This is a genomic window from [Scytonema hofmanni] UTEX 2349, from assembly GCF_000582685.1.
Lineage (GTDB): Bacteria > Cyanobacteriota > Cyanobacteriia > Cyanobacteriales > Nostocaceae > Hassallia > Hassallia hofmanni.
Genome location: NZ_KK073768.1, coordinates 3,835,267 through 3,892,937, shown reverse-complemented (window position 1 = coordinate 3,892,937; position 57,671 = coordinate 3,835,267). Strand labels below are relative to the sequence as shown.

51 protein-coding genes, 1 tRNA gene and 1 pseudogene (1 of these 53 running past the window's edge) are annotated in these 57,671 nt (G+C 43.2%); 31 read left to right on the top strand and 22 right to left on the bottom strand.

All coding sequences use genetic code 11. The annotated features are described in order from the left end of the window. On the bottom strand, positions 1 to 171 hold the 5' portion of the coding sequence (trmD, locus tag TOL9009_RS0122530; RefSeq protein WP_029634813.1) for a tRNA (guanosine(37)-N1)-methyltransferase TrmD. Its footprint begins 519 nt before the window's first position; 171 of the gene's 690 nt are visible here — the first part of the coding sequence; its start codon is at positions 169 to 171; its stop codon lies beyond the left edge, outside the window. Between the two features lie 318 nt (positions 172 to 489). On the opposite strand from trmD, the gene TOL9009_RS46050 reads away from it, so the two are divergent. The 3 genes from TOL9009_RS46050 (at position 490) to cphA (ending at position 4,568) form a co-directional block, all read left to right on the top strand. Then, complete coding sequence (locus tag TOL9009_RS46050; protein WP_144238308.1) at positions 490 to 789, top strand: hypothetical protein; 300 nt, start codon at positions 490 to 492, stop codon at positions 787 to 789. Between the two features lie 42 nt (positions 790 to 831). Beyond that, on the top strand, positions 832 to 1,695 hold the full coding sequence (locus tag TOL9009_RS0122520; RefSeq protein ID WP_029634811.1) for a cyanophycinase: 864 nt from the start codon (positions 832 to 834) through the stop codon (positions 1,693 to 1,695). A gap of 182 nt (positions 1,696 to 1,877) precedes the next feature. Beyond that, a complete protein-coding gene (gene cphA / locus TOL9009_RS0122515) occupies positions 1,878 to 4,568 on the top strand; it encodes a cyanophycin synthetase (protein WP_029634809.1) in 2,691 nt (896 codons plus the stop codon). A 93-nt stretch (positions 4,569 to 4,661) separates the two neighbouring features. On the opposite strand, the gene TOL9009_RS0122510 is transcribed toward cphA, so the two are convergent. Continuing rightward, complete coding sequence (locus TOL9009_RS0122510; protein WP_029634807.1) at positions 4,662 to 4,844, bottom strand: Sec-independent protein translocase subunit TatA/TatB; 183 nt, start codon at positions 4,842 to 4,844, stop codon at positions 4,662 to 4,664. A 48-nt stretch (positions 4,845 to 4,892) separates the two neighbouring features. Beyond that, complete coding sequence (locus tag TOL9009_RS0122505) at positions 4,893 to 6,281, bottom strand: serine/threonine protein kinase (RefSeq protein ID WP_029634805.1); 1,389 nt, start codon at positions 6,279 to 6,281, stop codon at positions 4,893 to 4,895. A gap of 148 nt (positions 6,282 to 6,429) precedes the next feature. Here TOL9009_RS0122505 and cbiT point away from each other — a divergent pair, with 148 nt between their 5' ends. Together cbiT and TOL9009_RS0122495 are read left to right on the top strand one after the other, a co-directional pair. Further along, positions 6,430 to 7,032, top strand: coding sequence for a precorrin-6Y C5,15-methyltransferase subunit CbiT (gene cbiT, locus TOL9009_RS0122500; protein WP_029634803.1), 603 nt, complete (start codon positions 6,430 to 6,432; stop codon positions 7,030 to 7,032). Positions 7,033 to 7,417: 385 nt separating this feature from the next. Beyond that, on the top strand, positions 7,418 to 8,311 hold the full coding sequence (locus tag TOL9009_RS0122495) for a phosphatidate cytidylyltransferase (RefSeq protein WP_029634801.1): 894 nt from the start codon (positions 7,418 to 7,420) through the stop codon (positions 8,309 to 8,311). 141 nt (positions 8,312 to 8,452) lie between these two features. Here TOL9009_RS0122495 and TOL9009_RS0122490 read toward each other — a convergent pair whose 3' ends face one another. Then, positions 8,453 to 9,166 carry an LmeA family phospholipid-binding protein gene (locus TOL9009_RS0122490; protein WP_029634799.1) on the bottom strand — a complete coding sequence of 238 codons (714 nt, stop codon included), beginning with the start codon at positions 9,164 to 9,166 and terminating at the stop codon, positions 8,453 to 8,455. Between the two features lie 144 nt (positions 9,167 to 9,310). Between TOL9009_RS0122490 and TOL9009_RS0122485 the strand changes: the two genes are divergently transcribed. Next, a complete protein-coding gene (locus TOL9009_RS0122485; RefSeq protein WP_029634797.1) occupies positions 9,311 to 10,105 on the top strand; it encodes a pseudouridine synthase in 795 nt (264 codons plus the stop codon). Next, positions 10,102 to 10,887 carry a helix-turn-helix domain-containing protein gene (locus TOL9009_RS0122480; protein ID WP_029634795.1) on the top strand — a complete coding sequence of 262 codons (786 nt, stop codon included), beginning with the start codon at positions 10,102 to 10,104 and terminating at the stop codon, positions 10,885 to 10,887. Before TOL9009_RS0122485 ends, TOL9009_RS0122480 begins: the two co-directional genes overlap by 4 nt. A 96-nt stretch (positions 10,888 to 10,983) precedes the next feature. Here the strand turns inward: TOL9009_RS0122480 and malQ are convergent, their stop codons facing one another. After that, on the bottom strand, positions 10,984 to 12,492 hold the full coding sequence (malQ, locus tag TOL9009_RS0122475; protein ID WP_029634794.1) for a 4-alpha-glucanotransferase: 1,509 nt from the start codon (positions 12,490 to 12,492) through the stop codon (positions 10,984 to 10,986). Between the two features lie 61 nt (positions 12,493 to 12,553). Here malQ and TOL9009_RS47645 point away from each other — a divergent pair, with 61 nt between their 5' ends. From TOL9009_RS47645 to TOL9009_RS0122465, 3 genes are read left to right on the top strand one after another with little or no spacing between them, the layout of a single operon-like run. Continuing rightward, on the top strand, positions 12,554 to 12,754 hold the full coding sequence (locus TOL9009_RS47645) for a hypothetical protein (protein WP_186227625.1): 201 nt from the start codon (positions 12,554 to 12,556) through the stop codon (positions 12,752 to 12,754). Next, complete coding sequence (locus TOL9009_RS0122470; RefSeq protein WP_029634793.1) at positions 12,723 to 13,154, top strand: NUDIX domain-containing protein; 432 nt, start codon at positions 12,723 to 12,725, stop codon at positions 13,152 to 13,154. Before TOL9009_RS47645 ends, TOL9009_RS0122470 begins: the two co-directional genes overlap by 32 nt. A gap of 42 nt (positions 13,155 to 13,196) precedes the next feature. Beyond that, positions 13,197 to 13,586, top strand: a complete 390-nt coding sequence (locus TOL9009_RS0122465; RefSeq protein WP_029634790.1) for a RidA family protein — start codon at positions 13,197 to 13,199, stop codon at positions 13,584 to 13,586. A 185-nt stretch (positions 13,587 to 13,771) separates the two neighbouring features. Here TOL9009_RS0122465 and TOL9009_RS0122460 read toward each other — a convergent pair whose 3' ends face one another. Beyond that, the gene (locus TOL9009_RS0122460; RefSeq protein WP_029634788.1) at positions 13,772 to 14,500 is read right to left on the bottom strand and encodes a glutamine amidotransferase; all 729 of its coding nucleotides are present in this window, start codon (positions 14,498 to 14,500) and stop codon (positions 13,772 to 13,774) included. Between the two features lie 133 nt (positions 14,501 to 14,633). After that, complete coding sequence (locus tag TOL9009_RS0122455; RefSeq protein ID WP_051502993.1) at positions 14,634 to 15,647, bottom strand: diiron oxygenase; 1,014 nt, start codon at positions 15,645 to 15,647, stop codon at positions 14,634 to 14,636. A 540-nt stretch (positions 15,648 to 16,187) separates the two neighbouring features. On the opposite strand from TOL9009_RS0122455, the gene TOL9009_RS0122450 reads away from it, so the two are divergent. Beyond that, positions 16,188 to 16,655 carry a hypothetical protein gene (locus TOL9009_RS0122450; protein WP_029634784.1) on the top strand — a complete coding sequence of 156 codons (468 nt, stop codon included), beginning with the start codon at positions 16,188 to 16,190 and terminating at the stop codon, positions 16,653 to 16,655. 922 nt (positions 16,656 to 17,577) lie between these two features. Further along, the gene (locus TOL9009_RS0122440) at positions 17,578 to 20,148 is read left to right on the top strand and encodes a tetratricopeptide repeat protein (RefSeq protein WP_029634780.1); all 2,571 of its coding nucleotides are present in this window, start codon (positions 17,578 to 17,580) and stop codon (positions 20,146 to 20,148) included. Between the two features lie 157 nt (positions 20,149 to 20,305). On the opposite strand, the gene TOL9009_RS46045 is transcribed toward TOL9009_RS0122440, so the two are convergent. Then, positions 20,306 to 20,557, bottom strand: coding sequence for a hypothetical protein (locus TOL9009_RS46045; protein WP_144238307.1), 252 nt, complete (start codon positions 20,555 to 20,557; stop codon positions 20,306 to 20,308). 321 nt (positions 20,558 to 20,878) lie between these two features. On the opposite strand from TOL9009_RS46045, the gene TOL9009_RS0122435 reads away from it, so the two are divergent. The 3 genes from TOL9009_RS0122435 (at position 20,879) to phnE (ending at position 23,556) form a co-directional block, all read left to right on the top strand. Continuing rightward, complete coding sequence (locus tag TOL9009_RS0122435) at positions 20,879 to 21,853, top strand: phosphate/phosphite/phosphonate ABC transporter substrate-binding protein (protein ID WP_029634778.1); 975 nt, start codon at positions 20,879 to 20,881, stop codon at positions 21,851 to 21,853. 174 nt (positions 21,854 to 22,027) lie between these two features. Continuing rightward, positions 22,028 to 22,771 (top strand): phosphonate ABC transporter ATP-binding protein, encoded by a 744-nt coding sequence (locus tag TOL9009_RS0122430; protein ID WP_038296522.1) that lies wholly within the window; start codon positions 22,028 to 22,030, stop codon positions 22,769 to 22,771. Further along, complete coding sequence (gene phnE, locus TOL9009_RS0122425; RefSeq protein ID WP_029634774.1) at positions 22,768 to 23,556, top strand: phosphonate ABC transporter, permease protein PhnE; 789 nt, start codon at positions 22,768 to 22,770, stop codon at positions 23,554 to 23,556. Before TOL9009_RS0122430 ends, phnE begins: the two co-directional genes overlap by 4 nt. A 245-nt stretch (positions 23,557 to 23,801) precedes the next feature. On the opposite strand, the gene TOL9009_RS0122420 is transcribed toward phnE, so the two are convergent. Both TOL9009_RS0122420 and TOL9009_RS0122415 read right to left on the bottom strand, forming a co-directional pair. Next, on the bottom strand, positions 23,802 to 24,437 hold the full coding sequence (locus TOL9009_RS0122420) for a (2Fe-2S) ferredoxin domain-containing protein (RefSeq protein WP_029634772.1): 636 nt from the start codon (positions 24,435 to 24,437) through the stop codon (positions 23,802 to 23,804). A gap of 35 nt (positions 24,438 to 24,472) precedes the next feature. After that, positions 24,473 to 24,721: an Asr1405/Asl0597 family protein gene (locus tag TOL9009_RS0122415; protein WP_029634771.1), complete on the bottom strand. Its 249-nt coding sequence runs from the start codon at positions 24,719 to 24,721 to the stop codon at positions 24,473 to 24,475. An 843-nt stretch (positions 24,722 to 25,564) separates the two neighbouring features. Between TOL9009_RS0122415 and TOL9009_RS0122410 the strand changes: the two genes are divergently transcribed. The 6 genes from TOL9009_RS0122410 to mutT all read left to right on the top strand — a co-directional run bounded on the left by TOL9009_RS0122410 (position 25,565) and on the right by mutT (position 33,297). Beyond that, positions 25,565 to 26,113 carry a DNA starvation/stress protection protein DpsA gene (locus TOL9009_RS0122410; protein WP_029634770.1) on the top strand — a complete coding sequence of 183 codons (549 nt, stop codon included), beginning with the start codon at positions 25,565 to 25,567 and terminating at the stop codon, positions 26,111 to 26,113. A gap of 549 nt (positions 26,114 to 26,662) precedes the next feature. Continuing rightward, on the top strand, positions 26,663 to 29,932 hold the full coding sequence (gene carB, locus TOL9009_RS0122400) for a carbamoyl-phosphate synthase large subunit (protein WP_029634768.1): 3,270 nt from the start codon (positions 26,663 to 26,665) through the stop codon (positions 29,930 to 29,932). Positions 29,933 to 30,648: 716 nt separating this feature from the next. Continuing rightward, on the top strand, positions 30,649 to 31,605 hold the full coding sequence (locus TOL9009_RS0122395; protein WP_029634766.1) for an RNA polymerase sigma factor, RpoD/SigA family: 957 nt from the start codon (positions 30,649 to 30,651) through the stop codon (positions 31,603 to 31,605). A gap of 44 nt (positions 31,606 to 31,649) precedes the next feature. Next, on the top strand, positions 31,650 to 31,844 hold the full coding sequence (locus TOL9009_RS46040; protein WP_144238306.1) for a hypothetical protein: 195 nt from the start codon (positions 31,650 to 31,652) through the stop codon (positions 31,842 to 31,844). Positions 31,845 to 32,011: 167 nt separating this feature from the next. Further along, positions 32,012 to 32,356: a DUF760 domain-containing protein gene (locus TOL9009_RS0122390; RefSeq protein ID WP_029634764.1), complete on the top strand. Its 345-nt coding sequence runs from the start codon at positions 32,012 to 32,014 to the stop codon at positions 32,354 to 32,356. Positions 32,357 to 32,877: 521 nt separating this feature from the next. Beyond that, complete coding sequence (gene mutT, locus TOL9009_RS0122385; RefSeq protein WP_029634762.1) at positions 32,878 to 33,297, top strand: 8-oxo-dGTP diphosphatase MutT; 420 nt, start codon at positions 32,878 to 32,880, stop codon at positions 33,295 to 33,297. 95 nt (positions 33,298 to 33,392) lie between these two features. Here the strand turns inward: mutT and TOL9009_RS0122380 are convergent. Beyond that, positions 33,393 to 33,464: transfer RNA gene (locus TOL9009_RS0122380), tRNA-Thr, on the bottom strand. Between the two features lie 34 nt (positions 33,465 to 33,498). On the opposite strand from TOL9009_RS0122380, the gene TOL9009_RS0122375 reads away from it, so the two are divergent. Continuing rightward, positions 33,499 to 33,768, top strand: coding sequence for a DUF3493 domain-containing protein (locus TOL9009_RS0122375; RefSeq protein WP_029634760.1), 270 nt, complete (start codon positions 33,499 to 33,501; stop codon positions 33,766 to 33,768). A 166-nt stretch (positions 33,769 to 33,934) separates the two neighbouring features. Further along, a complete protein-coding gene (locus TOL9009_RS0122370) occupies positions 33,935 to 34,297 on the top strand; it encodes a hypothetical protein (RefSeq protein ID WP_029634758.1) in 363 nt (120 codons plus the stop codon). On the opposite strand, the gene TOL9009_RS0122365 is transcribed toward TOL9009_RS0122370, so the two are convergent. Continuing rightward, entirely contained in the window at positions 34,294 to 36,006 is a 1,713-nt protein-coding gene (locus tag TOL9009_RS0122365) for a DUF1565 domain-containing protein (RefSeq protein ID WP_029634756.1), read from the bottom strand. The two genes, TOL9009_RS0122370 and TOL9009_RS0122365, sit on opposite strands and share 4 nt — an antisense overlap. Positions 36,007 to 36,364: 358 nt before the next feature. Between TOL9009_RS0122365 and TOL9009_RS0122360 the strand changes: the two genes are divergently transcribed. Continuing rightward, positions 36,365 to 36,901: an alpha/beta hydrolase gene (locus TOL9009_RS0122360; protein WP_029634754.1), complete on the top strand. Its 537-nt coding sequence runs from the start codon at positions 36,365 to 36,367 to the stop codon at positions 36,899 to 36,901. Between the two features lie 120 nt (positions 36,902 to 37,021). On the opposite strand, the gene TOL9009_RS0122355 is transcribed toward TOL9009_RS0122360, so the two are convergent. The 3 genes from TOL9009_RS0122355 to infB form a co-directional block, all read right to left on the bottom strand. Next, entirely contained in the window at positions 37,022 to 37,201 is a 180-nt protein-coding gene (locus TOL9009_RS0122355) for a hypothetical protein (protein ID WP_029634752.1), read from the bottom strand. A 6-nt stretch (positions 37,202 to 37,207) separates the two neighbouring features. Beyond that, positions 37,208 to 37,819: a low-complexity tail membrane protein gene (locus tag TOL9009_RS0122350; protein ID WP_029634750.1), complete on the bottom strand. Its 612-nt coding sequence runs from the start codon at positions 37,817 to 37,819 to the stop codon at positions 37,208 to 37,210. A gap of 87 nt (positions 37,820 to 37,906) precedes the next feature. Continuing rightward, positions 37,907 to 41,080 (bottom strand): translation initiation factor IF-2, encoded by a 3,174-nt coding sequence (infB, locus tag TOL9009_RS0122345; RefSeq protein WP_029634748.1) that lies wholly within the window; start codon positions 41,078 to 41,080, stop codon positions 37,907 to 37,909. A gap of 173 nt (positions 41,081 to 41,253) precedes the next feature. Between infB and TOL9009_RS47640 the strand changes: the two genes are divergently transcribed. After that, positions 41,254 to 41,391: a hypothetical protein gene (locus TOL9009_RS47640; protein WP_186227624.1), complete on the top strand. Its 138-nt coding sequence runs from the start codon at positions 41,254 to 41,256 to the stop codon at positions 41,389 to 41,391. Positions 41,392 to 41,529: 138 nt separating this feature from the next. On the opposite strand, the gene TOL9009_RS0122340 is transcribed toward TOL9009_RS47640, so the two are convergent. From TOL9009_RS0122340 to TOL9009_RS0122320, 5 genes and pseudogenes are all read right to left on the bottom strand, one after another. Continuing rightward, the gene (locus TOL9009_RS0122340; RefSeq protein WP_029634746.1) at positions 41,530 to 41,775 is read right to left on the bottom strand and encodes a YlxR family protein; all 246 of its coding nucleotides are present in this window, start codon (positions 41,773 to 41,775) and stop codon (positions 41,530 to 41,532) included. 687 nt (positions 41,776 to 42,462) lie between these two features. Next, a pseudogene (gene nusA / locus TOL9009_RS40135) lies at positions 42,463 to 43,740 on the bottom strand (transcription termination factor NusA); the annotation flags it as partial. Between the two features lie 151 nt (positions 43,741 to 43,891). Further along, complete coding sequence (gene rimP, locus TOL9009_RS0122330) at positions 43,892 to 44,353, bottom strand: ribosome maturation factor RimP (protein ID WP_029633712.1); 462 nt, start codon at positions 44,351 to 44,353, stop codon at positions 43,892 to 43,894. Beyond that, positions 44,322 to 44,582 (bottom strand): hypothetical protein, encoded by a 261-nt coding sequence (locus TOL9009_RS46035; RefSeq protein ID WP_144238254.1) that lies wholly within the window; start codon positions 44,580 to 44,582, stop codon positions 44,322 to 44,324. The genes rimP and TOL9009_RS46035 overlap by 32 nt, the downstream gene beginning before the upstream one ends. A gap of 93 nt (positions 44,583 to 44,675) precedes the next feature. Then, the gene (locus tag TOL9009_RS0122320) at positions 44,676 to 46,130 is read right to left on the bottom strand and encodes a hypothetical protein (protein WP_029634744.1); all 1,455 of its coding nucleotides are present in this window, start codon (positions 46,128 to 46,130) and stop codon (positions 44,676 to 44,678) included. A 261-nt stretch (positions 46,131 to 46,391) separates the two neighbouring features. Here TOL9009_RS0122320 and TOL9009_RS0122315 point away from each other — a divergent pair, with 261 nt between their 5' ends. The 3 genes from TOL9009_RS0122315 (at position 46,392) to pyk (ending at position 50,570) form a co-directional block, all read left to right on the top strand. Next, positions 46,392 to 47,135, top strand: coding sequence for a peptidoglycan-binding domain-containing protein (locus TOL9009_RS0122315; RefSeq protein ID WP_029634742.1), 744 nt, complete (start codon positions 46,392 to 46,394; stop codon positions 47,133 to 47,135). 664 nt (positions 47,136 to 47,799) lie between these two features. Next, a complete protein-coding gene (gap, locus tag TOL9009_RS0122310; RefSeq protein ID WP_029634740.1) occupies positions 47,800 to 48,825 on the top strand; it encodes a type I glyceraldehyde-3-phosphate dehydrogenase in 1,026 nt (341 codons plus the stop codon). 314 nt (positions 48,826 to 49,139) lie between these two features. Continuing rightward, positions 49,140 to 50,570: a pyruvate kinase gene (gene pyk / locus TOL9009_RS0122305; RefSeq protein ID WP_029634738.1), complete on the top strand. Its 1,431-nt coding sequence runs from the start codon at positions 49,140 to 49,142 to the stop codon at positions 50,568 to 50,570. Here pyk and TOL9009_RS47635 read toward each other — a convergent pair. Beyond that, entirely contained in the window at positions 50,533 to 50,700 is a 168-nt protein-coding gene (locus tag TOL9009_RS47635) for a hypothetical protein (protein WP_186227623.1), read from the bottom strand. The two genes, pyk and TOL9009_RS47635, sit on opposite strands and share 38 nt — an antisense overlap. Before the next feature lie 132 nt (positions 50,701 to 50,832). Between TOL9009_RS47635 and TOL9009_RS0122300 the strand changes: the two genes are divergently transcribed. Both TOL9009_RS0122300 and TOL9009_RS0122295 read left to right on the top strand, forming a co-directional pair. Then, the gene (locus TOL9009_RS0122300) at positions 50,833 to 51,840 is read left to right on the top strand and encodes a transaldolase (RefSeq protein ID WP_029634736.1); all 1,008 of its coding nucleotides are present in this window, start codon (positions 50,833 to 50,835) and stop codon (positions 51,838 to 51,840) included. Positions 51,841 to 52,124: 284 nt separating this feature from the next. Continuing rightward, on the top strand, positions 52,125 to 53,345 hold the full coding sequence (locus tag TOL9009_RS0122295) for an acetate kinase (RefSeq protein ID WP_029634734.1): 1,221 nt from the start codon (positions 52,125 to 52,127) through the stop codon (positions 53,343 to 53,345). Between the two features lie 99 nt (positions 53,346 to 53,444). Here TOL9009_RS0122295 and gyrB read toward each other — a convergent pair whose 3' ends face one another. Then, entirely contained in the window at positions 53,445 to 56,228 is a 2,784-nt protein-coding gene (gene gyrB, locus TOL9009_RS0122290; protein ID WP_029634732.1) for a DNA topoisomerase (ATP-hydrolyzing) subunit B, read from the bottom strand. A gap of 467 nt (positions 56,229 to 56,695) precedes the next feature. Here gyrB and miaA point away from each other — a divergent pair, with 467 nt between their 5' ends. Then, positions 56,696 to 57,595 carry a tRNA (adenosine(37)-N6)-dimethylallyltransferase MiaA gene (gene miaA / locus TOL9009_RS0122280; protein WP_029634728.1) on the top strand — a complete coding sequence of 300 codons (900 nt, stop codon included), beginning with the start codon at positions 56,696 to 56,698 and terminating at the stop codon, positions 57,593 to 57,595. Positions 57,596 to 57,671: the final 76 nt, after the last annotated feature.

The following is a 57,671-nucleotide window of genomic DNA, read 5'->3' as shown; positions in this document are numbered from 1 at the left end:
TCCACCACCATATGGTTCATCATCCACCTTGCGGTGCTTGTCGGTGGTAAAGTCTCGTGGATTAACCAAATTAATTTCGGCAATTTTTTTTGCTAAAGCTTTACCCAGCAATCCAGAACTGAGAACAGAGATAAACGAGTCAGGAAATAGCGTAACTATATCAAAGCGCACAGTAATTCGTATTCAAGGACACTAATCTTAAATTGGCATGTTTGGAGAAAAGAAGGAGCTTTCTTGAGCAGAGGGAGCGTTCTTGAGGAGGGGACATTTCCCTTTCCCCTTTCCCCTTTCCCCCTCTTCAAAAAGCTCTTTTTTCGGAGTGATGTTGCGTCAAAGACTTATGGAGCTTCATCAATAGTATCTAAAAGTACCAGAGAAGATTGGATTTTGTGCGCCAGCAAAAGTTTTTCTAATTACTTAATTTATGTTTAAATATTGTGACAACTACATTTAAATTAATAATCGAAGCAAGTTAACAACTTCCACCGGATGCATCAAGCCAGTCTCAGAAAAAAGCTTGCCAACACCTGCTTTCCCCAAGCAGTATTTTACCAGTCTGGAAAATTAAGACAGGTGAAAAACAAGAGCTTTGCGCGATCGCCACGGCAAGGGACTCTATCGCCGGTTGAAGTACGACACCTGCTGAAGGAAGCATCAATTTCTCCCTGCCTTCAGCCGGTGTCTACCACATCAAGCAACAGAGCAAAGTTTCACACAAAAGCCGCGACAAGAGCGTTTGTTGAAGTGTCCTCCTTTGAAGCGAAGCGGGAACATCATTACAAATACTGAACCTTGTTTTATTCACCCGAAGTTGTTGACAGGAGAAACACAATGCCGCAATTAAAAGCTAAATCGCTGGAAATGAGGACACCTCAAGCAACTAAGACCGCCGTTCTGGTTATCGGAGGCGCAGAAGACAAAGTTCACGGACGTGAAATCCTCAGAACTTTTTTTGGACGTGCCGGTGCTAGCAATGGCTATATTACAATAATTCCATCAGCCTCTCGCGAACCTGCCATCATTGGTGGTCGGTATACCCGGATTTTTGAAGAAATGGGTGCTAAAAAGGTTGAGATATTAGACATTCGAGAACGGGATCAGTGTGAAAGTAGCGAAACAAAAGCATCCTTAGAAGCCTGTAGCGGGGTGTTTTTGACAGGGGGGGATCAATTGCGCCTGTGTGGTGTGTTGGCGGATACGCCAGCAATGGAAATTATCAGGCAACGAGTGAGGGCAGGGCAGCTAACTCTCGCAGGTACTTCGGCAGGGGCAGCAGTCATGGGGCATCATATGATTGCTGGGGGTGGTAGTGGTGAGACACCAAAACGTTCTCTAGTTGATATGGCAACAGGTTTAGGATTTATTCCAGAGGTGATTGTCGATCAACACTTTCACAATCGCAATCGGATGGGAAGGTTAATTAGTGCGATCGCCGCACATCCCGATCGCCTCGGTATTGGTATCGATGAAGATACTTGTGCCATGTTTGAAAGGGATGGTTGGCTGCAAGCTATGGGCAAAGGCAGTGTGACAATTGTCGATCCCACAGAAGTGACACACACCAACGAACCCCATGTGGGAGCCTCAGAACCGCTAACGGTGCATAATTTACGACTGCATATCCTCAGTCATGGCGATCGCTTCCACCTCTACCAACGCACAGTCCTGCCCGCTGTACACCGTATTTCCAGCTGACGGAATAGAGTATCTGAAGGTACACTGTGTTGACCGCTAATTTCTCGCTAGCTGGAGAAAAATAATCATCATACCATGTAAAAAGAAAAAACTGTTTTTCATGAACAGTTTAGCGGTCAATTCAAGTATGAAACTAGTAAAAAACTAGAATTTAGGTTCCGAATCTCCATCTACCTATTCCCATGAGAATCCTCAAGATCCAGACATTACGCGGCCCCAATTACTGGAGCATTCGACGCCACAAGCTCATAGTCATGCGCCTCGACTTGGAAAATCTCGCCGAGACGCCCTCGAATGAAATTCCTGGCTTCTATGAAGGATTAGTTGAGGCACTGCCAAGTTTGGAGGGTCATTATTGCTCCCCTGGCTGTCGTGGTGGCTTTTTGTTACGGGTTCGCGAAGGCACCATGATGGGTCACATCGCCGAACACGTAGCCTTAGAACTCCAGGAATTATCCGGAATGCAGGTAGGCTTTGGTCGGACTCGCGAAACCGCCACACCTGGGGTTTACCAGGTAGTAATTGAATACCTGAATGAAGAAGCCGGACGCTATGCAGCACGGGCAGCAGTGCGGTTGTGCCAAAGCATAGTTGATCGAGGTCGCTATCCTAAAGCCGAATTAGAGCAAGATATACAAGACTTAAAAGAATTGTGGCGTGATGCTTCCTTAGGACCCTCAACAGAAGCAATTGTCAAAGAAGCCGAAAAAAGAGGCATTCCCTGGATGTCTCTGCCGGCACGCTTTTTGATTCAGCTGGGCTACGGCGCTAATCAAAAGCGGATGCAAGCCACAATGACCGATAATACCAGCGTTCTGGGGGTAGAACTCGCTGGCGACAAAGAAGCCACCAAACGCATCTTAGCGGCATCCGGCGTGCCAGTCCCTAGAGGCACAGTCATCAACTTCTTGGACGATTTGGATGAAGCTATTGAAATGGTTGGTGGCTTTCCCATCGTCATCAAGCCCCTAGATGGCAATCATGGACGCGGGATCACCATTGATATCCGCACCAAAGAAGAAGCTTCAGCCGCTTACGATGCTGCCAGACAAGTTTCCCGCTCAATCATTGTTGAGCGCTATTATGTCGGTCGCGACCATCGAGTACTCGTGATAAATGGTAAGGTCGTAGCAGTAGCGGAACGCGTGCCCGCTCATGTAGTTGGTAATGGCAGATCCACTGTAGCCGAACTAATTGACGAAACCAATCAAGACCCAAATCGCGGTGAAGGACATGATAATGTCCTGACAAAAATTGAACTAGACCGCAACAGTTATCAGCTACTAGAAAGGCAAGGCTACACTCTCAATAGCGTGCCAAATAAAGGTGAAATGTGTTATCTACGGGCAACTGCTAACCTCAGTACAGGTGGTATTGCTGTAGACCGCACCGACGAAATCCATCCAGAAACCGTTTGGCTAGCACAACGGGTAGTCAAAATTATCGGTTTGGATATCGGCGGACTTGATGTTGTCACCACCGATATTAGCCGTCCTTTGCGCGAAGTTGATGGCGTGATTGTCGAAGTAAACGCTGCCCCCGGTTTCCGGATGCACGTTGCCCCCAGCGTTGGCATCCCCCGTAACGTTGCCGGCGCAGTCATGGATATGCTGTTTCCTAACGACCAATCCAGCAGCATTCCCATCCTCACTGTGACGGGTACAAACGGCAAAACCACCACTACTCGCCTGCTAGCACACATTTATAAGCAAACCAAAAAAATTGTAGGTTATACAACTACAGATGGGACTTATATCGGTGATTACTTAGTGGAAACGGGAGACAATACAGGTCCCCAAAGCGCTCAGTTAATTTTGCAAGACGCAACTGTAGAAGTAGCAGTGCTGGAAACGGCTCGCGGCGGTCTTCTCCGCTCAGGGCTGGGTTTTGAAGCTGCAAATGTAGGTGTAGTATTAAATGTTGCCGCCGATCATTTAGGCATCGGCGACATTGATACTATTGACCAATTGGCAAATCTTAAGTGTGTGGTTGCCGAATCTGTGTATCCTGATGGCTATGCAGTACTTAACGCCGATGATGTGCGAGTTGCGGCAATGGCAGAAAAAACCAAAGCGAATATTGCTTACTTCACCATGAACCCGGATTCGGATCTGGTGCAGAAGCACATCCAAAAGGGTGGAGTTGCGGCAGTGTATGAAAATGGCTATTTGTCAATAGTCAAAGGCGATTGGACGCACCGCATCGAAAGGGCAGAAAATATACCTTTGACAATGGGCGGACGTGCACCGTTTATGATTGCTAATGCTTTAGCAGCTTGTTTGGCGGCGTTTGTGCAAAATGTGACAATTGAACAGATTCGTGCGGGGTTAAAAACCTTCCGCGCTTCTGAGAGTCAAACCCCAGGACGAATGAATTTGTTTAATTTGGGGAATCACCACGCTTTGGTCGATTATGCCCATAATGCGGCTAGTTATGAAGCTGTGGGTTCATTTGTCCGCAACTGGAGTACAGGACAGCGAATTGGTGTAATTGGTGGACCAGGCGATCGCCGTGACGAAGACTTTGTGACTTTAGGTAAACTGTCAGCAGATATTTTTGACTACATCATCGTCAAAGAAGATGATGACACAAGGGGGCGTCCACGAGGTTCGGCTGCGAGTTTGATTACCCAAGGCATCATCCAAGTTAAGCCTAATTGCCGCTATGAAGTCGTTATGGACGAAACCCAAGCAATTAACAAAGCTTTAGATACGGCTCCAGATAAGAGTCTGGTGGTGATTCTACCAGAAAGTGTCAGCCGCGCTATTAAGTTAATTAAACTGCGCGGTCTAGTTAAAGAGGAGTTGCATCAACCAAATACTACAACTAATCCTGTGGATTCCCAAATCTCTGTGTTAAATAAGCTGTTATGACGTGCGAAGTCGGTCAAAGAGTCAATAGTCAAAGAGTCCATAGTCAAAATATTGACTGTTGACTATTGACTATTGACTGTTGACTCTTGACTCCTAACTTTTGAAATCTTCTTTTTCTTCCGGACTGTTTTCGTCACTGGGATTTTTCATTTCCTCTTTAAACCCCCTGAGGGTTTTGCCCAGTGCGCTTCCTAGTTCGGGAATTTTTTTTGGTCCAAAAATTAAAATAGCAACTATAGCGATTACAGCCACTTCCGTCCATCCCAGTCCAAACATAGGTGTCTCCTGTAAACTGAATAATTAATGAAAGGACTGAAGTCCTTACTACGATTCTCGCGTAATCGGTATATGTAACCAATCGCTTAATTCATGCGCTAGCCATTCGAGTTCAACTTCAGATTTGACAATACCATTATTGATACCTATTTCATACTTCTGGACTCCTGCCCAAATATCTAATTGCGCCGGCACTTGAAAGCGGTTTTCTTCCAAGTCTTTAGTAAAGTGGCTGGAAGTGTAAACCAACTTAGTAATATCTTGTGTTAGCGATGGACGCTGATAAAATTTAAATCCAAATATCTTGGTTGTGAAGGCAATTTGCTGCTTTGTCAAGCGCAGTCCGGTACTTTTGAATAAAGGAAATAGTAGCAAAGATGCTAGATGAAAACCAGCACCCCAAAAAGGAAGGGAGAATAAGCTAAAGATAACATTGATCGGAATTGGAGCGGCAAGAGCGTTAATTGTCCAAAAAAAGATAAATGAATTCCACGCGATCGCAAACAAACCCGTGAACACCATCGATGATTGAAAGCCAACTGGCGGAATGAGAATTAAGAGCGAATCTCTATCCTTGGTAAGTTGAATTTTACTACCATTTGGTTTATTTAAAGCTAAAGTATTGATTCTTGGTTGTGAATCATTTAAAGCTGCAAGTGCTTCAACAGCAGAACTCAAACGCTTTTCTAAACTCGGTTCAATCATCCACCGCAACCAATCAGTAAAGGCAGGACTGAGATTAGCGATATGCTCAAATGATATGCGAAAATCCTTTTGGGGTAAATCTGCTGGGTGAATCCCCGTAACCAAAGAAATTAACGTTGCACCTAAACTATAAAGGTCAGAAGCGTTGGTTGTGCGATCGCCAAATTGTTCAGGTGGCATATAACCGTATGTTCCTACCACAGTCCGAGTTCCGCTTTCTTTAGCAACAGTCTGGACTGACCCAAAATCTACAAGGTAGACAATACCAGCACTATTACCAGCGCGAGCGCCCAATAAAATATTGCTAGGCTTAATATCGCGGTGAATTACTCTTGGATGCAAAGAGTGCAAGTAAATCAGAATTTCTAAAAGCAATGAAGCAATTTCTTTTACTTCCGCTTCCGTAAAACTACGTCCTGCTTTTAAATATTGCTCTAAAGTTTGTGCCGGGATATAAGACTGTACTAAAGCAAATCCTTTAATAGAAGGGGAATTTACCTCAAAATAATCTACATAGCGAGGAATACAGGGATGAGACAAGGATTTTAACGTTTCGGCTTCCCTTTCAAACAACTTGAGATCGTCCCATTCAAAATCATTGCTAAAAGAAAGTAACTTGATTACAACTAATTCCTCAGTTTCCAAATTACAGGCTAAAAGCGATCGGCGTCCCGCCTTTTTTCCTAATTGTTGCCGAATTTGATAGCGATCGCCTAATATCTGACCATTCATCACAAAAAATAAGGCTAAAGGACTTTAATGAGGGGAAAAGGTTAAAGGAAAGAAAAGAAAGTTTTTTTATTCCCTTGCCCTTTCCCCTTTCCCCTTTCCCCTTTCCCCTTTCTTTTTTCCCCTTTTAATTTAATTGTAGAATCCTACTATGCCCTCCCAACTTTGGCCCTACATTACTCCTGGTATTCCGGATGAGTTGTTTGAAAGCTTACCCGGAATTCCTCTTTCACAGCGTGAAATTCGGCTGCTGTTGATAGCTCAATTACGTCTATATCCTAATTCAGTGTTGTGGGATATTGGCGCGGGAACAGGTACAATTCCGGTAGAAGTGGGTCTGTTGTGTCCTGAGGCGCAGATTATCGCTGTAGAACGAGATGAAGAAGTAGCCAACTTGATTCGACGCAACTGCGATCGCTTTGAAGTGAAGAATGTTGAAGTCATTGAAGGTAATGCTCCAGAGTGTTTGCACAATTTGAAAGAGAAACCCGATCGCGTCTGCATTGAGTCCGGACGTTCCATCCAAGAAATTTTGCCAGCAGTTTGGAATTATTTACCATCATCCGGTCGAGTTGTCGCCACAGCTGCTAGTCTAGAAACTCTGTATGCTATTTCTCAAAGCTTTTCTCAACTCCAAGCTCGGAATGTTGAAGTTGTCCAATCGGCAATAAATCGCTTAGAAACACGCGGCTATTCGCAAACCTTTGCTGCCGTCGATCCCATTTTTATCCTCAGTGGTGAGAAACTAGAATGAAAAAGAGGGGGAAAGGGTAAAGGGGAAAGGGGAAAGGGGACTCATAAACCCCATATTTAAAAATAGGGGCTTTATACCATGTGGGGAAAAGGGATTTGAAGAGGGGTAAAGGTGAAAAAGGAAAGGGGAAAGGTACGAAAATAAAATAGCGCAAAGTTGGCGGGATCGGTTTCCGTCCCGTCAACCTTTGTAAGAACGGATTTATTCAAATAACTCTATATTTCTTACCATGAACCCCCTTCCCCCTTCCCCTTTACCCCTCTTATCCCGTTTCCCCCTTCCCCTTTCCCCTTTTCCCCTTCTTGGTAAATCTGAAGGCTGAAGGATAAAGGATAAATAACAACCAAACTTCAAACTTCATCCTTTTTACTTCACACTTATATCTATGCCTTGGTCTCGAATTATTAGTGGAATTGTGGCGATCGCCGTTGCTTTAAGTGCAACCCTTTTAGGGGGTTGGTACTTTACTATTATATTTGCGGCGATTATCTTTTTGGGTCAAAAGGAATATTTTGAGTTAGTGCGAAGCAAAGGTATCTTTCCTGCAACTAAAAGTACTCTTTTTGCCAGCCAAGCTTTGTTAGTGATTTGTACTCTTAATGGCTCTTTAGCTGATGCTGTCACACCATTAGCCGGAACATTTATTTGTTTTTACTTATTGTTTCAGCCAAAGATGGCAACGATTGCTGATATTTCCGCTTCGATTATGGGGTTATTTTACACAGGTTATTTGCCGAGCTACTGGGTAAGGTTACGCGCAATTGATAGTGAAGGTATCAACAATATACCTTTAGGTGGGTACTTACCCTCAGATTGGCTAGATATTATTCAAAAAGGAAACTTTGATTTATTACCACAAGGTTTGACAGCAACAGCGCTGACTTTCCTCTGTATTTGGTCAGCTGACATCGGCGCTTATGCTTTCGGCAAATTCTTCGGTAAAACTCCTCTGTCTGATATTAGCCCGAAAAAAACCGTTGAAGGAGCAGTATTTGGCATTAGTGCCAGCGTTCTCGTAGCCGTCGTAGGAGCTTATTTTCTTAACTGGTCAAAACCTCTTTTCACTGGTATGGCACTGGGTTTGCTCATTGGGATCGCTAGTATTTTGGGCGACCTTACCGAATCCATGCTCAAACGCGATGCTGGGGTAAAAGATTCAGGGCAATTAATCCCAGGTCACGGCGGCATCTTAGATCGTACTGATAGTTATATTTTTACCGCTCCTTTAGTTTACTACTTCGTCACACTCGTATTGCCATTGTTAGGGCATGGGGGCTAGGGACTGGGGACTGGGGACTGGGGACTGGGGACTGGGGACTGGGGATTGGGGATTGGGGACTAGGAAAAGAATTATTACCATTGCCCATTGCCGATAAGAAAAAATCAACAATGATTATTTGAAGTTTTTAATTCTTAATAATTAGGGATTAACGTTTATCCGTCCGCGACAAACTAGTTTACCTGGGATCAGCGTTAATTCTTGGATATCTACATCTGAACCTAGATCCAAATACTGTCCTTGATTATCCTCTGTAAGCACTGCTGTGCCCTGCTTACAGAGGATTTGTGACAGATGTAATTCATGAGCGCTGAGTAATTTTAGGCTTACACTCATCTCAACCGTAGTGGGATGGGTTACGTCTGTATGAATTCCGCAAACTTTCAAATTATTATTTGCAAGAGAAATTGTTTGCCAAGCTGTTGGCTTGGAATTTGGGCTGTGTTCTGGTAATAGTTTTAGCAGTAGATCATTTAAAGCAGTCGCTAATAATTCCGATGAGACAGAGGCATTAAGATCCTCCTCGTTCAGGATTACCTCGCCAACTACAGGTACTGTTTCCAACAGTTGCAGTGGTTGTCCCTTGAGTACTGCGCCAATGTTTATCCTTATATTTTCTGCCTTGAGTAAAATTTGTGTGAGATGGAGACCTTGATAAATTGCATGAGTAGCAAAAATAGATACTCCAGGAATGCGACCCGAAAGAAGTTGGCGATCGCTTGCTTGAATTTCCACTTTCAGTTCCGATATCTGGCTGACTTGCGATCGCAACCAAAGCGAGAGTGCTGTTTTTAGTACATTGCTTATGATGCGTATCTTCTGGGGATTTTTGGGTGATAAATTTTCTTTATGCATCTAATCAACTTTTTGATCAGGATCTATATGAGAACCAAGGAGAGCGCTCAAACAGAATTCAACTCTAACATTTGTCGCAATTGTCAACAAAGTGCAATTATTATAGTTAACTTAATACTTACACCTATCATAAGTAATTTCCACATGGAGGAAAGGTTACAAAAAATTCTATCTAAATGGGGAATAGCCTCAAGACGGGAAGCCGAAGAAATGATTAGGCTTAAGCGAGTGGGGATTAATGGCGAATTGGCGCACTTAGGTCAAAAAGCTGACCCGCTTATAGATACCATCACAGTAGATGGCAAACCTATATCTGGTCTTGTGCGTCCAGCTTTAATTTATCTGTTACTACACAAACCTGCTGGAATAGTTTCCACCTGCGAAGATCCCCAAGGACGAACAACAGTTCTGCATCTACTACCGAAAGAATTAAGAGGAAATCAAGGCATTCACCCAGTTGGTCGTTTAGATGCATACTCAACAGGGGCATTAATACTGACAAATGACGGAAACTTAACATTTGGTTTAACTCATCCTAGCCACAGTATTCCTAAGACTTATTGTGTTTTGGTAAAAGGTCATCCTCCAGAATCAGTGTTACAAACATGGCGTCAGGGTGTGATGCTGGAGGGTAAAAAAACACGACCGGCGCAAGTGCGTCTAAAACAAAGTTTGGCAGATGAAAGCTGCCTAGAAATTATTTTAAAGGAGGGAAGAAATCGTCAGATTCGCCGTGTAGCCGAACTACTGGGATACCCAGTGATTAAGCTGCACCGCACAGCCATAGGTCTAATTCAATTGGAAAAGCCCGGAGAACCTTCTTTAGCTGAAGGTTCCTATCGTTCCCTAAAAGATGATGAGATTCGCTTTTTGCAAGAGCAAATTAAGCACATACCTATTAATGATTCAGTTGGGTTTAGGAGCATCAGACCATTATGAACTGGAAAAAAAGCAAGGATGATAATCAACCAATAGCTTCTGTGGAGCAATTACCAGCCGAAAAGTTGGCTTCCTTGGGTGGTCAACTTTGGGTAAAGCGTACTGAACAAGGTTTATCCTTAGATGAAATGGTCGCATTGACCATGATTCCCCGTCGATTGTTGCAGGCGATCGAAGAAGGTAATTTAGATGATTTGCCAGAACCAATTTATATTCGTGGTTTAATTAGGCAATTCGCTGATGCACTGGGCTTGGATGGAGCGGAATTTGCTAAAAGTTTTCCCGTCGGATCAAATCGTGTTAACCTTACACCTGGCTGGAAACCTACGCCCTTCGGTCGAGTGCTGCGTCCTTTTCATCTTTATGTGCTTTACATCGGTTTGATTATCTGTTCTGTTAACGGCTTGTCTAAATTATTGAATAATGCCGCTATCGAAGCCAACAATAGCCAAATTACCGAAAAAGCACAGATTCAGCCGAAACAAACACCGACTGTGCAAATTCAACCTGTTAGCAATATCAGCAGTAACGGACAGGCAGTGCAGATTGGTGTCACCTTAAAGGAGAAATCTTGGATTCGCGTTGTCGCTGATGGCAAAACTCAATTTGAAGGGGAATTGCCAGAAGGAACTCAACGCACTTGGAAAGCTCAAGGTCAACTGACAGTTAGAGCCGGCAATGCTGGGGGTGTGCTGGTAAGTGTCAATAAAGAGGAAGCCAAGCCAATGGGAGATATTGGGAAAGTCAAAGAAGTCATAGTTGCTGCCAAGCCTGGGACTTGAGGAGTAGGGGACAAGGGGACAAGGGCACAAGGGGACAAGGGAGAGCAAAATAATTCTTTTTCCCAATGCCCAATGCCCAATGCCCACTTCCCCTATTTACTTCACTTGCGGAGCGCGACCGTAAAGGTTGGTGAGATTTTTCAGCTTTGAACTTAATTCATGGGTTAAAGCTTCTGATTGATATCGCCATTCCCAGTTACCTTCGGCAACACTAGGGGTATTCATCCGCCCTTGGGTATCTAATCCTAAAAAATCTTGTAAGGGGATAATTGCCTGATTCGCTACAGAACTTAAGGCAAGTCGAATTAAATCCCAGTGAATACCTTCAGGACTGACAGAACCTAAATAAAGCAACAAGTTTTGCTTTTCGTAATCGTTAGCTTGGTTGAACCAGCCTATGGTTGTGTCGTTGTCGTGAGTGCCGGTGTAAACTACGCAATTGCGATTGTAATTGAATGGTAAAAAGCCATTACCGGGATCGGAACCAAAGGCAAATTGCAAAACTTTCATCCCCGGAAACTCAAATTTGTCACGCAACGCTTCTACCTCCGGGGTGATTACTCCTAAATCTTCCGCCAAAACTGGTAGCTTGCCCAATTTTTGTTTAATTTCCTCAAATAATTTGTCTCCTGGAGCTTTGATCCACTCTCCATTCATGGCTGTTTTTTCACCTTGTTTGACAGCCCAATAAGCTTCAAATCCGCGAAAGTGGTCAATGCGAATTACATCTATGTAATCCAGCATTGCTTCAAAGCGTTTCACCCACCATTTAAAGTTTTGTTTTTCTAATTCATCCCACTTGTAAACTGGGTTGCCCCACAATTGACCGGTGGCGCTAAAATAATCTGGTGGAACTCCTGCCATTAGTGAGGCTTCTCCTGTGTTTTCATCTAAGGAAAAAATATCAGGATTAGACCAGACATCAGCGCTGTCGTGAGCTACGTAGATGGGGATATCACCTATAATTTCTATCCCAGCCATGTTGGCGTAGGTCTTCAACTCAGACCACTGGCGGAAAAATTCAAATTGGGTGTATTTGTAATAAAAAATCTCCGCTTCCATCTGTTGCCGCACTCGATCCATTGCTTCTGGTTGACGCGATCGCACTTCTGGCTCCCAACTATACCAACTTCCGCCTCCGTTAGCATCTTTCAATGCCATAAATAAAGCGTAATCATCCAGCCAATAAGCTTTGATGTCACAAAAACCAGCAAATTCTTTTTGTTGTGTAGATGCTGTTTGGGTTTTAAATTTCTCGCAGGCTTTCTTTAATAGCCCAATCTTAAATGGTACTACTTGCTCGTAGTTGACTTTATTCGGATCAAATTCTGGTAAATTAGCAAGGTCTTCTGATGATAGCAAACCTTGCTCTAGCAGCTTTTGGGGGCTGATGAGTAGAAAGTTTCCTGCTACTGCTGAATAGGAAGCATAAGGAGAATTACCGTAACCAGTCGGACCTAATGGCAGAACTTGCCAATATTGTTGCTGAGTTTCTCTCAAAAAATCAATAAAGCTGTAAGCCTCTATGCCTAAGTCACCAATGCCGAATGGACTGGGAAAAGATGTGGGATGAAGTAAAATACCGCTGGATCTGAAAAAAGGCATTGCTTTACCTAAATTATGGGAAGATGCGATCAAGAGCGAATTTATCACGTAATAGTGGGCATTGGGCAATGGGCATTGGGCAACGGGCAACGGGCATTGGGCATTGGGAATTAAAGAAGTTCGGATGCGCGAGTGCGTGAATAAATACGATTCTTTCCATGCCCCATGCCCCATGCCCCATGCCCTATGCCCTATGCCCCATGCCCTATGCCCCATGCCCCTCACTAACCATGTCTTACCGCAATCCGGCTCCGACAGTTGATATCATCATCGAATTGGTCGATCGCCCTCATCGACCAATAGTGTTAATCGAAAGACATAATTCTCCTTTGGGTTGGGCAATTCCTGGTGGTTTTGTCGATTATGGGGAAAGTGTGGAAGTGGCAGCGCGGCGCGAAGCTCAAGAAGAGACGGGTTTGCAGGTAGAATTAATTGAGCAATTTTTGGTGTATTCTGACCCAAATCGCGATCGCCGTCAACACACGCTAAGTATTGTGTTTTTGGCGACGGCGAGGGGTGAACCAAATGCGGGGGATGATGCGAAATGTGTAGGGATTTTTGAGTCTTGGTGTGTGCCTGGTAATTTATGTTTTGACCACGATCGCATTTTGCGCGATTATTGGCATTATCGGCATTATGGTATACGTCCGAGGTTGGGGTAGAAAACGAACTTTACTAGGCGCAGAGGGCGCAGAGGAGGAAAGATGAGTAAGAGGGTGATTCGGACTAGTGATGCACCGGCGCCGGTGGGTCCTTATAATCAAGCGATCGCTGTTTCTGGTGATTTGGTGTTTTTAGCGGGGCAAATTCCCCTTGATGCAGGTTCGGGGGAGATTGTTGGAGTCGGGGATGTGACGCGGCAAACGCAGCAGGTGATGGCGAATTTGGGGGCAATTCTAAAAGCTTCTGGGGCGGGGTTTGATGATGTGGTGAAGACGACTGTGTTTTTAGCTGATATGAATGATTTTGCGGCGATGAATGCTGTTTATGGTTCGTTTTTTGATGAAGCGATCGCACCTGCGCGTGCTTGTGTTCAAGTGTCGCGTTTACCTAAGGATGTTTTGGTGGAGATTGATTGTATCGCGGTGATTTAAGGGGTAAATGTATTAGACAAACGTCGTAAAAATTAATTATGCGTTACCCAAAACCTTTTGTAGAGACGCGATTTATCGCGTCTTGGACTCATTTATAGGAGATTATAACTATGAGGTGTGTCATTTATTTATATGGCACACCAAAACATCAGCCTGATATTACTACATGACGGGCGATCGGGCTATTATGCCCCGCCCCTCTCATTAACGCCAAAACCATCAAGCCAATCATCCCAGAAGCGATAAGTCATAGATTCTAAAGCCGGAGCATGCAACCTAGTATCAGCACGTAACTGAGTCACACTTGTGCCATTAAGAGAAGCAATTTCGCAAGCATGACCAATAAACCAACGCTCCATCCCCCTTGCCGTTACCTCTGGGTGAAATTGCAGCCCTAGGCAATTATTTCCCCAAGAGAAAGCTTGATTTTGGTATTGCGGTGAAGAAGCCAAAAGCACAGCATCCTTAGGCAAATCAAAAGTATCACCATGCCAATGCAGAACAGCAGTCTCACTAGCACTGAGATAACGTAAAAATGAACTCTCCCCCGCAGGTGATAATTGTAGTTTGCCCCAACCAACTTCCTTACCATTTCCACCAGGGTAAACAACCGCCCCTAAAGCACGCGCCATCAACTGACTGCCCAAACAAATACCCAGAGTTGGTAAGTCTTTTGTTAGTCTTTTCTCCAACAACCTCAGTTCATCCTTAATGAATGGATAGTCCTGCTCTTCATACACACCAATCGGCCCACCAAGGATAATTAATAAATCTGGCTGCAAGGGTTCAATCAATGATAAATCGTCCAAACCCGCTTGTTGATAAACAATTTGATAGCCTCTTTGCTCCAGTACCGGACGCAAATTACCTAAATCTTCAAAAGGTACGTGTTGAATGACAAGTGCGTTTTGCATAATCTTTCTTATGTATAAAGCAGTGAATTGACTTATGGAGTAAGAGAAATAAAATGATTGCGACAGACATCTTCTTACAAGCTAGAACAAGAAGGCAATGCTCAATCTAAAATCCAAAATGGTCTAAAAGTAGTTAATTAAACAAGCCAGCTTTTGCAAAGCTATCGACACCACGTTGCGAGTCTAAAATACCCATCTCGCTAGCCAGAGTGATTAACTCAGAGTAATCAATGCGTAACAAGTTGACTTCGTTAGCTGCCGCACAGTCAGCAATCATTGATTCTGCTTTTACAAACCCAATTTGTTCGAGCATCGTTTGCCAAACATTCAACTCGACATTAGCAAACCACAACACAGGTTTAGGTAAAACTTCAATAAAAAAGTCTTTTTGCTCTTGGGTTAGCTCACTATAAATGCACTTGGCTAGATGTTTGAAGATGCCACTATGAGAAAGCTCATCACGTTTATGTGTCGCAACCGTCAGGCGGTTGAATGGTTGGATCGTCGTATCATTCGACAGTAAATCCAAGTAGTCACTGATAAATACCTCAGAAACAATGGCTGTGGCTACTTGAATCAGGGTTTTTTGCCAAGTTTCAGGATAACGTTCTTGTTCACGCTGCATCTTGCTTACCAAATTGAACTCTGGTAAACGTAATGACTCTAAACCTCGACGCTTTCTGGTAATGTGACAAGCGTTAACTACCAACAGTATATGATAAGCTTCATCTACTAATGTTTCACTAGCAATCTGTTGGCTAATTCCATCTTCTACCCCTGGTACACTTCTATAGATGATGTGGTTGCAGGCTGGCGTAATCACTTTCGCTTCGATATCGATAGTCTTTTCGTTATAAGCTATCCAACCAGCAGAGAGAATTTTCGTCTGCATCTGTGTTGGTGCTGCTAAAAAGTCAGGGTGTGCTTTAAACGGTAGTAAATCAGTGCGGAAGTCGGATATTGTTTCATCAAATGTCAATTCTGGGTTAGACTGCTCATTGATTTTTTGTTTAACTCGAGCATGTTTATGCCAGTTTACATTCATTTTCTCTAGTAGGTTCCGAGAATAGGAAGTTTCTTGCCGACGAGATTGATTTGTGTTGTTAGAGATATTTCTTTGTTGATTAAATACAGCAGTACAGTTCATGATTAACCTCGAATTAATTCTTTTGATCTCTGTAGAAAAGGTGTACTAAAACCAATTTATTTTCTTCTTACTTGACTGCAATTATTTCAATATTATTGATACTTAATTGAGTGTTGAAGAATGTTTTTGTTGGTTTAGTATATTTAGGTATACAGATTCAATCTGAATCATTACGGATGATGCCTGCTTTTTTTTAGAATTTTTTCTATCAAATCTTGCACCTGGAAATATGAATGTCAAAACCAAAACTACGTGCAAGGCGGGAGAGTCTTGGGAGCTTGTTTGCAAAACGGTCTTGTCATTTCCTACTTCTGCTTTTGGTTTACTGATTTGCGACTTGGGGTAAATATAGCGGTGCGATGTAAAAGTTGAGTGTTAGAGGATACGTGACAAGTTAAGGGTTTTTGCAGTCTACAATCTTATAGTCGTAAAGCTTGACGACGAATTTCACTTATGCGATGGAAAATAAAGATGATGCCGATGCGATCGCTCTCTCGTTTTGGGAATACTTAGTTTAGTAAACTCAATGGAGTAAGAAAAATGGCAGACAATCGAATCAGTGCGAATCTTTCGGCATCAGATCGGCTGGCAGTGATGGATGCGATCGCCACTATTCGGCAAAAATTACCGTTTTTGGTTGATTTGACAGCGGAAGATCGGAAAACTTTACCCAAGCTTGGTGATAAAAGTCGCGCTTTTGTAATTAAAGCGCTGGAAGTGGGGACACAAAACCCAGACTTTTTACCGCGATCGTTTGATTTGGATGAAATGCGTCGGGATATCGAACTATTTGAAGCGTTGTATCCAATTTTGTTGTCGTTGACGCAACTGCAAGAACTCGTGGATGATACTGCTGTTGCAGTGGGTAGTGAAGCTTATGCTGCGGGGTTGATGGTTTACAATTACGCCAAAGCAAGCGGTAAAGGCACTGGTTTAGATTCAATGGTCAATGATTTAGGGCGCCGCTTTGCTCGAAAAACTAAGAGAGTGCCAGTAAAGACATCGTAATTTTAGCATCCTCTGAACAGAGTTTGCTAGCTGTACGAACAAAGTCCCTCTTTGCGGACTCGATGATTTTAACTTGGAAGTTAAATTTTTCAGCTTTGAATTTGGATGTTTTGGTGTAAAGCTAGACGTTCCGAGTTCAAAGCTTTTATTTTGGGGTTTGAAGTGAGAACGTTCCTGTTTGAAGTGAGAACATTCCTGTTTGAAGTGAGAACATTCCTGTTTGAAGTGAGAACGTTCCTGTTTCAAGTGAGAACGTTCCTGTTTCAAGTGAGAATGTTCCTGTTTCAAGTGAGAACGTTCCTGTTTCAAGTGAGAACGTTCCTGTTTCAAGTGAGAACGTTCTTGTTTGAAGTGAGAACGTTCCTTGTTTTTATTACTCTTGCCAGATTAAATTTAAAACCCTATGTTTAAATTAGTCCGCGCAGGCGGACTTTGTTTGTGTAGCCGCGACTTCCAGTCGTCGGGGCTTCATAATTATTATTCTTTATTTTTAGATTAGTCCGCGCAGGCGGACTTTGTTTGTGTAGCCAAGCCAGTGCGTTGCGCGGGTTCCCCGCGTTGAAGCATCTGGCGTGCGACTTCCAGTCGTCGGGGCTTCTCAAAAATCTTGAAAAACCTCACCCTGTCCGTTCCGGACATCCCTCTCCTTAGTAAGGAGAGAGAAAGATTTACCCAAGGGTAAAGCGAGGGTGAGGTTTTTCCGAGTTCTGTGTACACGGTAAGAAGCCCGACGATTAAAATTGCGGCTACACAAACAAAGTCCCCCTGCGCGGACTAACCTGAAAATAGGGTTTCATATAGAGCGGTAATCAAGCGGACATAATATAACGTACCTACTAAAAAGAATTTCTCAAAATCCGAAATCGGGGGTGCATAATTAGTAGTTATCCTGTAAGTAATCGCACCTCTAGCCCAAACAGAAGTGAATAACCCCCAAAAAAAGCCCAAGAGCTTACAAGATATCCTTCAGCAACGGCAGCAATCAGGCTTTGTCGGGCGTGAAGAACAAGTTAGCCTGTTTCGTCAAAATATGGACTTGTCCCTGGAAGACTCATGTCGGCACTTTCTGTTTAACGTTTGGGGTCAAGGGGGTGTAGGTAAAAGCACACTGTTGCGCCAGTTTCGCAAAATGGCGGAGTCAGCAAAAATCATCGCGGCTCATACAAATGATATTGAAAAATCTGTCCCCGAAGCTATGGGACGTTTGGCTGAACAGTTGGAACAGCAAAATTATAAACTGCCGCAGTTTACAGAACGCTACAAAGTTTATCGTCAGAAGCGGCAAGAATTAGAAAGCGATCCCGAAGCACCTCAAGGATTTTCCGCTTTTGTGGGAAAAACTGTGGCAAAAACAGGTGTGCTTTTAGCGCGTCGAGTTCCCGTTGGGGGGGCTGTATTTGACTTTATAGATGAAGATGCTGTAGCCTCGCAAGCTGGGGAATGGGCATCTTATGTAGCGAAGAAATTAACCAATAAAGACGAAGTTCGCTTAATTCAAGAACCTGTGGAAGTGCTGACTCCGCTATTTTTGCAGGATATTTCCAAATTAGCCGATAAGTCTGGCGTAGCGCTGTTTTTCGATACTTATGAATCCACCGAGGATTTTCTTGATAACTGGCTGCGGGAAATTTTAGAAGGTCGTTACGGTGAAGTACCTCTAAATATATTAGTTATTATCGCCGGACGGCAAGAATTAGATAAAAATCATTGGGCGCCTTACGAAGGGTTAATGATTCGTTTTCCTTTGGAACCGTTTACGGAGGAAGAAGCTCAACAGTATTTGACTCGTAAAGGCATTACTAACAGTCGGGTTATTGAAGTTATTTTACGTCTTTCTGGACATTTGCCGCTATTAGTGGCAACTTTAGCGGCTGAAAGTCCCAATGACCCCAGTCAAGTAGGCGATCCTAGTGGTACAGCTGTAGAACGCTTCTTAAAATGGATTGACGACCCCAAGCGGCGACAATTAGCTTTGGATGCTGCAATTCCACGTAGTTTAAATCGAGATGTTTTGGCGAAATTGCGAGGGGAAAATGAAGCTGACGATCTCTTTAACTGGCTGAAAGAAATGCCGTTTATTGAAGAACGTACTGATGGCTGGGCTTATCATGAAGTCGTAAAAACGCAAATGCTCCGCCACAAGCGTCTTTCTTCCCCGCAAAGTTGGGCTGACCTTCATGGCAAGTTAGGAGAATATTACGACACTTTGCGAAATAATCTGCAACTAAATGAAGAGAAAAAATACAGCGACGCAACTTGGCAAAGTCACGCTTTAAATGTTTTGTATCACGGCTTATGTCAAACACCGCAAAAAAGTTTGCCCATAGCTCTCAATGAATTCCTTGCTGCTTTCGACAATCAACGTTCTTTTGCTTTGCGTTGGGCAGAAACGATGGTGCAAGCTGGTAAAAATGGGGATAATGCTGAAGTTGAACGCTGGGGGGAGCAGCTAGCCAATGGGTTAAAGGCTTATGAAGAAAAACGTAATGAAGTTACTGTGGAAATGTTTACGGCACTGCTAGAGCATTCTGAAATTCAGTCTCAGTGCCGATTAATTGCTTTATGTTGGCGAGGTTACACTTACCGCTGGATGGAGCGCTACGAAGAAGCTCTCAAAGACTTTGACTGTGCCATTGAAATTAATCCTAAATCTGATTTGGCGATGGCAGGTCGAGGTCAAACTTACCGCGTGATGAAACGTTACGAAGAAGCTCTCAAAGACTTTGACTGTGCCATTGAATTAAATCCTAAACTCGATTGGGCGATGGCAAATCGAGGTCGAACTTACTGCTTGATGAAACGTTACGAAGAAGCTCTCAAAGACTTTAACTGTGCCATTGAACTTAATCCTAAATCCAATTGGGCGATCGCTAGTCGAGGTGAAACTTATCACTTTATCGAGCGTTACGAAGAAGCGCTCAAAGACTTTGACCAAGCCATTGAATTAAATCCTAAACTCGACTGGGCAATTGCCAGTCGAGGTGAAACTTATCGCTCAATGAAGCGTTACCCAGAAGCTCTTAAAGATTTTGACCAAGCCATTGAATTAAATCCTAAACTCGATTGGGCGATCGCAAATCGAGGTCAAACTTATCTGATGCTGAAGCGGTACAATGAAGCTCTTGAAAACTTTAACTGTGCTATCAACTTAAAACCTGATGATGAGTATCTTTACAGCCGAGCCTTAGCCTATCAAGCTCTCAACCAAGTAGACAAAGCACGGGTTGACCTTAATAATGCCACCAAACTTGCTGAACAAAATTACCAAAAAGATGCTAAAGACTGGGGCAATACCTTTAATCTCGCTCTTTACTATCTAATTGGTGGAAATGTTGAATTATCACAGGGCTTATATGACTATGCTCTCTCCAGCCATGCACTATTAGAGCCTATGCGTGATGCAATTCGTGACTTGGAGGACTTTTCAAGCATCTTCCCTGAGTATATCGAAGCGCAATCTATGCGAAAGTTCTTGCAATCTTCGCTGACTTAAGTTTTTATCAAGATATAAGACCTCTTGCACTCATTCCCATAACACCCCACCCCCAGCCCCTCCCCGCCTGCGGGGAGGGGAGACTTTGACGTAAGTCAAAGGCGGGGTGGGGTTCTTTTTTTGATTTATGCAAGAAGTCTATAAGCGATCGCGCTTTTTAATTGAGTCGAGATAAAAGAGCGATCGCAATACAGTTCGGATAAGGTAAAAAACTATAGATCACAAAGACGCGATAAATCGCCGTCTTTACAATAACAAATCCTTTGTAGAGACGGCGATTTATCGCGTCTCTTGCCTTAACAGCGTATTGAGAGCGATCGCCCTTTTTAATTGAGTCGAGACATGAGAGCGATCGCGCACCACCTGGGGTTTTTGACAACCTACATAGGGTTTGCAGTACTTTAGTCATGCTTAGGTCATGACAAAAGTCTGATGAAATAAGCTGTAGAATTTTTTTTAATTGACAGGATACAGTCAATAGCATTAAGCAAGACACCAAACACTCAACCAATCTGAAAAGACGGGTTGGGTATTTTTTTTTGGGTATTCGATGCGCGATCGCGCTCAGGCATCTGCAAACCACCATCGCAAAGTGTCTCGAAGAAAAAAGTCTGTAAATGAAATTTGGTATAATATTGACTTTTGTTCCTCAAAGCTCTAAGCTTTTTAACAAACTAATTGAAACTAATTAGCAAAAATACTAATAATATTTCCGAATGGAGAATTACAAATGGGTGTGAGCAAAAAAGGGTTCCTTGGCGCTGGGGCTGGATTGATGGCGATTACAGGTTTGTGTGTCAGCATATTTGGAGGGATGCAAGCGACTATCGCCAAGCCTACCACCAATCAACAAACATCAACTTTACTTGCCCAAAACCAGAAAAATTTAACAATAATCTTTCCTACTAGATCCGATTCTACAGACTTGCAAAATAAAGCCAACGCTGTCGCCGCATTTTTATCTAAAGAACTGCAAATACCAGTACAGGCGCAGGTAGGCGATGATACAGCGGCAGTGGAAGCTTTGCGAGCAAATCGGGCTGATGTCGCTTTTTTAAGTAGCCGTCCAGCATTGAAAGCGCAAGAATTAGCAAACGCTCGCTTGTATTTAGCAGAAGTACGTTCAACCTATTCTGGAAGATACACTTATAACTCAATATTTGTTGTCTCGAAAAATAGTGCTTTGCAAACGAGAAATTCAGCCAAAGCAACTCTTGAACAACTGCGGGGTAAAAGAATAGCTTTTACCTCCCCGACTTCTGGCAGTGGATTTATTTTCCCAGTTAGTCAATTGGTAACATTAAAATTAGTACCAAACCGCGATCGCTTAGACGGATTCTTTGGACAAGTTTCCTATGGTGGTAATTACAGCAAAGCATTACAAGCCGTAATTCGCGGACAGGCAGATGCAGCAGCGGTGTCAGAATATGCTCTCAATTCACCGTATATCACCGAAGCTGAAAAAAGTCAGTTGCGAATTCTGCATAAAATTCCCGGTGTACCCGCACACGGTATTGCTATTGATGATGATGTTCCTTCCGCAATGCGGGAAAAAATTATTAACGCTTTACTCAAGTTAAATCAATCACCAAATAACCAACTGCTACGTAATTTATATAACTCTACAGAATTGGTAAGAGTAGATCATAACCAACACTTAGCAGGAATCAGCGCAGCTCTCAAAAATGCGGGAATTAGTCCCTAATTTGGGAATTAATGGGTATGAGGACAAGGAGGAATTACCAATACCCAATGCCCAATAGACATTTCCAGAAAAGACGTAGCAGTGCTACGTCTCTACAAGGGTTTCGGGCAACGCATAATTAATTTTTACCAGATGCCCAATGCCCATTGCCCAATGCCCATTGCCTAATTAATAATGAATTCCATCATTGAGTGTCATAACGTCGAGACAGCTTATGCTGCATCTTTGAATCGTCCGATCTTGAAAGGCATTAATTGCCAAATTAAACGTGGTGAATTTGTCGTATTGCTCGGACTTAATGGTGCGGGTAAGTCTACTTTACTGCGATCGCTTGTTGGGTTAGTGCCAATCCATCACGGAAACATCCATATTAATGGTGTAGCGATGAATTCCCGAAATCTACCACAAATTCGTCGCGATATTGCCATGTTATTTCAAGGTGGGGGATTGATTCGCCAATTATCTGCCGTGGAAAATGTTTTGTGCGGACGTCTGAGTGCAAACACAACTTGGCAAACCCTGTTCGGATTTCCTAAAAGCGATCGGCGTTTGGCACTACAGTTATTAGAGCAGCTGGGCTTAAGAGAACAAGCTTATCAAAAAACCAGTACTCTGAGCGGTGGACAGCAACAACGAGTAGCGATCGCTCGTGCTTTAATTCAATCACCGTCCATTCTTCTAGCCGATGAACCAATTACAGGGTTAGATATCATAGCATCTCAACAAGTCATGCAGACTTTATCTGAGTTGCACTTGCAGAAAAATATGACAATTGTCGCAGTTTTGCATGATTTGGGGATAGCAGCAAAATATGCTCAACGAGCGATCGTTTTAGATAATGGACGCATTGCTTATGATGGATCTTGCCACAATCTACAAGCCAAATTTGCCCAGATTAATCAAAATTCTCGCTCATGAAAGATTTCGTTAGTTTCATCAATCGCTATTCTTGGATCAGCCGCGTACTCGTCTTTTGCCTAGTTATACTGCTTTATAGTTGGGCAATGCTTGGCTTAAAAGTCGATTTTGAACTACTTAAAAATAGCTTTCCTTACATCACCGATTTTGTTTCCAGGTTATTTCCTCCCAACCTGGAAGTCCTAGATATAGCGATTAAAGCACTAATTGAAACTATCCAGATGTCTTTGTGGGGAACCACCATCGGGGCAGTACTTTCTTTACCAATTGCCATTGCAAGCGCTAATAACATCGCTCCTCGTTGGTTGCAATGGTTAGCTAATTTACTCCAAAATGCAGTACGTTCCGTCCCTTCGATTATTTTAGGGTTAATTTTTGTTGCCGCAACTGGACTCGGCGCACCCGCAGGTACTTTGGCTTTGGGAATCTACACCATTGGTTACTTAGGAAAATTCTATCAACAAGCGATCGAAGCAGTTGACCCCCGTTCTCTAGAATCTTTGCAAGTTGCTGGTGCATCTAAGCTGCAAATTGTTCAATATGGAATTTTGCCGCAAGTGCTGCCATTAGGATTAGGCTACACCTTATGGATGTTTGAGTATAACATCCGCGCCGCTTCAGTTTTGGGTGTAGTCGGAGCCGGCGGTATTGGTTTTCAGTTAAAAAGTTATATAGACGGCTTTGAGTACACGAAAGCAACAACAATGATGTTAGTGCTGTTAATAGTTGTGACGGTGATTGACGTTTTTAGCAGCCAATTACGCCATCGTCTCGATTCGATGTAGTTGTTGTGATATGTATTATGTCATGTACGGACAATTAAGCAAACAGACCCGGAACCCCACCCCGCCAAAGCTGCGCTTTAGCTCCCCTCCCCGCCTGCGGGGAGGGGTTGGGGGTGGGGTTCTTTTATTATGGGTAATTTGGCGGACATGATCTTATGTCTAAGAGTCAACAATAATAAAAACATCGTAAGCGTTGTAGAGACGTTCCGCTGGAACCATTGTAGAGACGTTCCGCCGGAACGTCTTTACAGTTTTCTGAGTGTAGATATCACCACTTCTCTTTGATTTTCTGACTTTTGTATCTTGTCAGCAAAATGTTTGTCGATAAGTGCCGGAACTTGCCTTTCTTGAATGCGACTGTAGCGAGTTTTATCTGGCATAACTAGATTTGGACCAGCCTTGCAATTTTTCATGCAGCCAGTGCCTTTGATGGTAACTTCATTTGATAAAGAGCGATCGCTTAAAGCAGATTCCAACGCTCGACAAACTCCATCACCACCGCGTTTCATACAATCCGACTTTTGACACACTAATATAGTAGCTTTCCCCCTTGTCCCCCTTGTCTCCCTTGTCCCCTTGTCCCCTTGTCCCCCCGTCTCCCTGTCTCCCCCTATCCCCCCTGCCATTACTCGTGAGGCTTTTAACTTAACTTCGCCGGTTTTCAAATCTAAGGTTTTCTCACCCACAACTTGCAACCAAGTGCCTTTTGCTAACTCCAAATTAAAAGCAGCTCTTAAATCTTTAGCTAATTTTACATAACATTCACCCTCAGCAGTAGCTAGCAACAAGCCTTTGAGCTTATAGCCATCTTTGATGGCAAAATCGAGAAATCGTCCTTCAATGCAAAATTCTGATACCTGGCTACTATCAAATTTACTCATGATTTTCATAACCTATTTTTAATTGACATATAATATCAAGCTTTATTCTGCCAACAATCCTTAAGAGTGTAAATCATCTCTTGGCGGGAAATTGTGAATTGTCGGATCACACTCCAGAGTTGAATAGCTGCGGTAACATTGCTAATTTCAACTTTCAATGGCTGATTAGTCTGACACCAACAAGGAATATCTAACTCTTGCAAGCGTTGATAGACTTGCCAGCGATCTACCCAATTCACCTCAACAGTGTGCTGTGCTTCGACTTCTGAACTGAATGATTTCAAGATAATTCCCCTCAAAGTGCTACAGCGATCGCAGTAACTATGCGACTGTACTATTTTTTTATTGAAAATTTTAGAAGTTTAACCCCTTAAATAAGAATAACTCAAGTGCAAACAATTCTCATTAAAATTTGAAAAAATCCAATATTTTTCATACAAGACTTAGCCATTGACAAAAATCTGATTATGTGATTAAGACTTATTTGCTTTCTTTCCTTCTTTAACAGGACTTACGCACGGACTACATATTTCCGTCCCTATCGACGCTTCGGTTGCAATCTTTAAGTCTTGTTTTCTGGTAACGAGTGCGTAAGTCCTTCTTTAAATAAATACAAGCAAAATCAACTTACAGCAGATTGCGTTGTCATGAAATACATGTAGAGACGTAGCACTTGGTAGTCTCTATAGGGTTTTGGGTTTTACGTATGTACCTCATATACCCGAAATTTGCTGTATGTAATGCCTGAGATAGAAATCGAAAGTTTTTGCTCAATGTGACCGCATAGAAGTTGGCACTATACTCTTATGCACACAATAATCGATTTGTAAAGTGCATAAGTCCTATCATGGAGTAGGCGCAGTGGTAGTTTGAGCAACTGGGGGGCTGCCGCTATGGGATTTTAATCACTTCCAGTTTTTAAAGCTTGGAAAACCTACCATATTTTTTATTAAACGTCTATAGTCAATTAGATATAAAATTTTAATAATGTGCATTCAAAGCCCAAAATTAATCAAACTGAATGCATATTTCAAACGATATTGATCGGTTTACTTTTATTTCTTAGATGTTAGTATGTAAGGACAAAAGCAGCTTGCATCTATAACTGCCTAAAAGCGAGGGTAACAATGTCAGAAACGCAAACTATATTACGAAATTTTGGTCAGGTTTATGACAATCCCGTACTACTGGATAGCAGTGTAACCGCACCAGTTTGCGAAGGATTTAACGTTGTCTTGGCTAGTTTTCAAGCATTGTACTTGCAGTACCAAAAACATCATTTTGTAGTAGAAGGTGCAGAATTCTACTCACTACATGAGTTTTTTAGCGAAAGCTACGAACAAGTTCAAGGACACGTTCATGATGTTGGAGAACGCTTAGATGGATTGGGCGGTGTGCCAGTTGCTACCTTCAGCAAACTAGCAGAATTATGCTGTTTTGAACCTGAGTCAGATGGCGTATATTCTTGCCGTCAAATGGTAGAACATAACTTAGCAGCAGAACAAGCTATGATTAGCTTAATTCGCCGCCAAGCCGCTCAAGCAGAGAGTTTAGGGGACCGTGCTACACGGTATTTGTACGAAACAATTCTGTTAAAAACTGAAGAAAGAGCTTATCATTTGGCTCACTTCCTAGCTAAAGATAGCTTAACTTTAGGCTTTGTCCAACCTGCTTAGAACTAACACGCTCATCATCTAGAGTGATCTAGCTTAGATTAAACAAAAGGTTGTCACCGCTTATTCTTAAAAAAATATAAAATATGGCAGAGAGCCAAGTATATAACTCTCTGCCATTTTTTATTTAACTAAATATAAAAACATAATATTTAACGTTAAAAAAATTTTGCTGAACTAATTAAGAAATATTTGCATCTCAAGTGATACATTATTTTAAAAGAGAAAATTACATGTTTTAGAGAAAAATTCTTTTATCCTGAGAAAAATTACTACTTTAAACAAAAAATATTTGCAACAAACCTGTAAGTTTTACGATGATAATTAAATAAATTTAGGCATACAAAAGGATAATGGGCATTGGGCATTGGGCATTGGGCATTGGGCATTGGGCATTGGGCATTGGGCATTGGGCATTGGATAAATTTTTCCTCATCCCCCTCATCCCTCATGTCACCAAACCTAGAGAACTTGGTAATAAACAACATGAGTTAGGGGTAAAGAACCTTAAAATAATCAGGATTTCTATTTTTATACTGCAAAGCAACAATTATGCCCCGTCGTGATGACCTCAGGAAAATTCTACTGTTAGGCTCTGGTCCTATCGTGATTGGACAAGCTTGTGAGTTTGACTACTCTGGTACCCAAGCTTGTAAAGCGCTGCGAGAAGAAGGTTATGAAGTGGTGCTGGTAAATTCTAATCCAGCGACAATCATGACCGATCCGGAAACAGCCGATCGCACGTATATCGAACCGCTAACACCAGAGTTAGTCGAAAAAGTAATTGCCAAAGAACGTCCCGACGCTCTACTACCAACAATGGGAGGACAAACCGCTCTCAACTTGGCTGTAGCTTTGGCGAAAAGTGGTGCCCTAGAAAAGTATAATGTCGAGTTAATCGGCGCTAAACTCCCGGCAATCGAAAAAGCCGAAGATAGAAAGCTGTTTAACGAAGCGATGGTTAAAATCGGGGTAAAGATGTGTCCTAGCGGTACAGCCTCAACCTTAGAAGAATCAAAAGCGATCGCTCGTAAAATTGGCTCCTATCCTTTAATTATCCGTCCAGCCTTTACTATGGGTGGCACCGGTGGCGGTATCGCCTATAATCAAGAAGAATTTGAAGAAATGGCACAAACGGGTATCGATTCTAGCCCCGTTTCCCAAATTCTCATCGATCAGTCTTTACTTGGCTGGAAAGAATACGAACTCGAAGTTATGCGCGATTTAGCAGATAACGTGGTGATTATCTGCTCAATCGAAAACATTGACCCAATGGGTATCCACACCGGCGACTCGATTACCGTCGCTCCGGCACAAACCTTGACTGATAAAGAATATCAGCGGTTGCGGGATATGGCAATCAAAATCATCCGCGAAATTGGCGTAGAAACTGGGGGTTCTAATATCCAGTTTGCCGTCAATCCCGTAAATGGCGATGTAGTTGTTATTGAGATGAACCCCCGTGTTTCCCGCAGTTCGGCTTTAGCTTCTAAAGCTACCGGCTTCCCCATTGCGAAAATAGCAGCAAAGCTTGCAGTAGGCTATACCTTGGATGAAATCAAAAATGATATCACCAAGAAAACACCCGCCTCCTTTGAGCCGACAATCGATTATGTGGTAACAAAAATACCTCGCTTTGCCTTTGAAAAATTCCCAGGTTCTGAACCTGTGCTAACTACCCAAATGAAATCGGTAGGGGAAGCAATGGCAATTGGAAGGACTTTTAACGAATCCTTTCAAAAAGCACTGCGATCGCTTGAAACCGGTCGCGCTGGTTGGGGTTGCGACATTAAAGAAAAGTTACCCAGTGGTGAACAAATTCGCGCTCAATTGCGGACTCCGAATCCTGATCGCATTTTCTCTGTGCGTCATGCAATGCTATCGGGAATAACTCTTGAGGAAATCTACGAATTAACAGGGATTGACCCTTGGTTCCTGGATAAAATGCAGCAACTGCTGGAAACTGAGAAATTCCTCAAGCGCACACCATTGCAACAGTTGACAAAAGCGCAGATGTATGCAGTTAAGCAAGAGGGATTTAGCGATCGCCAGATTGCCTTTGCCACCAAAAAGAACGAAGATGAAGTTCGGACATATCGCCAAGAATTAGGCGTGATTCCAGTTTACAAAACAGTGGACACCTGCGCTGCCGAATTTGAAGCCTTTACTCCTTACCATTATTCTACCTACGAAGACGAAAGCGAGATCATGCCAACCACCAAGCCCAAGGTGATGATTTTGGGTGGTGGTCCCAACCGGATTGGACAGGGAATTGAGTTTGACTATTGTTGTTGTCACGCTGCCTATGCTTTAAAGGGCGCAGGTTATGAGACAATTATGGTCAACTCTAATCCGGAGACAGTTTCGACAGATTATGATACAAGCGATCGCCTTTACTTTGAGCCGTTGACCAAAGAAGATGTTCTCAACATCATCGAAGCCGAAAACCCGGTTGGGGTGATTGTCCAATTTGGTGGACAAACACCATTGAAGTTAGCGATACCGTTACAGGAGTATTTAAACAAACTTGGTCATGGAAGTGAACAGCCAACTACCAAAATCTGGGGAACTTCCCCTGATTCTATCGACATGGCAGAAAACCGGGAGCGGTTTGAGAAGATTCTCAACCAGTTAAATATAGCTCAACCTGCAAATGGTATGGCTCGGAGTTACGAAGATTCGCTAATTGTTGCCCAACGGATTGGTTATCCGGTGGTAGTGCGTCCTAGCTACGTATTGGGGGGACGAGCGATGGAAATCGTTTATTCTGATACAGAATTAGAACGCTACATGAAATTTGCGGTGCTAGTGGAACCGGAACATCCGATTTTGATTGATAAATTTTTAGAAAATGCCATTGAAGTTGATGTGGATGCGATCGCCGACCATACCGGAAGGGTAGTAATTGGCGGTATTATGGAACACATCGAACAAGCCGGGATTCACTCAGGAGACTCTGCTTGTTCTTTGCCGTCGATATCTTTACCACCAGCGGTTCTTGAGCAAATCCGCACTTGGACGGTGCAACTAGCCCAAGCTTTATCAGTAGTCGGGTTAATGAACATTCAATTTGCTGTAGTTGGTGCTCAAGGCTATTCTCCCCAAGTTTATATTTTAGAGGCAAATCCCCGCGCCTCCCGTACTGTACCGTTTGTTTCTAAAGCCACCGGCGTACAACTTGCTAAATTAGCATCCTTAGTTATGTCCGGTCAAACTTTAGAGGAATTAGGTTTCACTCAAGAAGTTATACCAAAACACATTGCGGTGAAAGAAGCAGTATTACCGTTTAACAAATTTCCTGGTACAGATACGATTTTGGGACCAGAAATGCGTTCTACTGGTGAAGTGATGGGAATTGACACCGATTTTGGACGTGCCTATGCCAAAGCGGAAATTGCGGCAGGGGAACATTTACCATTAACAGGAACTGTGTTTGTTTCGATGAGCGATCGCGACAAATCCCCCGTAGTTGATGTGGTTAGGGAATTTATCGAATTAGGCTTTACTGTCATGGCTACCCAAGGTACACGTAAAGTCCTGCAAGATCATAAGTTAAAGGTCGAGTTAGTTTTGAAACTCCATGAAGGTCGTCCTCACGTCGTAGATGCAATCAAAAACCAGAAAATCCAACTTATCATCAACACACCTTCCGGAGAAGAAGCTCATACTGATGCTAGATTAATTCGTCGCACAGCCTTAGGCTACAAAATCCCCATCATCACCACCATCGCCGGCGCCAAAGCCACCGTCGCTGCCATCCGTTCGCTACAAAATACAACTTTAGATGTCAAAGTCATCCAAGAGTACAACCGAGTCAGTTAACGGTTAACGTTTATTGAGGGAAGCCAATTTCTATTTGGCTTCCTCAAGAGGGGTAAAGGGGAGGCAGTGCGTTGCGCGGGGGGATAGAATTGGAAAAAATAATTCTGTGCGTGTTTTAAATGAGTCCAGTCTCAAGGGAACGGTTTCCGTTCCGTCTAGCTGGCTCTCCCGTTGGGTGACTTCTTCCCTTTTCCCCTAAGCTGGTGAAAAAGAATTATTGTGACGTAGCACTGTTACGTCTCTAGCGGTTCTGGATAACGCATATTTAATTTTTACCTTAATCCCCAGTCCCAGACTAAGATTGTTAATTTTTTTTAAGCAATCTTAGGCACTTCTATTGACCCTAGATAGATTTATTAAATGAACCTCTAGAAAGCCTTAGGGAAATATTAGTCTTTCATGAAAGGAAAGAGTAAAGAAATTTTATGATGCCTCTAGTCAAAATATTCTCATAAATGTTACAATTATTAATACCCGAAAGATAGGAAATATGTAGTATTGGTTACTTTTTATCTAACTCTAGGCACTTGCAACGAAGGAAAAACAATTGTACCTTCTAGCAGTTAACAACTAAATAAATATGAATATTATTACCAGTCTTCCAGAGGCATATAAGTTGTAAATTTGGATTATCAAATACACTGAGTAACGCCGGCAATACATGCATTTATCATTTCACCCTACCGTAAAACCCACCATTACCAAAGAGTAGCGCCATGAAGACCGCTCAGACAGCGACAGACCTAGTGCGGACTTACCTGCGTGAGATTGGCCGCGTGCCACTCTTAAGCCACGAGGAAGAGATATGTTATGGCAAACAGGTGCAACGTGCAACTGTTTTGTATGAGGTAAAGGAGTCGCTTTTGATGAAGTTAGGTCATGAACCGACTTTAGAAGAGTGGGCAAAAGCGACAAATTTAGAACCACCAGAGTTAAACGAAGCGATCGCCGAAGGTGAAATAGCCAAGCGCAAAATGGTAGAAGCCAATTTGCGACTAGTCGTATCGGTTGCGAAAAAGTACATCAAGCGCAACGTTGATTTACTCGATTTAATCCAAGAAGGCAGCATTGGGATGCAACGGGGTGTAGAAAAATTTGACCCCACCAAAGGCTACAGATTTTCTACTTATGCTTATTGGTGGATTCGTCAAGCCATCACGCGAGCGATCGCCGAAAAAGCTCGCACCATCCGCTTGCCCATCCACATTACCGAAAAACTGAATAAAATCAAAAAAGCACAGCGCCATTTGTCGCAAAGATTAGGACGCGCTCCATCATCTGCTGAACTAGCACAAGAATTAGAATTAACCCCCAAACAAGTCCGAGAATATCTAGAAAAAGCTCGTCTGCCCCTATCACTCGATTTGCGGCTAGGAGATAATTACGATACCGAACTCGGAGAAATGTTAGAAGATCCAGGACTTACTCCAGAAGATTTCGTCATGCAATCTTCTCTATCTTTTGACTTAGACCGTCTCATGGCAGACCTGACCCCCCAACAGCGAGAAGTTCTCACCCTCCGCTTTGGATTAACCGATGGACAAGCGCTTACTCTTGCCAGAATCGGTGAACTTTTAAACATCAGTCGCGAACGAGTACGGCAAATCGAACGCGAAGCTCTAACTAAACTTCGCAAATCTAAAGCAAATATGGGTGAATATTTGGCGAGTTAGTTGTTAGTAGTTGGTTGTTAGTAGTTGGTTGATAGTTGTTGGTTGTGAAAAAGTACTCGTTACAACCATCCACTACCAACTATCCACTATCCACCATCCACTATCAACTATCCAGGTTGTTAGTAGTTGGTTGTGAAAAAGTACTCGTTACAACCATCCACTACGAACTATCCACCATCCACTACGAACTATCCACCATCAACTATCAACCATCCCCTACCAACTATTCAACGAGGTGAGAAACTACGCTGCTTTTGGTTCGGTTACACCGACTCCCAAATGAGAAGTAACTTGTTACATTAGTTGACAGGAACAGACAAGAGGTTCCTTAGTCAAATATAATACAAGCTTTTACTATTCAATTTACAAACACCGCACGTAGGTGTGGTAGTAAAGGAGGCAAAACGTGAGTAACCCATCCAATCAAGTCTCAGAATTTTTTAACAGTGAGCCAGAAACTTCCGAAGTGCTGTGGCAGTACGTTAAAGCCTTGAGTCCAGAGACAATTAACCAGTTATCTAAACCCAATTCTCCAGAAGTCTTTCAAGTAATGGAGCGCAATATTGTCGGACTATTGGGCAACCTGCCTGCGGAACACTTTGCTGTAACTATTACAACCAGCCGGGAAAGTTTGGGTAGGCTTCTTGCCTCTGCAATGATTAGTGGTTATTTCTTGCGTAATGCTGAACAAAGAATGAACTTTGAAACTGCATTGCAGGGAGATGAAATTAATAACACGGAAAACTACTAAGCATTTGAAGTTTTCGTCTGAGAAATTCGATGTTGTTAACTCAAATCAATCATTAGTCCCACGTCTTACTCAATGAAGCGTGGGATAAAATAGGAGCTATGAATTGGCAAACGGGAGATGTTGAGCAAAGCTCATCGGTCAATGTTTGTCCAAAATACCAAATTGAAAATTATTAAATTTTGATACAGTCGCTTAGATAAATTCAAACGGACTTAAAATTCGTAGCGAAAATATAAACTCGGTAGAAATCAAGTTAATCTGCCGAGTTTTTGTTAATGCTTATACCAATTTTATGTGTATAGCTTTGAGGCTTTTTTTGACCACAAAAAATGTCTAAGTCCCGCTATCTACTAACCACTAACCACTAATACCAATTTAATATGAAGACGCATAGAAAGAACCCCACCCTAACCCTCCCCGCAAGCGGGGAGGGGATTAAGAGGTGGGGTCAAATTATATGCAACTTCACAAATAATTGGTATAACCACTAACCACTAACCACTATCTACTAACTAAAAACCATGATTGAAATTATTTCTCCACCGCCCCACAAAATCATCGGTGTCGCCGTAATATGGAATGGTCAAGGGCAAATATTAATTGATCGCCGTCGTTCGCAAGGCGCAATGGGCGGTTTGTGGGAATTTCCTGGAGGTAAAATCGAGAAAGGCGAAACCGTGGAAGAATGTATCAAACGGGAAATTAACGAAGAATTGGGAATACTTATTGAAGTAGGAAAACATCTGATCACTATCGATCATACCTATACCCACTTGCGTGTTACCCTGACTGTACATCATTGCCGCCATCTTACGGGTGTTCCTCAACCGCTGGAGTCCGATGAAATTCGGTGGGTGAATTTGGATGAACTCGATCGCTTTGCTTTTCCTCAGGCAAATATTCAAATTATCGCAGCTTTACGTCAAGGCGATCGCTTATAATCTGATAGCCCGCGATCGCGAATGCGTGTCCTAGACAAGGCGGGCTTTGTTCGTATAGCCCCAGACTTATAATCTGAGGGCGGATTTTTCATTAAAGCCGATGACGGGATTTGAACCCGTGACCGCTCGATTACGAATCGAGTGCTCTACCACTGAGCCACATCGGCAAAAGGCATTTCTAATTATACCATTAATAAGGTCATGGTACAACAAAATCCCAAAAATCGCCTTAACCCAGAACAATACGCCCGTCTCAAGGCAGAAATGGCAGCCCCCTATCGCGGCTTGCGGCAATTTATATATATTGGTTGTGGTGCTTCTGGTTTCATCGGCGCACTTGTCTTTTTTTCCCAACTGCTTGCAGGACGCGATGTTGATAGCACTTTGCCTAACTTAGCACTTCAGGTAGGGGTTGTTGCCTTAATGGTATTTCTTTGGCGATGGGAACAGCGTCGGCAAAAGCGCTCATAAACGAGTAGAAGTATAAGCTTCTTACGGTAGAAATTGTCTTTTTTTGCTTGGTTTACCTTTTATATCTGGTGAGAGGTGTCTAATTTAGTTAATAAACTTAACATAATTATATAATCCGAAACATATATACAGGAAAAATTAAGAAATTATTAGGAAATCTGAAAACTTGAGATTTTCAACAGAAACTAAAAATAGTTCAAACAGGGTCAGCGAATATAAAGATCCTGAACATAAGTCCACAAATTTAAATGGGGTCAACCAAATTTTAAAGACCCCAAAGTTAAAAAACTCAGAATATTTGAAGCGCCAAGAGTTAACAATTGTTAACTCTTGGCGCTTTGATTATGCAAATCGGTATGAATTTTGCAATTCAACTTTTGATTGCGCGCTTGAAGAGGAAGGGAGATGGGGAGAGGGGGGGATGGGGGAAAGAAGAATTATCAGGAAAGGCAGAGGGCAGAGGGCAGAAGGGATTTATTCTCCTTGTCTCCTTGTCCCCCTTGTCCCCCTTGTCCCCTTCCCTAATTAGGGAGTTTGTACCAAATAAGGTGAGGGAATTGCTTGAGCGCGTCCTGCACTAACTAGCGCTTGGTAAACAAAAGCAGCAACTTCTGCCCTAGTTGCCTCACGATTTGGATTTAGTTGCTTAACGGTAGGATAATTAATTACCAATTGCCTGGAAGTTGCAGCAGCAACCGAATCTGTAGCATATTTGGGAATCTGTGCCGCATCAGTATAGAAACCCAGAGCATTTTGAGTCTGGGCATTTAAACCCAAACCGTTGGCTAAAGATACTAACACCTGCACTCTAGGAATTTGCTGCTGTGGTTTAAACGTACCGTCGGGATAGCCAGAGACATATTGACCCTGGTAAGCAGATTGAATTGCTGCGTAAGCCCAGAAATTGCTTTGCAGATCCTTAAAATCAATACCTGGGCGTTTGCTTGCTGGCAATAAAGCTTTATTGACGATAGTAGCAAATTGAGCGCGTGTTACAGGTTCATTAGGTTTAAAGGTACCATCGGGGAAACCCGCAATAATATTCGCAGAGGCTAAAGCTTCAATGTATCCTTTTGCCCAATAACCCCCAGGTACATCCTTAAAAGCGGTTTGACCGTTACCTGTGGGTGGTTCAACGCTGGCAGCAACAAAATCTACCTTGCCAGAAATTCGGGTAGGGTCAATATCATTACCAACAGCAACTATTGTATTCACAGTGGTTGCATTTAATACGTCAAAAAGCTTTTTCGGGTCTTTTTTACCGTTATTGCGAATCAGATTTTTACCAGGATTTTCCTGAGTTCCCAAGTCTGGTAAAGATTTCTGAAGCGCAATTAATCCGTGATCTCGGTTATCCTGAATTACATTGTTACGCAGGATCGGTTTGGCGCTACCAGTGACAACAATGCCGCCAAAGTTTTGGATAATTTGATTATCACTAATTAAAGGAGCTGCCAAATCGCTAACTGCAATTCCAAAACCAGTTGATTGAAACAAGTTATTGCGAATTTCACCTGTGGCAGATTTAGCTACGGAAACACCGTTGCCTTTGTTCTCACTAAAGACGTTATTTTCAATTTTAGGATTACCTGTACCCGTAACGAAAATACCTTCTCTTATACTGTTAATAAATGTACTGTTTGCAATTCTGGGATTAGTTGATTCAACCCACACGGCACTACCGCGTTGATTAGGGTTGGTGACAGTAACGCCAGTAATAGTAGAATCTTTGTCAGCGCGAATTGTAATGTTCTGACGCGCAAAGGTGGGGCTAACGAAGAAATCACCACCTGTAATTAATATCGCCTGACCTTTGCTAGCATCATCACCGCGCAGTGTGATACCTTGTTTAACAAACAATGGGAATTTTTCGCCACTTTCACTGTTATAACTACCACCAGCAAGTTGAATAACTGTACCTGGTTGAGCCTTGCTGAGGGCGAAGGTGATAGTTTTATAGGGTGTTGCTTCAGAATTGCTAGTAGCGCTGTCTGCACCAGTCGCTGGATTAACGTAAATTGCTGTTGCTGTTGCTGGAACTTGCGCGGTTAGAGTTGGAGTTATACCTTCAAAGAGGGTAGCACCAGTATTTACTTGACCAGGCGATCGCATTGATCCGGCAGAAACCAGTATCAAGGCGCTTAGTCCTGCTCGCAAGGGTAGAGTATATCTAGGGTGACTGCTAGAAATAAGGCGAAAAGTTTTCGATTGAGGCTTGTGAAAACCCTGACGTTTCATCTTTTTTATATCTGTGATTTGAGTGAATTAAGGTAAGTTGAAAGAAGTATCGATAGCAGCCATGTCGCTGTAAAACCTATGCAAAACTATACCGGAATAAGAGCACCTTATCAGCCAAATTCTTGAATAAAAATCAACGCTAATGTTGTTCAATGTTACAGTTTTAAAACTGTCAAGCTGAATTGAAGTTTGACCAAAAAGCCTCTTATAGTAGTGTTTTTGGGCTGTAATTAAAAGCTATTGCAGTTGACAATACTTCTGTAGAGACGTTCCGATGGAACGTCTCTACGCCTATTTAATCACAACGCAGTCTGCTGTATCGTTAAAAGTACAGCCAAGCTTGGGGAAATAAGGGAAAATGCGTTGCCAATTTTTGTCTGTGTGTAATGGGTTAGTTTTAGTAATAATTATTTATTTTATACTTTCAGGTGTTCCTGCTTTGGCTGCGGAAACGGTGGTGTTGAAGTATCGCATCTTCCGAGAATCAGTCTCGGTACAGGAGTTGTCTACCTTTGCCCAAACTGGTAAACTCTCAACTACCTTAAGAGTGAATTTAGCTTTGGCTAGACAAAACCCTCAAGCAATTCGTCAGTACTTGACGCAACCTGTAAAGGTAAATCCGGTGATTTTAGATAAAGTGCTCAATAGCCGAATTGGTAATGTGATTTTAGATCAACTTACTCAAGTTATTCACACGCGATCGCGTCAGGCAGACAAACAAGCTTTGCGTGGTGCTTTGGTAGTTTCTGCCAGTAAAGATAGGCAAATTACACTGATAGAAGTTATTCAAAATTATCCCACAAAGGAAGTGGAAGTTGAAGGAGACCGTCTAGAAGCTGCCTACCATCAACTTCGTCGGTTGCAAGGAAATTTACAAGATATACTCGGTTTTTAAGTATTATTTACGTCAAAAAACTAGCTTAACATTTATACTCATGACAAATAGCCAATTGCCTTTGTAATATTGACAATCAGCTATAGGGATTATTTTTTCTCGTCATTTATACTTAGCTATTTAGTAGGCTAAGGTTTCTAAAGTTTCCCGCAAATAGCGCTTTACTTGCTGATCAAGGCGAAGCTTTTGTAATTGAGTATCATGTTCTAGTTGCCAGCTTTGGAAGCCAGAACTTGCGGCGATCGCCGAGATGAGACTATCCCAAATTTCCGTAACGGTAGAAGTTTGAATTCGAGCCATAATTACTCATTCCTCAGTTTTAACTTTGACAGTCAACTGGGGCAAGATTTGATTAACCCGCACCCCTAAAATTGTAAAATCCTGCTTAATCTTTTCTAAAGATAACGGTTCTAAAGCAGCAAATTCTGTTTCCTTCGTCACCAAAACTCGTGCGACACTCAGGGGAATTTGCAAAAATAAATTACTCGCCAAAAAGGATAATCCAGCAAGCAGCAATGCTAAACCTCTCCATTGAGGTAAAAGCCGAGCAATGTTTGCTACCTGGGGAGTTGCTTGATAAAGCAGTCCCAGTACTGCAACTGATAATACAGCTCCGAAAATTGCTATGAAGCGATTTAATTTTGTATTAACTAAACAGAGAATTTTACGCTGGGGTTCTGAGAGAGTTTCTGGCTTGATGGCTACTCCCAAAAGAGCAAATATATAAAAAGGACGGCGTAACTGCATCCACAACAGTGGTAGAACGCCAATTGCCGCAACTACTAATAATTCTAACCAAATTGGTAGTGAGCGATCGCCTACTGCCAAAAACAATAAGCACAGCGGCAAAAAAATCGGCAGCGTTGCCAATCCAGCAACGTGAATCCACAAAATAGGTTCAGAGCGAAATGAGGACATAGTATAATCAGAAGTTATGAGTTGAGAGTTAGGAGTTAAAAACTCATATCTCATAACTCCTAATTTATAGCTATTTTGCACTCAGCACTATCTAGTTGAAGTCAAAGTGCGGCGTTTCGTTACCATTTGGTAGGAATCGATGCTGTCACTTACAGCCCAGTCGTTGAATTTATCAATGCCGATACCGCATTCATAGCCAGCATTAACCTCCTTAACATCATCTTTCATCCGTTTGAGGGAGTCAAGAACACCTTCATAGATGACTTTGTTGTTACGACGCACTCGGATTTTGCTGTTGCGAAGCAGCTTGCCAGATTGCACGTAGCTACCAGCAACCGCACCACGACCGATGGCGATAACGGCACGTACTTCTGCAATACCCAGGTGTTCTTCTACTAATTCTGGCTCTAACAGACCTTCCAAAGCTCCTTGAATGTCTTCTAGGAGTTTGTAGATGATGTTGTATTCTCTTACATCCACACCAGATTCATCGGCGGCTTGTCTGGCACCACTAGCGTAAGTAGTGTTGAAGCCAATGATGACGGCGTTACTGGCGGCTGCCAAGTCAATATCTGTCTCGGTAATTTCGCCAGGAGCAGCTAACAACATACGAATTTGCACTTCGTTTTGCGGGATTTGTTTGAGCGATCCCACAATGGCTTCTATGGAGCCTTGGACATCTCCCTTGAGAATCAAGTTGAGTTCCTTTAACTCGCCTTCTTTCGCTTGAGCGGAGAGGGTTGTCAGGGTAACTCGTCCTTGTAATAGGCGGGATTGACGTTGTTTGTCTGCCCTGTCTGAGGCAAGCGCGCGTGCTTGTTTTTCGTTCCCGAAAACCTCGAATTCGTCGCCGGCTGCTGGTACATCACTTAAACCCAACACCTCAACGGCAAAGGACGGACTTGCAGCTTCAACTCTGGCTCCTCTGTCATCAACCATTGCCCTAACTTTACCAAATGCTGATCCAGCTACGAGCATATCGCCGACGTGGAGAGTACCATTCTGAATTAACAAAGTCGCAACTGCGCCTTTTGCTTTATCCAGATGAGCTTCAATGACTGTTCCTTTAGCAGTCCGATTTGGATTGGCAGAGAGTTCGCCTACCTCATCGACAATTAGAATCATTTCTAAGAGCGTATTCAAGTTTTCGCCCTTAATCGCGCTGACGGGAACCATGATTGTGTCACCGCCCCAATCTTCTGCGGTCAGACCATACTGGGTAAGTTCTTGTTTCACCCGCTCTGGTTGTGCCCCTTCTTTGTCAATTTTGTTGATTGCAACGACAATTGGCACTCCCGCTGCTTGGGCGTGGCTAATGGCTTCAATGGTTTGGGGACGAACACCATCATCAGCAGCTACAACCAACACAGCGATGTCTGTCACCCGCGCTCCCCGTGCCCGCATAGCTGTAAAAGCTTCGTGACCGGGGGTGTCAAGGAAGACAATTTGCTGCATTTTGCCTTCATGTTCGACATCGACGTGGTAAGCACCGATGTGTTGAGTAATACCACCTGCTTCACCGGCAGCTACTTTGGTTTTGCGAATCGAGTCGAGCAGGGTAGTTTTGCCGTGGTCTACGTGACCCATAATTGTCACGACTGGCGGACGGCGCACAAGGTTTTCCAAGTCTCCCGCTTCGATCATTTCCGTGACTTTAATTGCCTCGGATTCTAGTTCGGCGGTTTCGACTGGTATTTCTAGCTCGGTTCCGATCAGGGTAATGGTGGGAATATCGAGGTTTTGGGTGATGCTTACCGCCATGCCTTTCATGAACAGGATTTTCACAATCTCTGTATCGGCAATTGCTAAGGCTTCAGCTAGTTCTTGCACCGTCATGGGACCGGTTACTACCAGTTTTTCTGGGCGATCGCGCTTTTGCTCTTGTTGGCGTCCGCCTTTTTGCTCTCGGTCGCGATCGCGATCGCGGCTACCTGGTTTTTTACTACCTCTAGCAGTTGGAATGCTGGTTGTTGGGGCTATTGTCGGTGACGAAGGTCGGCTTGCCTTGGGTTTGGGAGGACGAGCGATGGAAAGGCTGACCTGAACGGTGAGAAGTGAATCTGGATCTTCATCATCGAGCAAGTCTTCTTCAAATTCATCATCCAAAATCGGCTTAACTCGCTTGCCTTTGGTGACTCCCTTCCCTGCTTTTTCTTTAACTTCGTCAATAATTTCCTCTTCCTGCCACTTTTTACCACCTTTAAGTAGGCGAGGTGGTGTGGGGCGTTTGAGGTCAAGCAAATCGGGTGGTACGGGATCGTCATCCAGAGAGTCTTGTTTTGCCGAAACGCCCGCAAGCCCTCTTGGTGGGGTTGCCACTGGTGAGGCTATTGGTTTTTCACCTGGACGTACCGGTCTGGGTCGTTGCGGATCTCCTCCGGGTATTGGCGCAGATGGTCTACTACCTTTTTGCTCTGGTCTGACTGGTGCGGGGGTAGGTCGCCCTGCTGGACGGGGTGCATCTGATGCTGGCTGGTCGCTTGGCGGTCTGTCGCTTGTTGGTCTGGCGACTTTGGGTTTTACCTGATCGCGATCGCGCTTAAGAATCGGTTTTTGTGACTGACTCAGCGATGGCGCTTCAATCGGCTCTCCCATTTCCACCAGAGGTTCTTCATCTGTAGTCCCTGTTTCCGTAAGTGGTCTTGCGGGTGGCGCTACTAGTTGCGGTCTTTGCGGTTTTTCCGGTTTTGGTCTGGGAGCAGCTGTTTTCTCCGGTTTTTCTGCGGCTGTTTTTTCTGGTGTCGGAGTACGATCAAGCGGTTGCTCTGCTTCAGTCACAGGAGGTTTTTGTGCGGTCTCCGACTGATTCCGGGGTACTGGTCGAGTTGGTGCCGTCGGCTTCATTGATGATGAGACTGGTGTGGCGAAGGGTCGTGGAGGTGAAGGAGGATTAGCCTCAGAAGAAGCAAATTCAGTATTAATAGCAACTGACGCCTCTTGGGCGTTGGAGTTAGTGTTTCTCAATATTTTGGGTTTACGAATTTCCAAAATTTGTTGTTTGTGGGGTGCGGTTGGTCGGGAAGGTCCACCAATTTGTGGTGAATTTGCTTTATGACTGGTTGTAAGTTCTTTTTTTGGCATTACATTCGTAGCAGCGAGTTTTTCGGCTGCTGTCCGGATTTGTTCTGCCTCTGTTTCTGAAATTGTACTGCTATGGCTTTTGACCGCAATATCGAGCTGGTCGCAAATTGCTAATAGCTCTTTGTTATCCAAGTTCAATTCCTTTGATAGTTCGTAAATTCTCACTTTGCCGTTGTTCATCCACTCTTCCCCAATAAGATTACAGTTTTAGCGGATGGCTGCCTGGGAGTGCGACATCTCCATCCTTTGAGTACTGTGTTTAGGTTGCCCAGATACGATTTTGCCGGTGCCTCCAATCAGGAAAGAGAGATGTTTCGGTTTACTGCTGGCATCTCCACATCCAAGGATGGTTGATGCAATTGCGCGATCGCGCTACCAGGTTGCCATATTGTTTTTTTTGTTTTGCTGATTCTGATTCCACAACACAATCGAGTAAAACTTTTTGGGAAGCTTCGCTGCTCTGCAATCAAGTTGATAAGCGATCGCGGTAGCTGCTAACTACACCCTTTTACTATTTTGGCATTAACCCAAGCAATCAAGTCAGAATGTGATGATAGCGTATTAGTATGGCTATCAGTACAATGTCTGTTGTGATTACCGCCAAAACCTGAATATTAACAGGTATGGCTTTAGGCTAAACGTTGCCACAATGCTTCATACAGTGTTTCTGGCACTGATGCATGTAGCGATCGCCCTAGTCTATTTTTTTTTTGAGCAGCGCAAAGGCAGCCCGCTTGCGGACAAATGTAAGCAGAACGCCCCATGCCCTCATTTAATTGTACCTGTCTAGATGGAAAGACGCGGACAATCCGCCAAAACTCTTCTTTTAATTTGACTTGGCGGCAACTGATACAACGTCGATAATTCTTTTTCATCTGTTTTGTCTGGGTTCATGGCAGTATTTTTTGTTAAACAACTCCTCAGTAATAATATTTGTATTTTCTTATATTCTCAACTAGTCCTTTATAATCCGTGTTAATGACAAGATAAGATTTGTTAAGTTATTTGTATTTGTACTCGGTTTATTGATGTGTTGAAAAAGGGATTAGGGACTGGGGATTAGGGACTGGGAACACTTTCTTTACTTGGAAGGGGATTGGGACCCCAACCAGGTTTTATTCGCGGAGCGTCTCGTAGAGAAGAAAACGGAAGTGCCTTTTCCCCAGTAAAGAGTCCTCAGTAAGGCGAGCGCCATACAGTGCGTAAGTCCTAACTCAAACTACCAATAAAGACAAGATGCTTTGAAATGTAGCACCTCTTATTCCTGAAGCGTTAGTAAGTTTGGCTATAGCAAAAGGTGTATCATAAGCCACAGCTAAATCGGCTAGGCGTTCTAAAAGCTGTTTTAACGAACTTAAAGAACTTTTCAGCAACAATTGTCTAAAATCGTCTGCTATTTCCGATCTTTCTTCTATGAAGTTTTGCAAAGCTACTCTTAAATCAGATGGAAAATTATCAACTGACTTCATAACTGTTTCTAACTTGTTTTGAGATGCTTCTATTTCTTCATCTTGCTCATCTTGCTCATATTCCTCATCTTGTTCATCTTGCTCATCTTGATACTCGTCGTTTGTTTCTAATTCCTCATACTCATCTGCTTGGTCTAGGTGTAGTTGCTCTATTTTTTCTAGTTCCTCAAACTCCCTTTCATCCTCTTCTTGTTGATATTTTGCTCGGACAGCGACAAATTTTGCATCTTCCGCTGCGGGGTCATACTTTGCTTTGTCTTTGATGTCAATTTTCCAGCCAGTCAGACGAGCAGCTAAACGGACGTTTTGTCCTTCTTTACCAATAGCTAAACTCAGTTGATCTTCAGCTACTAAAACGTGAGTTTGGCGACTTTCGGGGTCCATTAGTCGTACTTCATCGACTCGTGCGGGACTCAAGCCGTTAGCAATGTATGTTGCAGGATCTGGGGACCAACGAATCACATCGATTTTTTCCCCGCGCAATTCATTGACCACCACTTGAATTCGCGATCCTCGCGCTCCAATACAAGCACCAACTGGATCGACATCGCGATCTAAGGTGTCAACAGCAATTTTAGTTCGCGGTCCGACGTAACGTGAAGGAGGATTAGCTTCTCTAGCTACAGCAACAATTCGCACAACTTCATCTTCAATTTCCGGCACTTCGTTGGCAAACAAATATACTACTAAACCAGCATCTGCTCTGGAAACTAGTAACTGCGGTCCGCGTTGCTGTCCTTGAGAAACTTTTTTTAAATATACCTTAAATGTCGCATTTGCTCGGTAATTATCGTTAGGCAATTGTTCGCGCTTGGGCAATTCAGCTTCTACCTCTGGTTGACCGAAGCCACTGATAACTGCCATAATCACTGACTGCCTTTCAAAGCGCAGGACTCTTGCTTGGAGTACAGTTCCTTCTAAATCTTGAAATTCTTCTTGCACCATCTGGCGCTGCTGATCTCGGAGTTTTTGCGCTAAAACTTGCTTGGTTTGCATCGCCGCCATGCGACCAAATTCTTCTTTGTCAGGCGTAACATCTAGCACTACCGAATCACCTAATTGTGCTTCGGGAGCTACTTCTTGAACTTCTTTTAAAGAAATCTGATGATCGGAATTGTTAACTTCTTCAACAATGCTTTTAGTGGAAAGAACGCGAAATCCTTGTTCGTCAACATCAAGCTCTACTTCAAAATTATTAAAGTACTCTTCATCAAATTGTCTTCGCTCTAAATTTTGGGCACGTCGATAACGTTCGTAACCTTTTAGCAGCGCTTCTCTAATAGCTGATTGAACTGCCAGACGCGGTAAATTTCGTTCGCGACTGATATTTTCAATTAAATCTTTTAATCCCGTTAATTTAACTGTAGACATAGATTTATCTCCTTTAATTATTATGCAGACACCCAGCAGAAGTTAGGAATTGTAGAGACGCGAAATTTCGCGTCTCTACAGCAGTTTTGAGTTATTTGAAAACTCAAAACTCATAACCTAACTCTTAACTCCTACTTCCTTCTGCTAATTGTTATCTGCTCTCATTCAACTGCACCCTACTTATGAGAGTGCGAGGAATTTCAATTACACGACCTTTTTGGTTTAAGTAAACTGATATTTCATCTCGGCGAATCAACTGACCAATCCACTCTTGCTGTCCGTCGTAGGGTTGGGAAGTAAAGACAATTACAGGAAATCCTTTAAAGGATAGGTATTCCTTGTCGGTTGTCAGTTGCCGCGAAATACCAGGACTTGACACCTCTAAAACGTAAGCATCTGGAATGATATCCGATCCATCTAAGGCGGCTTCTAAAGCACGGCTCATCCGCTCACAATCATTCAATCCAGTCTCCTGTTGGGGATTGCGGATATCTACCCGCAACACTGCTGGACGTTGGTTAGTATGAAAAACTACCCCAACGACTTCTAATTCCAGTTCTTCTGCTACTGGTGTCGCCAAATCAATAATTTGTGGGACTAAGGGATGAGTCATGCAATATTTCAATAAAAAAAGTGGGCATTGACCCACTTCCTGCGATAAGGATATCTTCCAAGAAGTATTGTGCCGAACCAAAGATGGATCGACCTAAATTGAGTTTAGCGCATTTCTTTTGGGGGGAGAGGTGAGAAATTAATAATGGGCATTGGGCAATGGGCATGGGGCATGGGGCATGGGGCATTGGGCATGGGGCATTGGGCATGGGACATGGGGCATGGGGCATGGAAAGAGTTCTATTTAGATATAAAACGCGTATCAAAAATCGAGATATTTAATTCCCATTGCCCATTGCCCATTGCCCATTGCCCATTGCCCGTCAACTTTGCTTATTCTTAGTTTGTACTAGAGCAGAGCTTTGATTGACTACTGTGGTTACAGATGCTTGCGATCGCATCTGTCGAGTTTGTTGGATAATTTGCTCTATATCCTCGTGGGACAAGCGTTGGACGTAGTTAATTTTGACTTCTTCCAAAAAGTCAAAAAGTAAGCTTTGAATTTCTGAAAGTACTTGTTTTTTCTGCATTTCCGTTCCCAAGGCTTCGGTAAAGCGTTCCAGTAATTGACTCGAAAGTTTTGCGGCTACTGGATCTTCGACGGCGTTAACTAAAGCTTTGTAAAGGTTTGTGGCGATTTGGGTTGATAGTTGTTCACTCAGTTGAGCCTGCATCTGTCCCACGCCGGGGAGGTTGTGCAGGTTGCGATAGATGGGGGATTGATTCAAGGCACCATCTATATTGTGATGCAATATGGCAACGATCTCTGGTTGAATTTTGGGTAGTACTTGATAAACGATCGCTTTAATAAAGATACCTGCGATCGCTTCCACTTCATTAATATTATTAATATCGACATACTCAGAATGACTCTCTTTTTGCAATAGCCAGCGCGTCAAGTCTCCCTGGTTTATCGATCCTTGAATTTGGTTAATTAGTCTGACTATGACAATTTCTGTGAGTTCCTCGGCAAAATTGGCGACAATTCCTTGATTAATTTGCTTTCTGACTGGATGCAAATTTAATAAATGCGCTTTATCGAGGCGAACTAATACAGGTATTATTCGCAACCATCGCACAAATGGAATCAGCAAGAATAAATCGTACCAGCGCCACAAAATTGCTTCTACCCAGCTAAAACCACGATTACGCCGTCTGATGAAAAAAGTCCGCGTCAGTAATTCTAAAGCAAAGTAAATTACAAACGGTAAATCTATTAACCAGAAATTATCAGTAAATTCACCGTTTTCGTCGATTGAGCGGTAGTAGTCTGTAGCGATTAAAGGTTGAATTTTCTGGTTGAAAAAAGCAATTTCTTGATTCCACCCTTTTTCAGTTAAATAAGTTTGACTCCAAAAAGTGCCAAACGCTTGTTTCGCAGATTTTACAGATGTGCGATCGCGCATTCTGTTTTTGATTTTTTCCAGCGTTCCACTCTTATTTACTGCCGCAAAAGGATTACCGTCTATCATCTCAGTGCTCAGACGGCGCAATTCTTCTAGTCGGGTTGCACTTTCTTGGGACTTTAACCCTGTTTGACTTACCTGTTCTTCTAGAAACTTAACCTTTGCTAGATAATTTTCTGTTTCTCGGTGCGGTTCAATACCTTTTACTTTGTCGTAAACCTTGGTAATTTGGGGAATTTTTCGCAAGTAGGAATCCCGCCAAGGAATATAACTTAAATCAAACAAACAAATGCATAAATTTACTGTAGCAATAATTGCCATTAAGCGCTCAAACCATAGGTTTCGCCGCTTGTCGGAGTTTATTTGAGCCATTTGCTGATAAGTGGATTTTAGAAATGTTCCTTATGACATCTCTAATTTATGTATTTTATGCTGTTTTCAGTACATATCCACTTAAAACTTAAAATCATTCTACAGATGGATGACAAAAATTACTTTATAATATCTACTTAGTTTGCTTCATATATATTTTAATCAAAAATAATTAATATTAAAGAAGAATAAGGTTAAATAAACTTAAGATCAGCTATCAGCCCTACTATATAGCTGATTTAACCAAAAGGAGTTTTAACCATGTGGTGTGGGTTTGGAAAATCAAGCATTCCTGTTGCTGTTGTCTGCCTGATAACAGCTAGCGTCGTAATTTCAGATACAGCTACTGCTGCTCGCCAACGTAATTATAGCCCACAACAATTCCGTGCAGTATTGCGAGGATTAGGCTACAGCGTTGACTTAACAAATACGCCCTTGACGGATGCGAAAACTAAAAAAGCAATTCGTGAATTTCAAACAGGGTACAAATTAACACCTGTTGATGGGGTAGCAGGACCGAAAACTCAAGATTTTGCCGCGAACATAATTCAAATTTTACAGGCAAACTTGAATGCGGTATTGAAGCCTAAGACTCCTCTACCCCGCGATCAGTTTTATGGTACGCGGACGGAAGCGGCAGTTAAGGAAGCTCAGAAAAAATTTCAGCTACAAGAAACTGGAATTGCCGATTTAGCATTTCGCCAAAGATTGAACGAAGAGGCAAAAACAAGCGGAGGTCAGCCTAGTACTGAGCCAACTCCTGCACCGACATCTTCACCAAGCCCAACAACAAGACCAACAACAAGACCAACAACAAGACCGACAACAACCCCAACAACAACCCCAACAACAACCCCAACAACAAGACCAACAACAAGACCGACAACAAAACCGACAACAACCCCAACAACAAGACCAACACCAACGGTGACACCGACATCTTCACCTGAGGCAACACCGACATCTTCACCTGAGGCAACACCAACAACTTCACCAACCCCTTAGGTGTCAACTAAAGGATAAAGGATAAAGGATAGTGGTTGGGGATATATACCTATGAGATATTGACCAAAATAATGGGATACAAGCCCCGTCCTTCTAGGACGGCTTTTGCTAGAATAGGTATAGTCGCCATAGGGCATTGGGAGACTATAAACGGACATGGAGGGACGATAAGACCACTTAGTGGCGCAACGAGCGTGAAGTGTCAAGGAATCCTCGCTCCTTCAGGACGAGGAGGTATGTCAAACTCCCCATTAAATACTTGTCATTACCAACATATTTCAAAACCCTCGCTCTTGCCGCTATCTCGACGAGCGAATAAATTTATCAGGCTAATAGCACAAGTCCATTAAAATGGACTGAAATCTTTATTTAGTCCTCTTTAAGAGGACTTTCGCTCTTAGACAATGGTTTACAACCGTTGGCGGGATAAGGGTTTTATGAGAAAAATAAATGTTGGTAACGACAAGCCATTAAATATGGGGTTCTTTTTCCCTTTCCCCTTTCCCCTTTCCCCCTCTTTCTCATTCGTCGTTTCTCTCCCTGATTCTCAAAACCTTAAAATTTGCCAAGTAAATATGCCATAACCCGTCCAGACTGTCAGGATCGGAAGGTGAAGAGTAAAAAGTAATTGCTTTTAACAACTTCACATCATAGGAGGTTAATCTTGGCTAAACTGAAAGTCGGCATCAATGGATTTGGTCGGATCGGACGGTTACTGTTTCGCGCTGGTATGAATAATCCCAATATCGAGTTTGTGGGGATTAACGACTTAGTACCACCAGATAATTTGGCTTATTTATTAAAATACGACTCCACCCACGGAACTTATCAGGGCAAGATTGAGGCAAAAGATGATGGTATCGTGGTCGATGGACACTTCATTCCTTGCGTGTCGATGCGGAATCCGGCAGAATTGCCTTGGGGTAAATTAGGTGCAGATTATGTTGTGGAATCTACGGGGCTTTTCACCGATTTTGAAGGAGCATCAAATCACTTAAAAGCTGGTGCAAAGCGGGTTATCATTTCTGCACCCACAAAAGAGCCTGATAAAGTTCGCACTTTATTAGTTGGTGTCAATCATGACATATTTGACCCAGCAAAAGATGCTATTGTTTCTAATGCCAGCTGCACTACAAACTGTTTGGCTCCCATCGCCAAAGTAATTAACGATAACTTCGGTTTAACTGAAGGGTTAATGACCACCGTTCACGCGATGACAGCTACCCAACCCACAGTAGACGGTCCGAGTAAGAAAGATTGGCGGGGTGGTCGCGGTGCTGCCCAAAATATCATACCCTCTTCTACAGGAGCTGCGAAAGCTGTAGCTTTGGTTTTACCAGAGTTGAAGGGTAAGTTAACTGGTATGGCTTTGCGAGTCCCGACACCGGATGTATCTGTAGTTGATTTGACCTTTAAAACAGATAAAGCCACCAGCTATAAAGAAATTTGCGCGGCAATGAAGGCAGCTTCCGAAGGAGCAATGGCTGGTATTTTGGGTTACACAGAAGATGAAGTAGTTTCCACAGACTTTCAAGGCGATCGCCGTTCTAGTATCTTTGATGCCGGCGCTGGTATGGAACTAAATTCCAACTTCTTTAAGGTTGTTGCCTGGTATGACAACGAGTGGGGCTATTCTAATCGTGTCGTTGACTTGATGTTATCGATGGCACAAAAAGAAGGTCTGTTATAACGTGTTAAATGGTCAATAGTCAATGGTTAATGGTCAAGAGTCCTCTTGCATAAATCAAAAATAAGAAAGAACCCCACCCCGCCAAAGCTATGCTTTGTCTCCCCTCCCCGCAAGCGGGGAGGGGTTGGGGTGGGGTGTTAAGGGAATGAGTGCAAGAGGTCTAATGGTCAAAATATCTTGGACTCTTGACTTTTGATGTCGTATTTCTGAGGGGTAGCGTAGTCCGCACGCGCAGCAAATCAGGGTGCATTACAGTTATTTTTTTTACGCGCTGTCTGAATATTTGCTTTCTAAACTCCGAACCCCTAAACTTTATGCGTCGAACCAAGATTATTTGTACTGTAGGACCGGCTACATCTGCACCTGAACGTTTGCAAGCGTTGGTAGATGCGGGGATGAATGTAGCGCGGTTGAATTTCTCCCACGGGGCGCATGAATTTCACGCGCAAACGTTTCATCATCTAAGGAGGATTAGCGCGGATACGCAAAAACCCATCGCTATCATGCAAGATTTGTGCGGTCCAAAGATTCGTTTGGGCGTTTTGCCACCAGAAGGACTAACTGTAGAGGCTGGACAGGAAGTCACTTTTGTGATGCAAGAGAAAGGTAGCAGTATTGACGAATTGCCGCTACCATTGCCGACTTTATTTGCAATGGTGCGACCTGGTGAACCGATTTTAATTAATGATGGTCGGGTGAAGTTGATTGTAAGCGATCGCAATGCCGATGAAATTCGAGCTATGGTAAAAATTGGTGGAGTGATTTCCACTCACAAAGGTGTAAACTTACCAGAAACTCCTTTACCCGTCAGTTCGATTACCGAAAAAGACTTGCTCGATTTGCGCTTTGGCATTCAATTAGGTGTAGACTGGGTAGCGGTTTCTTTCGTGCGATCCCCACAAGATTTAGAACCCGCGCAACGAATGATTGAAGCTGCTGGTGCAAATATTCGCCTCATTGCCAAAATTGAAAGACGAGAAGCAGTAGAAGATTTAGATCGAATTATAGAGATTGCCGACGCCATTATGATCGCTCGTGGCGATTTAGGGGTAGAAATACCAATTTATGAAGTCCCCCTAATTCAAAAAGATATTACACGCCGCTGCAACCAAGCCGGGAAGCCTGTAATTACTGCCACGCAAATGCTAGAGTCGATGATTAGCGCTCCCGATCCCACCCGCGCCGAAGCAACCGATGTTGCTAATTCTATCCTGGATGGTACGGATGCTGTGATGCTTTCGGGGGAAACTGCTGTGGGACAATATGCGATCGCCGCAGTTGAGATGATGCACAATATCGCCGTGCGAACAGAACAATCTTTACAAGAAGGTGCTAGACATTCCTGGACTCACGCCGGCGGTAGTCTCAGCGTAACTGAATCTGTTGCCGAAGCCGTTTGTCGCGTGGCTTATGAAACAGGGGCAAAAGCAATTCTCTGCAACACTTCTTCCGGAAGTACGGCACAATTAGTCTCTAAGTACCGTCCGACAACGCCGATAATCGCTCTCACACCAGAAGAAACCACTTATCGTCAACTGGCACTTTCTTGGGGTGTAGTTCCTTGCTTCATTCCCCCAGTCCACAACGCCGAAGAGATGTTTACCAATGTGGTGAAAAGCGTTGTAGATATGGGTTTGGCAAACGACGGCGATAAAGTTGTGATTACATCTGGTGTCCCTGTTGGTAAATCAGGCACAACTAGTTTAATTAAAGTGCATACAATTGGACAGCCAATTTCTGCATGACTCCGTAGAATAAATATGGCATTGGGCATTGGGCATGGGGCATTGGGTATGGGGCATTGGGCATGGGGGATTTCCCATGAGTCCATGCACCCCTTTTCCCCTCTTCCATTGCCCATTGCCCATTGCCCATTGCCCAATGCCCAATGCCCCACATGGGCAATTGTGAAGAAAAGTTGTCACAATTGGAATTGAAGGTGCAGCGAAGGATGTAAAGAACAGGGGAATGAGTAAATCCTAAGTAAACAACATTCACGGAGTATCTATGTCTAAGAATCTACTAGAACAATTGCGAGAAATGACCGTTGTTGTGGCAGATACGGGAGATATCCAGGCAATTGAGAAGTTTAAGCCACAAGACGCTACGACTAACCCATCCTTGATTACTGCTGCGGCACAGATGCCAGAATATCAGGAAATTGTCGATCAGACATTACTCCAAGCAAAGAAAGATGCAGGATCGAGCGCAAGCCAAGCGCAAATCGTTGCAATGGCGTTTGACCGTTTGGCAGTGTCTTTTGGATTGAAGATTTTGCAAATCATTCCTGGTCGGGTATCTACGGAAGTAGATGCGCGTTTGTCCTATGATACTGATGCTACGGTTGCTAAGGCACACGAATTGATTGCTCAATATAAAGCAGCTGGAATTGGACGCGATCGCGTTCTCATCAAAATTGCGGCTACTTGGGAAGGCATTCGTGCTGCGGAAATTTTGGAAAAAGAAGGTATTCACTGCAACCTGACTTTATTGTTTGGCATTCACCAAGCGATCGCTTGTGCAGAAGCTGGTGTCACCTTGATTTCTCCCTTTGTTGGACGGATTCTCGACTGGTACAAGAAAGACAGTGGACGCGATAGCTATCCCGCACACGAAGACCCAGGTGTTGTTTCTGTGACAACAATCTACAACTACTACAAAAAGTTCGGCTACAAAACTGAAGTTATGGGAGCTAGTTTCCGTAATCTTGGTGAAATTACTGAATTAGCTGGTTGTGATTTGTTGACGATTTCCCCAGCACTTTTGGCTGAGTTGCAAGCGACTACAGACGCATTGCCACGCAAACTCGATCCCAAGAATGCACCGAAGATGGGTATCGAAAAAACACCAATGGACAAAGATATCTTTGAAAAAATGCACACGAGCGATCGCATGGCATTCGATAAACTAGCAGAAGGTATCGAAGGCTTCACCAAAGCTTTGGTAAGTCTCGAAAAACTACTTGCCGAAAGATTGACTACTCTAGAAGCAAACGTTAAGGTCGGCGCCGCTTAAAATATCCCTTCCCTCATCCCCTCGTTCCCAGGTGCAACCTGGGAATGAACATCTGGATGCTGCACTTCTGAAAAAGTAAAAACAACTTGTTTTTACTTTTTCTTGTAAAGAATTAAGACATGTATCTTTCACTTCAGCAATTTTCGATAGAAAAATAAAAGCAAACAACATCAGAGCTAATAATAATTGCTTCTTCATAGCTTTTATCTTTTGCCTTTAAGTAAACTTTTAGCAGAGCAGAACCGTTAAATATAGCTCACAAACCTTCCTGGCAACAAAAAGCGATGAAAATATTGGTACTGAATGCAGGATCTAGCAGCCAAAAGAGTTGTCTGTATGAAATAACAGAGGAGGGTTTGCCCACAGAACCACTCGAACCGCTTTGGGAAGGCAAAGTTAAATGGACTCAAGATCGCGGTGTGGCAGAAATCAAGGTGAAATCAGCTAATGGTGGGGTGCTGGAGGAAGAAATCTACGCTGATTCCCGACCTGCACACGTCGCTTACATGCTTCACACCTTAACTCGCGGTTCCACGAAGGTGATTAGTCAGTTATCAGAAATTGACGGGGTGGGACATCGTGTAGTACATGGTGGGCAAGATTACCGTGCCAGTGTAGTTGTTACTGATGAAGTCAAAAAAGCGATCGCTCGTCTTTCTAACCTCGCTCCAGCACATAATCCAGGCGCTTTGGAAGGAATAGAAGCCATTGAGAAAAGCTTGGTAAATATACCCCAAGTGGCAGTTTTTGATACCGGGTTTCATTCCCATATGCCCGATGCTGCGGCAACCTATCCCGGTCCCTACGAATGGCTAGAACAAGGTATCCGTCGCTACGGCTTTCATGGGATCAGTCACGAATACTGCTCTAAACGTGCGGCTCAGATTCTCAATCGAGATTTCGCTTCTTTACGGATAATCTCCTGTCATCTAGGCAACGGTTGCTCTTTGGCGGCGATTAAAAACGGTCACAGTGTTGATACGACAATGGGATTCACGCCCCTGGATGGATTGATGATGGGTAGCCGTTCTGGTGCTGTCGATCCAGGAATTTTGATTCACCTGTTACGACAATCCAATTACTCAGCCGAACGCTTAGATTATGTGTTAAATAAAGCTTCCGGCTTACGTGGTATTTCGGGTGTATCGAGCGATTTGCCGCAAGTGATGGAGGCGATCGCCCAAGGCAATTACCGCGCTCAACTTGCTTGGGACATGTACGTACATCGCCTACGTTCCGGAATTGGGTCAATGCTTGCCAGTCTGGGGGGATTAGATGCTTTAGTTTTCACCGCTGGTGTAGGTGAAAATTCTCCAGGAATTCGCCAAGCTGCTTGTGATGCCTTTGGATTTTTGGGTATGAAAATTGACCCAGAAAAAAATACCCACAATCCTGTTGATGAGGATATTGCCACCACTGAATCGGCTGTGCGAGTCTTGGCAATACATACTCAAGAAGATTGGGCGATCGCAATGGCAACTTGGCAACACCTCATTAAAAGGTAGAAGGGGAAAGGGGAAAGGGGAAAGGGGAAAGGGTAAGAAAAATCTAGAAAGCGTGTCGGAAGACAAGTGCTTCCCCTTTACCCCTATAAGTGAAACTTTTTAGATGTCTAAATCTGTGAGGTTGAGTTTAGAACCGTAGGTTTCAATGAATTCACGCCTTGGTGCAACGCGATCGCCCATTAAAATAGTGAAAATGCGATCTGCCTCGGCTGCATCCTGAATTTCCACTCGTTTGAAGGTGCGAGTTTCTGGGTTCATTGTCGTTGTCCAGAGTTGTTCTGGCATCATTTCCCCCAAACCTTTGAACCGTTGGATGGTGTAATTAGCATTGTCAGGAAACTCAGCCAAACGCTGTTGCAGTTCGCGATCGCTATAACAGTAGTAATAATTGCGTCCCCGTTCTACTTTATATAATGGGGGACAGGCAATATATATGAAACCCTCTTCGATAAGCGATCGCTGATACCGATAAAAGAAAGTTAACAACAGCGTCCGGATGTGCGCTCCATCTACGTCAGCGTCTGTCATGATGACTATGCGATGATAACGCAGTTGAGTCGAATCGAATTCATCACCCTTTACACCCAAACCAAGAGCCGTAATTAACGATTGAACTTCGTTATTTTTGTAGATTTTGGCATCGTCGGTTTTCTCGATATTCAGGATTTTACCACGTAGGGGAAGGATGGCTTGAGTTCGGCGATTGCGTCCTTGTTTAGCGCTGTTATGCACAAACACACCACTTGCCAAAGCAAAGTTGTGGGAATTAGGAACTTCAATATCGTAAACATCCATTCTTTCTTCCAAGCGTTCAATAGAGACAACGCGATGGTTGTAGTTTTTCACGGCTTCACGCGCTCGACTGCGATTACCATGAAAATAGCGAGTGCGCGGAGCGCAGGCTTCGCCAACGCAGAAAGTCTCCCAACGCAACATAGATTTGTCGCGTGTTCGCTTGCGATAAGAGCTATAAATCTCCAAATCCAAACAACCAATTTGCAATTCTACTTCCTTCAAACCAGCAATAGTTTTGAAATAGTAGGTAGGAGTAGGGGTACAAGTCTCCACTGATTTATTCCCTACACCCCACACCCCATACCCCATACCCTTCTTTTGACATCTACCTGAAGACTGATAAACATCATGTTCCAGGTTATAAAAATCTGCTAATAAATGCGTGTAAATCCATGTATCTTTCAATGGATTCCAAACCATTTCGTAGCCATTCAGCCCTGTTCCCCGTTCATTTTTCTGGGAGAGTTTGCGATGTATCGGCATCAGCGAATCTTGGGGAGTCAGTAATTCTGCTGCTTTATAACTACCATCTCGCAACATAAAGGGGTGGTCTGGTGTGCAGATAATTGTCTCACCATTGTCCAAAGTCAGTTTGATGACTTCCGCATTTTCCTTAGTTCGTCTGGCATTGATAATACGTTCTATACCTATGTTGCCACTTTCCCTAATGGTGTAACAGAAGTTCTCTTTACCTTGTTCTTGCTCCTCTATGAGCTGCTTGATGGTAATTTCCCGTCCCTCAGTAAGTAAAATTTTTGTGTGTATAAAAAAACAACCGCCGGCTGAATCGCCTTCGACGATGAAAATCTCCGATTCGCTGGGGTCTCTGGAGCTACAATCAGCCAATTTACCGGGTAATGGGGACGATTCTAATACTGATTTTCGACGAACTAGCTCCCGTGCATGACGTGCTGCTTCTGCGGCTTTGAAAGCTTGGATAGCTTTATCTAAAACGGAGTCAGCAACACCAGGACGAAATTCTAAGTACTCGGTGAGAACTTCACCAACTAGAGAATCGACAATCCCCCGGACTTCGGTATTACCGAGTTTAGTTTTAGTTTGTCCTTCAAATTCCGGATCGGGAACTTTGACGGAAATTACCGCTGTTAAACCTTCTCGGACGTGTTCACCACTGAGGTTTGGTTCATTCTCTTTAATTTTATTCCGCTTGCGGGCGATCGCATTCAAGGTGCGCGTCAGAACTGCCTTCAAACCCTCAAGGTGCGTACCACCATCAACGGTGCGAATATTATTCGCAAATCCTAACAAGTTATCCGTATAAGCATCTGTACACCACTGCAAAGCCACTTCGATTTGCACATTGTTGCGTTCCCCCTGCACAAAAATAATTTCTTCATGCAGTGGTTGCTTGTCGCGGTTCATGTAGGCGATATACTCTTTGATACCACCTTTGTACTCATAGGTTTCTATTTTAGGTGTATCGCTTTTAAGTAATTCTAAACGGTTGTCGGTGAAGATAATTCTCACACCTGCATTCAGATATGCTAATTCCCGCAGACGACCTGATAAAGTGATGTAATCAAACTCAATACCCGTGGTGAAAATTTCCTCATCTGGCTTGAAAGTGATAGAAGTTCCAGTTCTTGCTTCTTTGAGCGGGTTCACTATCATTTCTGTTACCGGAATACCCCGTTCAAAACGCTGGACATGGACTTTTTTTTCTCGCCAAACTGTCACTTCAATCGTTTCAGATAAAGCGTTAACGACAGAAATACCAACTCCGTGCAATCCCCCAGATACTTTGTAACCACCACCGCCAAACTTACCTCCCGCGTGGAGTACCGTCATCACCGTTTCTAGTGCTGATTTTCCCGTCTTGGAGACAATATCGGTGGGAATACCACGACCGTCATCTGTGACGGTGACAGAACCATCGGCATTGAGATCCACCTCCACATGGGTGCAGTGCCCTGCTAAAGCTTCATCAACTGAATTGTCCACCACCTCGTAAACTAAATGATGGAGTCCCCGTGGTCCGGTAGTACCGATATACATCCCCGGTCGTTTGCGGACGGGTTCCAGACCTTCCAGAACTTGAATCTGATCGGCACTGTAACTACTCGTCATGTAATTTCTCCTGATTGTGGGGGTGAGTTCGTTAAAATACTAAAAAAGTTAAATCACTCCAAGATTATAACACAAAAGGCTTGGAGGGGACTGTAGGGCGATTAGATGATAAATTTATATAGGGGATGTATCTGGCTTCGTTTTCTTTATGGATTGGCTCAGAGTGCGATTAATATATTATTGGTGTGAAGAGCGATCGCGCAGCCACTCAGCGCGTGAGTATCCCTTGTGCCAAAATACCTAAAGCCGAAAAAGAAGCCAAAAGGCTTAAAAATTATAGCATAAAAGCCTTGCTGGAGTGGGAGAAGCGTGGTGTGGGGGAGTGGGGGACTCCTTGGAGACTCCTTGGACACAAGGGGGAGAGAATGACCAACAACTATCTCCTAACAACTATCTCCTAACAACTATCTCCTAACAACTATCTCCTAACAACTATCTCCTAACAACTATCCACCAACATTTGACCAATGTCCAAATTAATTGTAATTTGTGGAGCGACTGCAACGGGTAAATCGGGGTTAGCGTTATCTTTAGCGAGAAAGTTGGATTCTGTAATAATAAGTGCAGATTCTCGTCAAGTGTACCGCGAATTTGATATTGGTACGGCTAAACCAACAACGGCTGAACAAAAGTTGGTGTCACACTATTTAATAGATATTTGCGCTCCCACTGAAATAATGACAGTAGCAGATTATCAACAGCAAGCACAAGCCTTAATTGCTTCTGTTGATGTTACTCCACTATTGCTAGTTGGTGGTACTGGTTTATATATACGTTCTATTGTACAAGGAATGAAAATTCCCAGAGTTGCACCTCACAAAGAATTGCGATCGCAACTTGAATCTTTGGGTCAAATGCAACTTTACATCATGTTGCAACAAGTTGATCCAGTTGCGGCAAAAAAAATTCACCCTAACGATACAGTGCGAACCTTAAGAGCATTAGAGGTATTTTATGTCACTGGTCGCCCTATTTCCCAACAGCAAGGGGAGAACCCACCAAATTATCCAATTTTGCAAATTGGTTTAGATTGCGATTCTCACTATTTAACTCAGCGGATTGCCAAGCGCACAAAGCAAATGATTGCAAATGGCTTAGTCGCTGAAGTAGAATATCTTTGTCATAAATATGGTGCTGATTTGTCTTTGTTAAATACATTAGGATATCAAGAAATCAAACAATATTTGGCTGGAGAGATATCGTTAGATAAAGCTGAAGAATTAATAATTTTGCATACGCGACAATTTGCCAAAAATCAACGCACATGGTTTAAAGCATCTCCACAGATCGAGTGGTTTGATGCCGATATTCCTAATTTATTAGAACAAATATGGCAGCGATCGCAACAATTTTTAACGACTTGTTAACCTGATGGGGTGACAACTTCGTCTCAAAGCCTTATCAAATAAGGATTATCAAAGGATGAGCCTTGAAACGCTCAAA

Bases quoted from the DNA above. Each gene is read 5' to 3' on its own strand.
- TOL9009_RS46050 (WP_144238308.1), top strand. From the start codon at position 490: ATGCATCAAGCCAGTCTCAGAAAAAAGCTTGCCAACACCTGCTTTCCC.
- TOL9009_RS0122520 (WP_029634811.1), top strand. From the start codon at position 832: ATGCCGCAATTAAAAGCTAAATCGCTGGAAATGAGGACACCTCAAGCA.
- cphA (WP_029634809.1), top strand. From the start codon at position 1,878: ATGAGAATCCTCAAGATCCAGACATTACGCGGCCCCAATTACTGGAGC.
- TOL9009_RS0122510 (WP_029634807.1), bottom strand. From the start codon at position 4,844: ATGTTTGGACTGGGATGGACGGAAGTGGCTGTAATCGCTATAGTTGCT.
- TOL9009_RS0122505 (WP_029634805.1), bottom strand. From the start codon at position 6,281: ATGAATGGTCAGATATTAGGCGATCGCTATCAAATTCGGCAACAATTA.
- cbiT (WP_029634803.1), top strand. From the start codon at position 6,430: ATGCCCTCCCAACTTTGGCCCTACATTACTCCTGGTATTCCGGATGAG.
- TOL9009_RS0122495 (WP_029634801.1), top strand. From the start codon at position 7,418: ATGCCTTGGTCTCGAATTATTAGTGGAATTGTGGCGATCGCCGTTGCT.
- TOL9009_RS0122490 (WP_029634799.1), bottom strand. From the start codon at position 9,166: ATGCATAAAGAAAATTTATCACCCAAAAATCCCCAGAAGATACGCATC.
- TOL9009_RS0122485 (WP_029634797.1), top strand. From the start codon at position 9,311: ATGGAGGAAAGGTTACAAAAAATTCTATCTAAATGGGGAATAGCCTCA.
- TOL9009_RS0122480 (WP_029634795.1), top strand. From the start codon at position 10,102: ATGAACTGGAAAAAAAGCAAGGATGATAATCAACCAATAGCTTCTGTG.
- malQ (WP_029634794.1), bottom strand. From the start codon at position 12,492: ATGCCTTTTTTCAGATCCAGCGGTATTTTACTTCATCCCACATCTTTT.
- TOL9009_RS0122470 (WP_029634793.1), top strand. From the start codon at position 12,723: ATGTCTTACCGCAATCCGGCTCCGACAGTTGATATCATCATCGAATTG.
- TOL9009_RS0122465 (WP_029634790.1), top strand. From the start codon at position 13,197: ATGAGTAAGAGGGTGATTCGGACTAGTGATGCACCGGCGCCGGTGGGT.
- TOL9009_RS0122460 (WP_029634788.1), bottom strand. From the start codon at position 14,500: ATGCAAAACGCACTTGTCATTCAACACGTACCTTTTGAAGATTTAGGT.
- TOL9009_RS0122455 (WP_051502993.1), bottom strand. From the start codon at position 15,647: ATGAACTGTACTGCTGTATTTAATCAACAAAGAAATATCTCTAACAAC.
- TOL9009_RS0122450 (WP_029634784.1), top strand. From the start codon at position 16,188: ATGGCAGACAATCGAATCAGTGCGAATCTTTCGGCATCAGATCGGCTG.
- TOL9009_RS46045 (WP_144238307.1), bottom strand. From the start codon at position 20,557: ATGACTAAAGTACTGCAAACCCTATGTAGGTTGTCAAAAACCCCAGGT.
- TOL9009_RS0122435 (WP_029634778.1), top strand. From the start codon at position 20,879: ATGGGTGTGAGCAAAAAAGGGTTCCTTGGCGCTGGGGCTGGATTGATG.
- TOL9009_RS0122430 (WP_038296522.1), top strand. From the start codon at position 22,028: ATGAATTCCATCATTGAGTGTCATAACGTCGAGACAGCTTATGCTGCA.
- phnE (WP_029634774.1), top strand. From the start codon at position 22,768: ATGAAAGATTTCGTTAGTTTCATCAATCGCTATTCTTGGATCAGCCGC.
- TOL9009_RS0122420 (WP_029634772.1), bottom strand. From the start codon at position 24,437: ATGAGTAAATTTGATAGTAGCCAGGTATCAGAATTTTGCATTGAAGGA.
- TOL9009_RS0122410 (WP_029634770.1), top strand. From the start codon at position 25,565: ATGTCAGAAACGCAAACTATATTACGAAATTTTGGTCAGGTTTATGAC.
- carB (WP_029634768.1), top strand. From the start codon at position 26,663: ATGCCCCGTCGTGATGACCTCAGGAAAATTCTACTGTTAGGCTCTGGT.
- TOL9009_RS0122395 (WP_029634766.1), top strand. From the start codon at position 30,649: ATGAAGACCGCTCAGACAGCGACAGACCTAGTGCGGACTTACCTGCGT.
- mutT (WP_029634762.1), top strand. From the start codon at position 32,878: ATGATTGAAATTATTTCTCCACCGCCCCACAAAATCATCGGTGTCGCC.
- TOL9009_RS0122375 (WP_029634760.1), top strand. From the start codon at position 33,499: ATGGTACAACAAAATCCCAAAAATCGCCTTAACCCAGAACAATACGCC.
- TOL9009_RS0122365 (WP_029634756.1), bottom strand. From the start codon at position 36,006: ATGAAACGTCAGGGTTTTCACAAGCCTCAATCGAAAACTTTTCGCCTT.
- TOL9009_RS0122360 (WP_029634754.1), top strand. From the start codon at position 36,365: ATGCGTTGCCAATTTTTGTCTGTGTGTAATGGGTTAGTTTTAGTAATA.
- TOL9009_RS0122355 (WP_029634752.1), bottom strand. From the start codon at position 37,201: ATGGCTCGAATTCAAACTTCTACCGTTACGGAAATTTGGGATAGTCTC.
- TOL9009_RS0122350 (WP_029634750.1), bottom strand. From the start codon at position 37,819: ATGTCCTCATTTCGCTCTGAACCTATTTTGTGGATTCACGTTGCTGGA.
- infB (WP_029634748.1), bottom strand. From the start codon at position 41,080: ATGAACAACGGCAAAGTGAGAATTTACGAACTATCAAAGGAATTGAAC.
- TOL9009_RS47640 (WP_186227624.1), top strand. From the start codon at position 41,254: ATGCAATTGCGCGATCGCGCTACCAGGTTGCCATATTGTTTTTTTTGT.
- TOL9009_RS0122340 (WP_029634746.1), bottom strand. From the start codon at position 41,775: ATGAAAAAGAATTATCGACGTTGTATCAGTTGCCGCCAAGTCAAATTA.
- rimP (WP_029633712.1), bottom strand. From the start codon at position 44,353: ATGACTCATCCCTTAGTCCCACAAATTATTGATTTGGCGACACCAGTA.
- TOL9009_RS46035 (WP_144238254.1), bottom strand. From the start codon at position 44,582: ATGCCCCATGCCCCATGTCCCATGCCCAATGCCCCATGCCCAATGCCC.
- TOL9009_RS0122320 (WP_029634744.1), bottom strand. From the start codon at position 46,130: ATGGCTCAAATAAACTCCGACAAGCGGCGAAACCTATGGTTTGAGCGC.
- TOL9009_RS0122315 (WP_029634742.1), top strand. From the start codon at position 46,392: ATGTGGTGTGGGTTTGGAAAATCAAGCATTCCTGTTGCTGTTGTCTGC.
- pyk (WP_029634738.1), top strand. From the start codon at position 49,140: ATGCGTCGAACCAAGATTATTTGTACTGTAGGACCGGCTACATCTGCA.
- TOL9009_RS47635 (WP_186227623.1), bottom strand. From the start codon at position 50,700: ATGGGCAATGGGCAATGGGCAATGGAAGAGGGGAAAAGGGGTGCATGG.
- TOL9009_RS0122300 (WP_029634736.1), top strand. From the start codon at position 50,833: ATGTCTAAGAATCTACTAGAACAATTGCGAGAAATGACCGTTGTTGTG.
- TOL9009_RS0122295 (WP_029634734.1), top strand. From the start codon at position 52,125: ATGAAAATATTGGTACTGAATGCAGGATCTAGCAGCCAAAAGAGTTGT.
- gyrB (WP_029634732.1), bottom strand. From the start codon at position 56,228: ATGACGAGTAGTTACAGTGCCGATCAGATTCAAGTTCTGGAAGGTCTG.
- miaA (WP_029634728.1), top strand. From the start codon at position 56,696: ATGTCCAAATTAATTGTAATTTGTGGAGCGACTGCAACGGGTAAATCG.